Source organism: Leeuwenhoekiella aequorea, from assembly GCF_004104375.1.
In the GTDB taxonomy this organism is placed as follows: Bacteria; Bacteroidota; Bacteroidia; order Flavobacteriales; family Flavobacteriaceae; genus Leeuwenhoekiella; species Leeuwenhoekiella aequorea.
Genome location: NZ_QOVM01000007.1, coordinates 173015 through 230685, shown reverse-complemented (window position 1 = coordinate 230685; position 57671 = coordinate 173015). Strand labels below are relative to the sequence as shown.

53 protein-coding genes and 2 tRNA genes (2 of these 55 running past the window's edge) are annotated in these 57671 nt (G+C 35.1%); 33 read left to right on the top strand and 22 right to left on the bottom strand.

The window, feature by feature from the left end; genetic code table 11:
* Positions 1-387, top strand: partial view of a THUMP domain-containing class I SAM-dependent RNA methyltransferase gene (locus DSM00_RS14615; RefSeq protein ID WP_128758714.1) — the end only. 780 nt of this gene lie to the left of the window's left edge; only the last 387 of its 1167 coding nucleotides appear in the window; the start codon falls outside the window, past its left edge; its stop codon occupies positions 385-387.
* Positions 388-446: 59 nt separating this feature from the next.
* Here the strand turns inward: DSM00_RS14615 and DSM00_RS14610 are convergent, their stop codons facing one another.
* Positions 447-1196, bottom strand: a complete 750-nt coding sequence (locus DSM00_RS14610; protein WP_164916349.1) for a C40 family peptidase — start codon at positions 1194-1196, stop codon at positions 447-449.
* A 78-nt stretch (positions 1197-1274) separates the two neighbouring features.
* Entirely contained in the window at positions 1275-2450 is a 1176-nt protein-coding gene (locus DSM00_RS14605; RefSeq protein ID WP_128758713.1) for an acetyl-CoA C-acyltransferase, read from the bottom strand.
* Positions 2451-2700: 250 nt separating this feature from the next.
* Between DSM00_RS14605 and DSM00_RS14600 the strand changes: the two genes are divergently transcribed.
* The 4 genes from DSM00_RS14600 to DSM00_RS14585 all read left to right on the top strand — a co-directional run bounded on the left by DSM00_RS14600 (position 2701) and on the right by DSM00_RS14585 (position 6684).
* On the top strand, positions 2701-4746 hold the full coding sequence (locus DSM00_RS14600; RefSeq protein WP_128758712.1) for an HD family phosphohydrolase: 2046 nt from the start codon (positions 2701-2703) through the stop codon (positions 4744-4746).
* Positions 4747-4887: 141 nt separating this feature from the next.
* Positions 4888-4971, top strand: a tRNA-Ser gene (locus DSM00_RS14595).
* A gap of 25 nt (positions 4972-4996) precedes the next feature.
* Positions 4997-5071, top strand: a tRNA-Pro gene (locus DSM00_RS14590).
* Between the two features lie 554 nt (positions 5072-5625).
* Positions 5626-6684: an AI-2E family transporter gene (locus DSM00_RS14585; RefSeq protein ID WP_128758711.1), complete on the top strand. Its 1059-nt coding sequence runs from the start codon at positions 5626-5628 to the stop codon at positions 6682-6684.
* Between the two features lie 341 nt (positions 6685-7025).
* Here the strand turns inward: DSM00_RS14585 and DSM00_RS14580 are convergent, their stop codons facing one another.
* The 9 genes from DSM00_RS14580 to DSM00_RS14540 form a co-directional block, all read right to left on the bottom strand.
* Entirely contained in the window at positions 7026-7895 is an 870-nt protein-coding gene (locus DSM00_RS14580) for an SDR family oxidoreductase (RefSeq protein ID WP_128758710.1), read from the bottom strand.
* 354 nt (positions 7896-8249) lie between these two features.
* Positions 8250-9236 (bottom strand): transporter, encoded by a 987-nt coding sequence (locus DSM00_RS14575; RefSeq protein WP_128758709.1) that lies wholly within the window; start codon positions 9234-9236, stop codon positions 8250-8252.
* A gap of 10 nt (positions 9237-9246) precedes the next feature.
* Entirely contained in the window at positions 9247-10299 is a 1053-nt protein-coding gene (locus tag DSM00_RS14570) for a cytochrome-c peroxidase (protein ID WP_128758708.1), read from the bottom strand.
* Positions 10300-10349: 50 nt separating this feature from the next.
* Positions 10350-11156 (bottom strand): MbnP family protein, encoded by an 807-nt coding sequence (locus DSM00_RS14565; RefSeq protein WP_128758707.1) that lies wholly within the window; start codon positions 11154-11156, stop codon positions 10350-10352.
* A 103-nt stretch (positions 11157-11259) separates the two neighbouring features.
* Positions 11260-11631, bottom strand: a complete 372-nt coding sequence (locus tag DSM00_RS14560) for a hypothetical protein (protein WP_128758706.1) — start codon at positions 11629-11631, stop codon at positions 11260-11262.
* A gap of 6 nt (positions 11632-11637) precedes the next feature.
* The gene (locus tag DSM00_RS14555) at positions 11638-12078 is read right to left on the bottom strand and encodes a hypothetical protein (protein WP_128758705.1); all 441 of its coding nucleotides are present in this window, start codon (positions 12076-12078) and stop codon (positions 11638-11640) included.
* A 38-nt stretch (positions 12079-12116) separates the two neighbouring features.
* The gene (locus tag DSM00_RS14550; protein ID WP_128758704.1) at positions 12117-12482 is read right to left on the bottom strand and encodes a hypothetical protein; all 366 of its coding nucleotides are present in this window, start codon (positions 12480-12482) and stop codon (positions 12117-12119) included.
* A gap of 90 nt (positions 12483-12572) precedes the next feature.
* Entirely contained in the window at positions 12573-13616 is a 1044-nt protein-coding gene (locus DSM00_RS14545) for a LacI family DNA-binding transcriptional regulator (RefSeq protein ID WP_128758703.1), read from the bottom strand.
* A 113-nt stretch (positions 13617-13729) separates the two neighbouring features.
* The gene (locus DSM00_RS14540; RefSeq protein WP_128758702.1) at positions 13730-14215 is read right to left on the bottom strand and encodes a hypothetical protein; all 486 of its coding nucleotides are present in this window, start codon (positions 14213-14215) and stop codon (positions 13730-13732) included.
* Positions 14216-14281: 66 nt separating this feature from the next.
* On the opposite strand from DSM00_RS14540, the gene DSM00_RS14535 reads away from it, so the two are divergent.
* A complete protein-coding gene (locus DSM00_RS14535) occupies positions 14282-15322 on the top strand; it encodes an LLM class flavin-dependent oxidoreductase (protein WP_128758701.1) in 1041 nt (346 codons plus the stop codon).
* On the opposite strand, the gene gloA2 is transcribed toward DSM00_RS14535, so the two are convergent.
* Genes gloA2 through DSM00_RS14520 form a run of 3 tightly spaced genes read right to left on the bottom strand, consistent with a single transcriptional unit; the run spans position 15310 to position 16350 of the window.
* Positions 15310-15693: an SMU1112c/YaeR family gloxylase I-like metalloprotein gene (gene gloA2, locus DSM00_RS14530; RefSeq protein ID WP_128758700.1), complete on the bottom strand. Its 384-nt coding sequence runs from the start codon at positions 15691-15693 to the stop codon at positions 15310-15312. The genes DSM00_RS14535 and gloA2 overlap by 13 nt on opposite strands.
* A gap of 19 nt (positions 15694-15712) precedes the next feature.
* The gene (locus DSM00_RS14525; RefSeq protein WP_206633815.1) at positions 15713-16021 is read right to left on the bottom strand and encodes a DUF6122 family protein; all 309 of its coding nucleotides are present in this window, start codon (positions 16019-16021) and stop codon (positions 15713-15715) included.
* Between the two features lie 5 nt (positions 16022-16026).
* On the bottom strand, positions 16027-16350 hold the full coding sequence (locus tag DSM00_RS14520) for a YbaB/EbfC family nucleoid-associated protein (protein ID WP_128758698.1): 324 nt from the start codon (positions 16348-16350) through the stop codon (positions 16027-16029).
* A 134-nt stretch (positions 16351-16484) separates the two neighbouring features.
* On the opposite strand from DSM00_RS14520, the gene DSM00_RS14515 reads away from it, so the two are divergent.
* The 3 genes from DSM00_RS14515 to DSM00_RS14505 all read left to right on the top strand — a co-directional run bounded on the left by DSM00_RS14515 (position 16485) and on the right by DSM00_RS14505 (position 21058).
* Complete coding sequence (locus tag DSM00_RS14515; protein ID WP_128758697.1) at positions 16485-18545, top strand: S9 family peptidase; 2061 nt, start codon at positions 16485-16487, stop codon at positions 18543-18545.
* An 84-nt stretch (positions 18546-18629) separates the two neighbouring features.
* Positions 18630-19670: a PLP-dependent cysteine synthase family protein gene (locus DSM00_RS14510; protein ID WP_128758696.1), complete on the top strand. Its 1041-nt coding sequence runs from the start codon at positions 18630-18632 to the stop codon at positions 19668-19670.
* A gap of 128 nt (positions 19671-19798) precedes the next feature.
* On the top strand, positions 19799-21058 hold the full coding sequence (locus DSM00_RS14505) for an aminotransferase class I/II-fold pyridoxal phosphate-dependent enzyme (RefSeq protein ID WP_128758695.1): 1260 nt from the start codon (positions 19799-19801) through the stop codon (positions 21056-21058).
* A gap of 117 nt (positions 21059-21175) precedes the next feature.
* Here the strand turns inward: DSM00_RS14505 and DSM00_RS14500 are convergent, their stop codons facing one another.
* Positions 21176-22318, bottom strand: coding sequence for a TlpA disulfide reductase family protein (locus DSM00_RS14500; RefSeq protein WP_128758694.1), 1143 nt, complete (start codon positions 22316-22318; stop codon positions 21176-21178).
* Positions 22319-22512: 194 nt separating this feature from the next.
* Between DSM00_RS14500 and DSM00_RS14495 the strand changes: the two genes are divergently transcribed.
* On the top strand, positions 22513-24885 hold the full coding sequence (locus tag DSM00_RS14495; protein WP_128758693.1) for a GAF domain-containing protein: 2373 nt from the start codon (positions 22513-22515) through the stop codon (positions 24883-24885).
* Here DSM00_RS14495 and DSM00_RS14490 read toward each other — a convergent pair.
* Positions 24877-26082: a Pycsar system effector family protein gene (locus tag DSM00_RS14490; RefSeq protein WP_128758692.1), complete on the bottom strand. Its 1206-nt coding sequence runs from the start codon at positions 26080-26082 to the stop codon at positions 24877-24879. The two genes, DSM00_RS14495 and DSM00_RS14490, sit on opposite strands and share 9 nt — an antisense overlap.
* Before the next feature lie 59 nt (positions 26083-26141).
* On the opposite strand from DSM00_RS14490, the gene DSM00_RS14485 reads away from it, so the two are divergent.
* Both DSM00_RS14485 and DSM00_RS14480 read left to right on the top strand, forming a co-directional pair.
* Complete coding sequence (locus tag DSM00_RS14485; RefSeq protein WP_128758691.1) at positions 26142-29852, top strand: metallophosphoesterase; 3711 nt, start codon at positions 26142-26144, stop codon at positions 29850-29852.
* A gap of 35 nt (positions 29853-29887) precedes the next feature.
* Positions 29888-31453 (top strand): bifunctional GNAT family N-acetyltransferase/carbon-nitrogen hydrolase family protein, encoded by a 1566-nt coding sequence (locus DSM00_RS14480; RefSeq protein ID WP_128758690.1) that lies wholly within the window; start codon positions 29888-29890, stop codon positions 31451-31453.
* Positions 31454-31496: 43 nt separating this feature from the next.
* Here DSM00_RS14480 and DSM00_RS14475 read toward each other — a convergent pair whose 3' ends face one another.
* The 4 genes from DSM00_RS14475 to DSM00_RS14460 all read right to left on the bottom strand — a co-directional run bounded on the left by DSM00_RS14475 (position 31497) and on the right by DSM00_RS14460 (position 35049).
* Positions 31497-32636: a pentapeptide repeat-containing protein gene (locus DSM00_RS14475; RefSeq protein ID WP_128758689.1), complete on the bottom strand. Its 1140-nt coding sequence runs from the start codon at positions 32634-32636 to the stop codon at positions 31497-31499.
* Positions 32637-32716: 80 nt separating this feature from the next.
* Entirely contained in the window at positions 32717-33580 is an 864-nt protein-coding gene (locus DSM00_RS14470) for an NHL repeat-containing protein (RefSeq protein ID WP_128758688.1), read from the bottom strand.
* A gap of 2 nt (positions 33581-33582) precedes the next feature.
* On the bottom strand, positions 33583-34530 hold the full coding sequence (locus DSM00_RS14465; RefSeq protein ID WP_128758687.1) for a mechanosensitive ion channel family protein: 948 nt from the start codon (positions 34528-34530) through the stop codon (positions 33583-33585).
* A gap of 27 nt (positions 34531-34557) precedes the next feature.
* A complete protein-coding gene (locus DSM00_RS14460; protein ID WP_128758686.1) occupies positions 34558-35049 on the bottom strand; it encodes a Dps family protein in 492 nt (163 codons plus the stop codon).
* 221 nt (positions 35050-35270) lie between these two features.
* Between DSM00_RS14460 and DSM00_RS14455 the strand changes: the two genes are divergently transcribed.
* The 21 genes from DSM00_RS14455 to rimO all read left to right on the top strand — a co-directional run bounded on the left by DSM00_RS14455 (position 35271) and on the right by rimO (position 54244).
* Positions 35271-36272 carry an SDR family oxidoreductase gene (locus tag DSM00_RS14455; protein WP_128758685.1) on the top strand — a complete coding sequence of 334 codons (1002 nt, stop codon included), beginning with the start codon at positions 35271-35273 and terminating at the stop codon, positions 36270-36272.
* Positions 36273-36274: 2 nt separating this feature from the next.
* Positions 36275-37546: a nucleotide sugar dehydrogenase gene (locus DSM00_RS14450; protein ID WP_128758684.1), complete on the top strand. Its 1272-nt coding sequence runs from the start codon at positions 36275-36277 to the stop codon at positions 37544-37546.
* Complete coding sequence (gene wecB, locus DSM00_RS14445; protein WP_394365809.1) at positions 37533-38660, top strand: non-hydrolyzing UDP-N-acetylglucosamine 2-epimerase; 1128 nt, start codon at positions 37533-37535, stop codon at positions 38658-38660. Before DSM00_RS14450 ends, wecB begins: the two co-directional genes overlap by 14 nt.
* On the top strand, positions 38657-39706 hold the full coding sequence (rfbB, locus tag DSM00_RS14440; RefSeq protein WP_128758683.1) for a dTDP-glucose 4,6-dehydratase: 1050 nt from the start codon (positions 38657-38659) through the stop codon (positions 39704-39706). The genes wecB and rfbB overlap by 4 nt, the downstream gene beginning before the upstream one ends.
* 9 nt (positions 39707-39715) lie before the next feature.
* Positions 39716-40576, top strand: coding sequence for a glucose-1-phosphate thymidylyltransferase RfbA (rfbA, locus tag DSM00_RS14435; RefSeq protein ID WP_128758682.1), 861 nt, complete (start codon positions 39716-39718; stop codon positions 40574-40576).
* A complete protein-coding gene (rfbC, locus tag DSM00_RS14430) occupies positions 40573-41127 on the top strand; it encodes a dTDP-4-dehydrorhamnose 3,5-epimerase (protein WP_128758681.1) in 555 nt (184 codons plus the stop codon). Before rfbA ends, rfbC begins: the two co-directional genes overlap by 4 nt.
* The gene (rfbD, locus tag DSM00_RS14425; RefSeq protein ID WP_128758680.1) at positions 41120-41968 is read left to right on the top strand and encodes a dTDP-4-dehydrorhamnose reductase; all 849 of its coding nucleotides are present in this window, start codon (positions 41120-41122) and stop codon (positions 41966-41968) included. The genes rfbC and rfbD overlap by 8 nt, the downstream gene beginning before the upstream one ends.
* 52 nt (positions 41969-42020) lie before the next feature.
* Positions 42021-42638: a recombination mediator RecR gene (gene recR, locus DSM00_RS14420; RefSeq protein WP_128758679.1), complete on the top strand. Its 618-nt coding sequence runs from the start codon at positions 42021-42023 to the stop codon at positions 42636-42638.
* Between the two features lie 3 nt (positions 42639-42641).
* Positions 42642-43760 (top strand): glycosyltransferase family 2 protein, encoded by a 1119-nt coding sequence (locus DSM00_RS14415; RefSeq protein ID WP_128758678.1) that lies wholly within the window; start codon positions 42642-42644, stop codon positions 43758-43760.
* A gap of 84 nt (positions 43761-43844) precedes the next feature.
* The gene (locus DSM00_RS14410) at positions 43845-45206 is read left to right on the top strand and encodes a dihydrolipoamide acetyltransferase family protein (RefSeq protein ID WP_128758677.1); all 1362 of its coding nucleotides are present in this window, start codon (positions 43845-43847) and stop codon (positions 45204-45206) included.
* Between the two features lie 197 nt (positions 45207-45403).
* Positions 45404-46180 (top strand): 3'-5' exonuclease, encoded by a 777-nt coding sequence (locus DSM00_RS14405; protein ID WP_128758676.1) that lies wholly within the window; start codon positions 45404-45406, stop codon positions 46178-46180.
* Positions 46181-46186: 6 nt separating this feature from the next.
* Positions 46187-47137: a carboxypeptidase-like regulatory domain-containing protein gene (locus DSM00_RS14400; RefSeq protein WP_128758675.1), complete on the top strand. Its 951-nt coding sequence runs from the start codon at positions 46187-46189 to the stop codon at positions 47135-47137.
* Positions 47138-47139: 2 nt separating this feature from the next.
* The gene (locus DSM00_RS14395; RefSeq protein WP_128758674.1) at positions 47140-47751 is read left to right on the top strand and encodes a fumarylacetoacetate hydrolase family protein; all 612 of its coding nucleotides are present in this window, start codon (positions 47140-47142) and stop codon (positions 47749-47751) included.
* 2 nt (positions 47752-47753) lie between these two features.
* Positions 47754-48095 (top strand): Hpt domain-containing protein, encoded by a 342-nt coding sequence (locus DSM00_RS14390; RefSeq protein WP_128758673.1) that lies wholly within the window; start codon positions 47754-47756, stop codon positions 48093-48095.
* Positions 48095-49342 (top strand): competence/damage-inducible protein A, encoded by a 1248-nt coding sequence (locus tag DSM00_RS14385; protein ID WP_128758672.1) that lies wholly within the window; start codon positions 48095-48097, stop codon positions 49340-49342. Before DSM00_RS14390 ends, DSM00_RS14385 begins: the two co-directional genes overlap by 1 nt.
* Positions 49343-49422: 80 nt before the next feature.
* Positions 49423-49662, top strand: coding sequence for a 50S ribosomal protein L28 (gene rpmB / locus DSM00_RS14380; RefSeq protein WP_128758671.1), 240 nt, complete (start codon positions 49423-49425; stop codon positions 49660-49662).
* A 23-nt stretch (positions 49663-49685) separates the two neighbouring features.
* The gene (rpmG, locus tag DSM00_RS14375; protein WP_128758670.1) at positions 49686-49868 is read left to right on the top strand and encodes a 50S ribosomal protein L33; all 183 of its coding nucleotides are present in this window, start codon (positions 49686-49688) and stop codon (positions 49866-49868) included.
* 3 nt (positions 49869-49871) lie between these two features.
* Positions 49872-50024 (top strand): DUF4295 domain-containing protein, encoded by a 153-nt coding sequence (locus DSM00_RS14370; protein WP_081817337.1) that lies wholly within the window; start codon positions 49872-49874, stop codon positions 50022-50024.
* Between the two features lie 129 nt (positions 50025-50153).
* Positions 50154-51107, top strand: a complete 954-nt coding sequence (gene ftsY, locus DSM00_RS14365; protein ID WP_128758669.1) for a signal recognition particle-docking protein FtsY — start codon at positions 50154-50156, stop codon at positions 51105-51107.
* Between the two features lie 81 nt (positions 51108-51188).
* On the top strand, positions 51189-52829 hold the full coding sequence (locus DSM00_RS14360; RefSeq protein ID WP_128758668.1) for an amidase family protein: 1641 nt from the start codon (positions 51189-51191) through the stop codon (positions 52827-52829).
* Between the two features lie 104 nt (positions 52830-52933).
* Complete coding sequence (gene rimO, locus DSM00_RS14355) at positions 52934-54244, top strand: 30S ribosomal protein S12 methylthiotransferase RimO (protein WP_128758667.1); 1311 nt, start codon at positions 52934-52936, stop codon at positions 54242-54244.
* A 54-nt stretch (positions 54245-54298) separates the two neighbouring features.
* Here rimO and DSM00_RS14350 read toward each other — a convergent pair whose 3' ends face one another.
* Both DSM00_RS14350 and DSM00_RS14345 read right to left on the bottom strand, forming a co-directional pair.
* Positions 54299-55306 (bottom strand): carboxypeptidase-like regulatory domain-containing protein, encoded by a 1008-nt coding sequence (locus DSM00_RS14350; RefSeq protein ID WP_128758666.1) that lies wholly within the window; start codon positions 55304-55306, stop codon positions 54299-54301.
* An 89-nt stretch (positions 55307-55395) separates the two neighbouring features.
* Positions 55396-57671, bottom strand: partial view of a M16 family metallopeptidase gene (locus DSM00_RS14345; protein ID WP_128758665.1) — the 3' portion only. The gene runs 559 nt beyond the window's last position; the window shows 2276 of its 2835 coding nt (coding positions 560-2835); its start codon lies off the right edge, out of view; the stop codon is at positions 55396-55398.

The window sequence follows — 57671 nt, the reverse complement described above, 5'->3', positions numbered from 1 at the left end:
GACAAAGCTCCATCCGCAGTTGAAAAAGCTATTGAAAATGTTAAGAATGCGGAGCTAAGTGAATTTATTACAATTAAGCAAGCCGATTTTTTTTATACGGAAAAGGAAAAAGAACGCCACTTACATATGGTGTTTAATCCGCCTTACGGGGAGCGATTAGAAATTGATATGGAGCCCTTTTATAAAAATATTGGAGATACGCTAAAACAGAATTATAAGGATACTGAAGCTTGGTTTATTACATCAAACCTAGAATCGCTTAAACATGTAGGATTACGTACTTCTCGAAAGATTAAACTTTATAATGGCTCTTTAGAATCAAGATTAGTAAAGTATGATATATATGCGGGATCTAAAAAAGCTAAATTTCAAAATGAAGCTGAATAATTATATACAAGTTTAAAAAAACAAAGGCTATTATTTTGAAAATAATAGCCTTTGTTTTTTTAAACTATGCGCTTTATAACTCGAAGTTTATGAGTATGTGTACGACGTTCAGCATTGTAAATACCGGTATGATCTATGCGGTCAATGCGCACTTCACCATGACAATGTATTATATAATTGTCTTGTAGCATGATGCCCACGTGAGTAATTCGGCCTTCATCGTTGTCAAAAAAGGCTAAATCTCCAGGTTCACTTTCCTCAATAAAACTTAAAGCTTCTCCTTGAGCTGCCTGTTGCGATGCATCTCTATAAAGGGAGTGACCATTGAGTCGATAAACCATTTGAGTAAATCCACTGCAGTCTAACCCAAATGGAGTTCTTCCTCCCCATAAATACGGACTTTTTAAATAAAGAAGTGCGGTATTTATAAATGAGGATTTAGCATTGATTGAACTTATATTATTTCCTTCATATTGATCTCCGGTTAAATCTAAATTAGCCAGTTGAGCACCTAATGGGAGACTTAAAATATGGGAATCAGATGAAGTAGCCATTTGCAACAAATCACTTGCTAAAATGGGTTTCCTATCTTCTGCAACAGTATAATCATCTTCAGAAATTTCTTTATACTGCTTATTATCTACCCATCCCTCATATTTGTCGTGAGCAAGTCGAATACGACTCCATTTTTTCCGAATCTCAAGTACTTTAAAATGTTCACCATAAAGTACTTGATTAATCATTTCGGCCTGCTCTGCAGGCTCTGAACGCATAGGTACAATACTTAATGGGCAAATGCCGTAATTCATCAGGCGGTTTTGAAGTTTTTGTAAAAGTAAATCAAATGGTTTTTACCTACCAATGAGATTAGAAACATCTCAAAGATTTTATCTAGAAATTACCATTGCTGATGCTCCACCACCTCCATTACATATAGCTGCCGCACCAAGTTTAGCATTCTTTTGCTCAAGAACGTTAATCAAAGTGATTAAAATACGAACACCACTACAACCTAAGGGATGACCTAAAGAAACAGCGCCACCATTTATATTTACATTATCAGCGGTAAGTCCTAAAATTTTCATGTTGGCTAAGCCCACCACTGAAAATGCCTCATTAAATTCAAAAAAATCAATCTCATCTTGCTTTACACCAGCTTTAGCTAAGGCTTTAGGTAAAGCTTTTGAGGGAGCAGTAGTAAACCACTCTGGTTCATGCGCCGCATCTGCATATCCTTTTATAGTACAAAGAATTTCAAGTCCTAATTCGTCTGCTTTTTCTTTACTCATAACAATCACCGCTCCGGCACCATCATTTATTGTAGAAGCATTTGCAGCAGTTACAGTACCTTCTTTAGAGAAAGCCGGTCTTAAACTTGCGATTTTATCTATTATTACGTTTTTAAATTCTTCATCTTCAGATACCATAATAGATTCTCCGCGTCTTTGAGGCACTTCGACAGGCACAACTTCATTTGTAAAGTGTCCTGCTTCCCAGGCGGCTGCAGATCTTCTATAACTCTCAATAGCAAATGCATCCTGTTCTTCTCTAGAAAATTTATATTCTGAGGCACATAAATCTGCACAAACTCCCATTGCATTCCCGTCATATGCATCTACAAGACCATCCTTCTGCATACCATCGATTAAGGTGGCCGGACCAAATTTATTTCCATTACGCATATGTACATAATGCGGTATCTGACTCATACTTTCCATTCCTCCCGCAACTACAATGTCATTATCTCCAAGAGCAATAGATTGCGCTGCAAGCATCACGGCTTTCATCCCAGATGCGCAAACTTTGTTTACAGTCGTACACGGTACAGTATCTGGTATTCCCGCATTTAAAGCAGCTTGTCGTGCTGGAGCTTGACCAACACCTGCTTGAACCACATTACCCATAAAAACTTCAGTAACCAGGGCAGGATCTAAATTTATTTTAGCTAGTGCGCCTTTTATAGCGGTTGTTCCAAGATGTACAGCAGTCAAGGAAGATAAACTTCCCATAAAACTCCCAATAGGAGTACGAATAGCAGATACAATTACAACTTCTTTATGCATAATATGTGTATTTTTTAGTAAGTTTTTAGTGATTGTAAATTTAGTCAAATATTTACGAAAACGTTATTATTAGCATACAGCCTTCTTTAGAATAGCTACCATTTAATTTTAGTACTTTTACTTTTGCATAGAAATTAATTTTATAGATTAATTTAAAATTTATGCATATTCAATATTTTAATTACAAACCTGTAAGTTGCTTTTTGGTTAAGCAGCGCTACCGCGATTTGTGATTATTTTCTTCAGCTATATGAATGATATTTTAAATAAATTTTACAAGAATCAAGGTTCTTTATATAAAATCTTACTATGTATAGTGAGTACCATACTTATCGTCTATCTTTTTCCAAAGAGTGGTAAATTTCAATTTGATTTTCAGCAAAATAAACCCTGGCAATACGATAATTTGTATGCTCCTGTTGACTTTGCCATCTTAAAAAGCGAAGATCAACTTGAGCAAGAACGATCTGAAGCTGAGAATAATATTATTCCATACTTTATTTATGATCAGGATATAGCAAATGAATCTAAAGCAGCTTATGAAAATCAGTTTGCTTCTGTATTTACAGACTCTATTTTTAGAGATCGGCAGAAAGAATTAAAAAGTTTTGGTTCTAAAATTCTCGAAGATATTTATAAATATGGTGTTATAAGTGATATCGCTTCATTTGAGGATGGTCGTAAAGTATATCTAAGAAGAGGAAATGAAATTGAAGAGACCTCAATTGAAAATTTAAACACCACAGATGAAATAACTATATTAATAAATAGGAGGTTGGTTAACAGTCCTTATGTGCAGTCTGTAAATAGATTTAAAGAATTATTTTTTGATGTTGTACAGCCCAATGTTGTTTATGACGAAAAGTTGACAAATAAGGAGTTAAATGCTGAATTAAGTAAAATAGCGCCAACAAAAGGAGTAGTCAATAAGGGTAGCAGAATTGTTGCTAAAGGTGAAATAGTAGAACAAAATACCTATCAAATACTAAAATCTTTACAAGCTGAATATGAATCTCAGAGTTGGACTGCCAGTAAATACAATTGGGTAGTATTTGGTTATGTTTTACTTGTCTCTGTAGCGCTCACCATGCTTTTACTATTTATTCGAAATTATAGAGAAGCCGTTTTTGAAAATAATACGAAGGTCACATTTATATTTTTCAATATTATTTTAATGGTTTTGCTAACCACCATTATTGTAAAATATGATGCGAATTATGTGTACGTAGTTCCACTTTGCATTTTGCCTTTAGTTATTAAAGCGTTCTTTGATGCGCGTTTAGGAATGTTTACGCACGTTATATCAATACTTCTATTAGGTTTTATTGTGCCCAACACTTCAGAATATATGTTTCTGCAAGTAATAGCAGGTATCGTTACCATCTTAACTGTATCTGAATTGTATAAGCGCGCTAATTTATTTATATCGGTAGGGCAAATAACCTTTATTTATATACTAGGATACTTTGCATTTCATATCATTCATGAGGGAACTATAGATAATTTAGAATGGGAAACCTTTAGTATGTTTATAATTACCGGTCTAGCTACCTTATTTGTTCAGCCTTTAATTTATGCCTACGAAAAGATATTTGGTCTAGTAAGTGATTTATCGCTGCTCGAGCTTACAGATACTAATTCAAAATTATTAAAAGACTTAGCGAATAAAGCACCCGGAACGTTTCATCATAGTTTAAATGTGGCAAATTTAGCTGAAGCTGCGGCTAATGAGATAGGGGCAAATTCTATGCTCACAAGGGTAGGAGCGTTGTATCATGATATTGGTAAAATGGCAAACCCTACAGATTTTACTGAAAATCAATCTACAGGTATAAATACCCACGAAGATTTGTCTCCTTATGAAAGTGCCAGTATTATTATAGATCATGTAATCAATGGTATTGAAATAGCACGTAAGAACAATTTACCAGATCGAGTTATTGATTTCATAAGAACTCATCACGGCACAAGTACCGTTTATTATTTTTACAAAAAAGCTCAAGAACAAGATGAGGATGTAAATATTGAGGATTTTAGATATCCGGGACCTTTACCATTTAGTAAAGAGACTGCAATTCTTATGATGGCCGATAGTGTAGAAGCGGCAAGTAAAAGTTTAAAAAATCCTACATCTGTACTAATTGATTCTTTTGTAGAGAAGATTGTGAATAAGCAAATGGACGATAATCAGTTTTTAAATGCTAACATTACATTTAAGGAAATACAAGTGATAAAAAAAGTTCTTAAGTCTAAATTGAACAATATTTATCATTTAAGAATAGAATACCCAGAATAATATTTAAGCTGATAATCTTATTTTCAGGAGGTTAAAAAATATTTGAAAATTTTTCTAATTAAATCGCTAAAAACCTTTGATTACTTCAAAACTTTGATATATATTTGCACCCGCGTTTTGAGAGAGACGCTTCGTTCTTAAGGAGAGGTGCCAGAGTGGTAATGGAGCAGATTGCTAATCTGTCGACGGGTAACTGTCGCCAGGGTTCGAGTCCCTGTCTCTCCGCAAAACATTTTTATAAAATACACCTCGGGGTGTAGCGTAGCCCGGTCATCGCGCCTGCTTTGGGAGCAGGAGGTCGCAGGTTCGAATCCTGCCACCCCGACAAACCACTTCAAGTGGGTATTAGAAGCCTGTTAATCTTAGATTGACAGGCTTTTTTGTTTTTATTATTTTCTCTCGACTACATTGTATTGATCACAACGATAAATAGCTTTTACAGGATATAATTTAATCCAGAAAGTTAAAGTTGATTTTCAGAAAAATGTATTTTTTAATTTATTAGCTTCTTTATTGATAAAAGGAAGGTTAGAAAGGACGAAATAAATATTGCAGTTGACGAGGTCAAGACCTTTAGGTCAGCAAGAAATAATCTTGGACTGCATTATGTTGCGCTTAATTTTAAAATGGGTCAGATGCACGTACAACATTATCTAAAACCTCTTTTACAAAAAATTGAAGAAGGGTTAATCGATCTTAGTTTTATAATAACGCATCGTATGAAACCAGCCGTTGAGCCTTAAGCATTCGCAAATTTTAAACACAAAAAAGACAATTGTGTTAAAGTAGTATTATCACCATAGAATAATACTAAACATAAAGAAAGGAGAGGGCAATATGCCGTTTCCTTTTTTTATTTTTAAGATTAAGGAAATCAGTATGTATAAGAAAGGAATTTTATTAAAAGTCACGCTAATTGTACTCACAAGTTATTTTTTAATCTTGTCATTAGTAGAAGCTCAAAATTTTCTTGCGCCGTTGCTTACAGCTTTTATTATGGCTCTGATAATTCTTCCTTTTGTTCAAAAACTTGAAAAAAAACTTTCTCGGTCATTCGCTGCTTTAATAGGGACCATTGTATTGTTTATTTTTTCATTGGGTATTGTTTTACTTATCTCATTACAAGTTCAAAACTTTGTAAAAGACTTGCCTCAAATAAAGGAAAAGATGGAGCCCAAAATTGAGCAGCTAAAGAGTTATGCTACTCAAAATACATTTTTAAGTGAAGATGATTTTAAATCTGGTAAACAGGACGAATCAGTATTAAATTCAAGTTTGGAATCTAATAAAACTGCTGGATACCTGACTAGTATTACCGCGTTTATCGGTAATTACTTATTGTGCTTTATATATATCTATTTCTTACTGTGTTACCGCCGAAAATTCAAGCGTTTTCTAATTCGCATTTTTCCGGATGAAAAAGAAGATCAGGTGCGAGTAATTTTGCAGAAATCAATTTCTGTTGCTCCACAATATATGATAGGGAAGCTAATATTAATGGGGATTTTAGCTGTATTATATGCAATCGGATTAGGTATTTCTGGAATAGACAATTTTATTTTGATTAGTTTACTCGCATCTCTATTAACCCTCATCCCATATATAGGAAATATAATAGGGATTCTTATCGCTATTGCTTTGGGATATGTAACATCGGGAGAGATTTCTGTGCTTATAGGAATTATAGCAACCTTTAGCATTGCCCAGTTTGTCGAAAGCTACATTTTAGAACCGTATGTAGTAGGTGACCGAGTAGATTTGCATCCTTTCGTAGTTATACTGGTTGTTGTTATTGGCAATATGATGTGGGGTGTAATAGGAATGGTAATTGCAATTCCACTTATGGCAATCATTTCAGTAGTTTTTCTTCATATTCCGCTTTTGCGTCCGTATGGAATCTTGCTCAGTAATAATAAATTTGATGATAATGAATCTTAATAGTCTTAAGAGATACTGGCGATAAACTGCCTAATTTATTACAAATAAATAGTGATCAGTATTTTATAGAATAGCAAAAGGTAGTAGTAATTAATACTTCTTTTCAGCAAATATAGGATGCAGTATGTATTAATCTGAAGTGACTTTACAACCGAAAATATTGAAGGAGGCTTTGAAATTACATAAGCTATATATTAGAAAATAAATAATTTTCATATTGCTCACATAAGTATATTGTCTCAGTGGTCTATGATTACGCATTTGTCAAAGGATTAAAAGAAGAAAAAAATACTGCCGCTTTGCAGGGTGCTATAGGCAAACAACAAAACGGCAATATATATTTAAATTGTATAACGACCTCCGGTCGCTTCAACAGTTGCTCCTGAAATATAGCTTCCTTCATCTGAAGCTAGAAGAACATAAATGGGAGCCATTTCTACGGGCTGTCCTGGTCGTCCAAGAGGTGTTTTCTTTCCGAAGTTTTTTACTTTTTCTTCTGGTAAAGTTGCTGGTATAAGAGGTGTCCATATAGGTCCCGGAGCTACGGCATTAACACGTATCCCTTTCTCTCCCCATAATTGAGCCATACTTGATGTAAAGTTTTTTATTGCTCCTTTAGTGGCAGCATAGGAAACTAAGCTTTCGCTGGGTTGATACGCATTTACAGATGTAGTATTAATTACGCTACTACCAGGCTTTAGATGAGGTTCTGCAGCTTTGCATAAATAGAATGGGGCGTAAATATTTGTTCTGAATGTTTTATCCCACTCTTCTGCAGAAACTTCCTGAAGACTGGAATGCGCCATCTGAAAAGCCGCATTATTTACTAGAATATCTAACCTGCCGAATTTATTTATGGTTTCATCAATGATTAATTTGCAATGAGCTTCTTCTCGAATATCTCCAGGAATAATTAGTACTTCACCATTCATTTCTTCAATTTCACGCGCCACTTCTTCTGCGTCTTCATCTTCATCTAAATAGCTAATGACAACTTTTGCGCCTTCAAGAGCAAAAGCATAAGATACGGCTCTTCCTATTCCAGAATCTCCTCCGGTAATTACTGCAACTTTACCTGTTAACTTATTGGAGGCTTTGTAACTGTCTTTGCCATAGTCTGGTTTTGGACTCATTTCTGAACTTACACCAGGTTCATCTTGCATTTTAGTATCAAAGGGCGGTTGTGGATATTTTGTTTTTGGATTCTCCATGATTATTTTTTTTTTTAGAATTATTGAAAGTTTAATCAAACTATTATAATTACTAATTTAGATATTAACCAATACAGAGAAGTTTATAAAATTCTAATTAATAGCGTTTTAACGGGTAGTTAAGAATTTTTGTTAAAATCAAATTTTAAATGTTAATGTCAATTTTTTATTATATAAGCTAGAGAGGTTAAGATATACTTGTAGAGTAGATAAATCTCTTGGAAGATTAAATGAAACTAGCTAATAATTTTATAAATAACATGTCGCATTTTTTGGGCAGTTTTCTTCTAAAGAAAAAGCCTCTACATAAACCAATGGTTGTTGTAGAGACTTAATTTTTTTACAGTATTCGATTTATAATGTATAATTTAAATGTAAACCCAATCGATAATTAGCTTCTACATTACCCGAGTTTAAATTCTGGGTTAGGGGTAGCATAAAATTTACACCGGTGCTTAATTTTCCTAAAGATAATTCGGTACCTATTCTTGTAAATATAACAGATCCTTGTGTGTCAGCGACAGGCAATCCATAACTTTCATTTTCATTGAATACCTCACCGGCAAGTCCTATAAATGGAATGATTTTATCAATTTTAACCGTATTATAAACCTTAGATAGATTCACACCATAGGTAAATTGATCTCCAAAATGATATTCATCTTTGTTTTCAGTCTTGAATGTATAATTGGTCATAAAACCAAGTCCCCAATTCTTATAGCCTACCGAATAATTTAATGCAGCCACATAATCATAACTTCCGGTACCCACTTGAAAACTAGGATTTACACTTCCTGCGTTATTTGACCGGTTATAGTCACCAGTAGGTATTTTAATACCACCACCCAGCTCAAGACTATGTTTGTATTTTGATTGTTGATTTTCAAAAAGGCCGTCGGGTACCGGTGTAATGACTGAATAAAAAGCAAGAATACTTATATCTCCTAAACCATCTATACGTTGCGTTGTATTGTTAATAAACTCCCGATTGTGAAAATGATAAGGAACGATAGCAGTTAAACTTAATTTCTTCGTCACCGGAATTTTCCCCCATAACTGAAGTGTATTAAAATTTTCATCGACCCATGGTGAATTATTAAAAATTCCATCTCGTGATTTATAACTTTGGTAGATGTAACGTAGTCCTATAAAATTTTCATTTCCTACCGTTCCGTATCCCATACCACCTCCCGAGCTTCCGCAACCACAAAAGTCACAGTCTTCATACGTGTATTTATAAAATGGATTGCTATCAAAGTAGAGGGAATTTGTATTTTCTTCACTAGCGAATGTCGATAAGCTAAATGCAAAAATGAGTTGTATATATATAAACTTTTTCATTTCAATATTTTTAATATTCTGCAAAGCGAGAATCGGTAATATATTCATTGTCTGTAAGGGTATTTAAGAAAGCAATTAATGCTTCTTGCTCCTCTGTACTCAATGCTATTCCTAGTCTGCTATTTTGTTTAAGTTGAGGATCTAAAGTTTCAGAATCGATTACTCCAGAATTATAGAAGTTAAGAACAGATTCTAAGCTACCAAAGCGGCCATCATGCATATAAGGTGCTGTGAGAGCAACATTGCGTAAGCTTGGAATTTTAAATTTATAATTGTCTGATAGGCTTCCACTAACCGCTGCTCTTCCTATATCATTGAGACCGGGATAGGGTGGAAGTCCGTTGTTTCTAAAACTATTATCTGTAAATAAATCTGTTTTATGGCAACTCGCACATTTAGATTCAAAAATGGCGAAACCTTCTTTTTCTAATGCTGAAAATTCAATATTATCTTCATTTCTAACGTATTTGTCATATTTAGAATTTGAAGAAATCATCATCACCATAAATTGGGCGAGTGCTTTTAAGAAATTTTCATTATTAATCTCGGCATCTTCAAAAGCGGAAGCAAATAAACGTTGATATTCGGCATCTGCTTTCAATTTAGCCAGCACCCCAGATAGGGTTTCCCCCATTTCTACTTCATTTGTTATGGGAATAATTGGAAATAGGTCGAGATGGGAAGTGGCGCCATCCCAGGAAAATTCAGTTTGAAAAGCTAAATTTTGAATTGCAGGTGTGTTGCGTGTCCCTTCTAGATCGTCAATACCGTGACTAAATTGATGCCCGTGATGCGTAAAAGCAGTGCGCTGCTCGTGACAAAACCCGCAGGAAATAAAACCATTTGCAGATAATTTACCGTCATAGAATAATTTTTTACCTAATTCAAAACCATTTTTTGTAATTGGATTTGAACCAAGATCATAATTTATTTCTGGAAAATTAACCGGAATAGCAACTTCTAGATTTTCATCTATAGCAATGTATGCTGAATCATCATTTGATGAGCATCCTTGAAGAAAAGCGAGTCCACAGATCAAGATAAATTTGAATAAATTTCTCATATTCTTATAGATTAAAGTCCGGCAGAAGTACTGCCGGACTTTAGATTTAGTTAATGATCGTGGTTTTCACCATTATGAATATGATCTACGCTAAACATTGCAGCTGCATTTGTCGCAATCTGCGGACTTTTCACTTCGTCAATCATAACTACAGATTTTTCACTGAGTAGTATTTTGTTTTGGCCGTCTAGAATTTGATTCGCATCAACTTTAAAATGCACTATAGGACTTAGATTAGAACTTACAAGAGCTTTTGTAGGAAGATCTACTGTAAATTCTTTGTAATTATCAAGACTACTGCCATGACTTCCCATATGAATTTTAAAATCCTGAGCTTCAATATTTGCAGCAGTAGTAAATGATCCTTCAAAGTTTAAAAACTTATAGCCTGTAAGCCAGGACCACAGCATATTTGTAGATTCTGCAGTTTGTAAAAAATCGCCCTGACCTTCTGCTCCCTGAAGATATTTTTCTTGATCTACGCCTACTCCAAATCGAAGAGCAACATATTCGCCAGCAGGAATGTTTGTTAGCTGTACTTCATTGAGACCTGCTTCTTCACTTATTACAAAGTAACTTTCATCTTTAGGGTAGGTAAATTCATTGCCTTCAGAATCTATAAGTACGAAGTTGCTTACGATATAATTGAAGCGATTTATAGTAATACGCTCGCCATTACTATTTGTATATGCAGTGGTGTTAAGGATTAAGTCATCTCCATTAACACTGTTATCAAACTCCATAGTCAGGTTATTCTCACCAGATAAATTCTCTGAAGAATCGTCGTCTGTTGAGCAAGATATAGTAAGTATACTTAGAGCTAGAAATAGATATTGTATGTTTTTTAATGATTTCATTTTATTGTATAAGATTAGTAGGTATTCAATCATGAGTACCGTTTTAGTTATTGAAACAGGTCTTGCGCTTAATTTGACCTGTACTTATTATTAAAACTTGCTCTTATACAATGGGAGGTTTTATCAGTTTTTGAATAAACTGAATTGTGTGAGTGGAAACATACGTGTCACACGCGACGTTCTTAGATTCTAATTTTAGTAGGGATAACTCTAAAAGTTGTCCTGGGGCATGAAAGAAAGCGATGTTGCTATTCAAATTGTTTTTAGCCCCACGTTCTTCAGATTCTTTTTTCTTAGAAGCTTCATCTGCGAGAGCCTGCATAAGATAACACCTACCATTACAATTAAGTTCTGGCTTGTCACGGTTTACGCACAACTCATCTACTATATAATCATAATTGACTATATAGTTAACAATAGGTATAAGCGGGCGCAGCATTATAAATGCAGCAATAAGAGGCCAGAAAATTTTCAACTTAAATTAGTTATTTAAAATTTCTTCAGCCAGGTCAATACTACTGTAAGTGAATTCTCTTAAACTCTCAACTTCTTCGAGTTCTGATTGAAGACCTTCAATACCGTTTTCAAGTTCAGTTTGTGACATTTTGGAGACCGGTTTGCGATCCTTTACATATTCATCTGTAAAAGTGTGCATCCAGGTCATCATTCTATCATCAGAAGCTTGTAGTTTTTTAAGAGCCTCATCTTTTGTGTCTACTTGTATTAAAGTATCTGTTTTTATCTGAAGTTGCAATTTTGATAACTGCGTCATCTTTGGCATTATTTCATCGTGCACAGCGATAACTTCTTCAAATAAACTGTTGTATTGATTTTGTAATTCTGTGGTATTTTGGCACGAATTGAATATCCCCAAAAGGGCACAACACGTTATAACCACAAGTTTGTTTTTTGTAATACGCATCTTGTAAATTGTTTAATTAGGAAAAATATTATTTCTAATTAAGCAATAGGAGGACGTAGAAGGCTATTGAAGGTTTGAACTGAAGATATGTCTACTACCATAGGAAAATCTACAGAAGTATATTCTAAATAATAAGTGGGTGTAGAAATGGCTAAATCAACTAAAATGAAAGGTAATAGTTCAATGGAAGTAGAATTGTTTTTTTTCTTTTGACCGGACTCTTTCTCTGAAGCTTCAGCAAGAGACTTCATTAGATAACACTTCCCATTACAATTCATCTCAGGCACATCTTTGTTCTCACAAAGGACGTTGCTTATGTATTCATAATCAAGTAAATACTCCATAAATGGAAATGCGGGTCGCATTACCATTAAAAAAGCAAATATTATTACGAGATTTTTCACGCTGCAAAAATAATCTTAATGATAAAATTAAGGTCTTAAATTTTATTTATTCTCTACAAAATTGATTTTTGTATTGAATCAATGAGATTATTATTGAGATGGCATCGATTCTTTACGTAGTGAAGATTCTCTTATAATTAGGTTTCCGTTTGAAACACGAGCTTTATTGGCTGTTTTATTTTCTTTATTATTTAATTTATCGAGCATAATATCCATTAGCTGAGCTCCCATCTGTTCAATGGGCTGTGCAAAGGTAGTTATGGATGGTGAGTACATTTCAAAGAATATATTATCATCAAAACACGCTATTCCTAATTTCTTTATCAATTGCTCATTATAGTTTGAAAGCGCTTTGAGGCCGTATTGAGCAAGGTAATTTGTAGAAAAAAAGATGCTATCAATATCTGGATTTTCAATAAGAAACTGTGTAATAGCAGTATTGCAAGCTACCGCATTCGCAGTATTATAGGGAATTTCTAGTAGAAGGGGTTCCATATTATTTTTCGCTAACGTGTCAACATAACCCCGCATTCTATCTTTCATTTGCAGTAAGTCTAGATCAATAGTAATGAAAGCCATTTTAGAGAATCCTTCTTCAATGAGATGTTCTGCAATAAGTGTAGCTCCCTCATAATTATTTAGCGTTACCGAATCTACATCTACAGATTTTATTTTTCTATCAAATAAAACAACAGGTGTGTCGTTTTCAATTAGATTTATAACTTCATCTTCAATACCAATAGGAGGAACTATTATAAAACCATCTACTTGTCGCTCTTGGAAAAGCTGTATTAAACCTTGCGCACGTTTTGTGTTATTTTCTGTGCTACAAAAGAGAACCCTATAATCATTTTGGTAAGCGATATCCTCAATAATGCGACCTATTTTAGAAAAGAAATAATTGCTAATATCCTCTACCATAAAAACAATTACTCTAGAGCTTCCGGTACGTAGACTTCTTGCAACAAGGTTAGGTTTGTAGTTTATTTCTTTAAGATAATCCTCAACCTTAGTTATGAGTTGCTTCGAAATTTTCTTTTCTTCGCCTTTGCCGTTTAGGACAAAGGAAACTGTTGTTGTAGAAACTTTTAATACTTCAGCAATATCCTTTAAAGAAGGTCTCTTTTTTTTCATGAATAGGTGTTAACCAAACCATTGTTTGGGATTCAATATCAGTTGAGCGGTTATATAAATTTAGGAGGTTATTTTACTTAAATAACCTAGCTAAAATACAATTTCTACTTAGATTAGTAAATACAATTGCCTAATTTGAAAGGCATTTTTGTATTGAATTTAATTTTGTCGGTATCTTTAAAATAAACCGAATCTGCACTGTTTACAGTCTCGCCATAGCCTTCAACTAAGGAGCTGTCTTCTATTTTAAAAACCATCTCACGTTTACTTACGATGCCTTCAGAAGTAAAGGTGTATAAACCACGTATTCTATTACCTATTTGTACACCTTCAAATTTACCATCATTTTTATCCTTTTCTGCCCACTTGTACATTAGAGCGGCTTTAATAATAGAATCATTTTGAATGACCTTAAGAGTAATCGTGTCTCCGTTTTTAGTATACCCATAACACCCTATATTGATTGATTGACTGGTTCTGGGTTCTGTATTTCTGGATCCACAACTGCATAAAAGGATACATAAAAAAAGAATACAGATTCTTATGAGTTTAATACTTTGATACAGAGTAGAAACTTTATAAGTGTGGTTAATTATCATAGATAAGAATTGTAAATGGCTATTAATATATCGTAAGGCAAGCACTTGAAAACCGACATATAATGTATGGAAAATAATGTATCAACAGCACTTTTAAATACTAGATTTTCAGTTTTGGACTTGGTTCCTATTGTTGAGGGTGTTACCGCATCAGAGGCAATTCAGAGAAGTCTTGATCTAGCCAGACACGTAGAGAAATTAGGATATACACGATTCTGGATATCAGAACATCATAATATGGAAAGTCTTGCCAGTTCTGCGCCTACCATTTTAATAGGTCATATCGCTGGTGGTACTACAACTATACGAGTAGGATCTGGAGGAGTTATGCTTCCTAATCATGCACCCTTAGTCGTTGCAGAGCAATTTGGAACTTTAGGAACTTTATACCCTAACCGAATTGATCTTGGATTGGGCCGTGCTCCGGGAACAGATCAGCGTACTGCAATGGCGTTGCGTAGATACCGACAAGAAACAGTACAGGATTTCCCAGATAACATTGATGAGCTTCAGGTTTACTTATCAAGAGAGAATGCTACAGCAGCGGTGCGTGCTACCCCTGGTGAAGGTGTGGAGTTACCATTATATTTGTTAGGGTCAAGCACATTTAGCGCAGAATTAGCCGGTAAAAAAGGGTTGCCTTATGCATTTGCAAGTCATTTTGCTCCCACACATTTACACGATGCTCTGCGTTTATACCATCAAAATTTTAAATCATCTTCTCAATTAGACAAGCCGTACGCTATGGCTTGTGTTAATGTTATCGCTGCAGATACAGATGAGGAAGCTCAGCGGCTTGCAACTAGTGCTAAGCGCTTTATGTTAGGCGTTATAAGAAATACGAGAAAACCACTTTCTCCTCCCGTGGCCAGTATGCAAGGCGAATGGAGCGAAATGGAGCGTATGCAAATTGAACAAATGATGCATTATACTTTCATTGGGTCTAAACAAACCATAGCAGCAGGATTAGCACAGTTTCAAAAAGAAACGCAGGTAGATGAATTGATTGTGATTTCTCATATTTACGATCACTCAGCACGCTTAAAATCGTATAAAATTGTAAGTGAATTATTTGAAGCTAAAGAAGAGCTAGCTTATTCTTCATAGAGTTCGAGCGGCAACTTGTCTGGATCTTCAAAAAATGTAAATCGTTTACCTGTAATGGGATCGACACGTATAGGTTCTGTTTGAATAGTTTTAGATTGTAATTTTTGAATTGCTGCATCCAGATTTTCTACTGAAAAAGCTAGATGTCTAAGTCCGTTTGCTTCAGGTCTAGAATTGCGTTTCGGCGGATTTTCAAATGAAAAAAGTTCAATTATGTAATTTCCGTTTAAGGCAAGATCCAATTTATAAGACTTGCGTTCTTCACGATATGTTTCTTTGAGAATTTCAAGTTTTAGAACTTCAGTATAGAATTTCCTGGATATGGAGTAATTAGAACAAATTATAGCAATGTGATGTACGCCTTTCAACATGAGTAAGTAGGTAAATATATTAGTGCCACAAGCAGTCTTGGTAATCTGTTAGCATATGAAAAAGTAGACCTATTGCAATAACGCGTAACTTTGGAATAAAAAGAAAGAAAGTGTAAAAACCAATTGCTACATAGGAATGCAATGGGTGAAAATTAATGCTGCAGCGATCAGGTTCAAAAATAAGACTGGCTAATAAATGATCTGCATCTACCAGCATGGTTAAGATCATTATTAAATATGCCTTTTTCCAGTTTTTTCTAAAAAACACCCAGGCAATTAGCCCGGGTGCAATTAAGTGTAAACTATAATGTATAACTGTCTGCAGCAATGTTGTTATTTAAACATATCTAGACCCGGAATGTCTGGCATTCCTTCTTTTGCTACAGCAGCTAGTTCTTGATCGTAATTAGCTTTGGCTCGGGCAAGCGCCTTATTTAACGTTAAAATCAAGTAGTCTTCAAGTTGCTCTTTATCTTCCAGAAGTTCATCACTAATATTAATTTTTTTAACGGCCCCTGCAACACTTACGGCAACTTCTAATAGATTGTCATTACTTTTTTCATCTATATAAACAGTTTCAAGACGTTTTTTAGTGTCTTCGGCTTTCTGTTGAGCTTCTTTGATTTTGCCCATCATGCCCATCATATCTCCAAACATAATTTTTTATTTTAATTAAGTTTCAAAAATACAATTTTAGACCAGGAACTAGAGAAGAAGAATATTTAAAAAATGCTCAAGATATCTAGTATTACCTTTACTTTTGCCAACTCTTTATTAAATATAATTATACTTTGAAGAATCCTATTTTACCACCAGATGCTAAACAGATACCGTATGAGTTAGAAAAGCATGGTGATGTACGCATAGATGAATATTACTGGATGAATGAGCGTGACTCTCCAGACGTACTTGCCTATTTAGAAGCAGAAAATAGGTATTATGAAGAGATGACGGCTCATACAAAACCGCTCCAACAAAAATTATTCGAGGAGATGAAAGCGCGTATCAAGGAAGATGATGAGAGTGTGCCCTATAAATATAATAACTATTGGTACTATACACGCTTTGAGAAAGGAAAAAATTATCCAATATATTGCCGACGAAAAGAACTCATGCTAGCTCCTGAGGAAATACTATTTGATAATAATGAAATGGCAGCAGGTCATTCTTATTTTAATCAGGCAGGATATTCCATTTCAGAAAATAATGAACTGGCAGTTTTTGGGATTGACACAGTAAGCCGAAGACAATATACGTTACAATTCAAAAACTTAAAAACCGGAGCACTTTATCCAGAAAGTATTAAGAACACTACAGGGAGTGCGGTCTGGGCGGGAGATAATAAAACGCTCTTTTATACGCGTAAAGATCCGCAGACATTACGAAGCAGCCAGATATTTAAGCACGTATTAGGTACAGATTCTTCTGAAGATATATTGGTATTTGAGGAAGAGGATGAGACTTTTGATGTAGGAGTTTTTAAGACAAAATCCCGTGATTATATTTTTATAGGATCTTCAAGTACTTTAACCACCGAGTATTTATATACAGAAGCAAAAGGACCTGAATTTGAATTCAAAGTTTTACAGAAACGTACCAGAGGACTTGAATATAGTGTGTCGCATTTTGGAGAAGATTTTTATTTGGTTACAAATAAAGACAATGCCACAAACTTCAAATTGATGAAAACCCCTGTATCTCAAACAGCTAAAGAGAACTGGGTAGATGTGATACCACATAGAGAAGATACCTTGTTAGAAGATGTTGAGATTTTTGAAGATTTCCTGGTAATAGAAGAGCGTAATGATGGTTTAAATAAAATTAATATAAAACGTTGGGATAATACTGAAGATTATTATTTACCTTTTGAGAACGAAACCTATACTGCTTATACGGGAATAAATCCAGATTTTGATACGCACTTTCTTCGATATTCTTTCAATTCGTTAGATACACCACCTTCAGTTATTTCTTTTAATATGGTAACGAAAGAAAAGGAAGTATTGAAAGAGATTGAGGTGCTGGGAGGCAAGTTTGATAAAGAGAATTATGAGTCAAAGAGAATCTGGGCTAAGGCAAAAGATGGTGTGAATATTCCCATATCTTTAGTTTACAAAAAAGGAATTCAGCTTGATGGAGCTAATCCTGTTCTTCAATATGCCTACGGAAGTTACGGGATTACAACAGACCCTTCTTTCTCGACATCACGATTAAGTCTACTTGATGCTGGTTTCATATTTGCAATCGCGCATATACGAGGAGAAGAGTATATGGGACGTCACTGGTATGAAGACGGGAAGCTGTTGCGTAAGATGAATACATTTACCGATTTTATAGCGTGCTCAGAACATTTAATTGAAGCAGGATATACAAGCAGTAAATATTTATATGCCTATGGAGGTTCCGCAGGAGGTTTGCTCATAGGCGCTGTCATTAACTTGGCACCGCAGCTTTATCACGGTGTTATTGCAGCAGTTCCATTTGTAGATGTAGTTACTACGATGCTCGACGATAGCATACCACTTACGACTTCTGAGTATGACGAGTGGGGTAATCCTAATGATAAGGAGTATTATGAGTATATGAAATCATATTCGCCTTATGATCAGGTAAAAGTACAAGAATACCCTAATATTTTAGTTACTACAGGTTATCACGATAGTCAGGTACAGTATTGGGAACCTGCAAAATGGGTTGCACGTTTGCGAGATAAGAATACTGCAGACACAAAAATATACTTCAATACAAATATGGATGCAGGCCACGGCGGGGCTTCAGGACGTTTTGAAGCCTTGAAAGAAACCGCTCAGGATTATGCTTTTTTAATTGATTTAGCAGGAAAAACCAAGTAATTCAAATATTTCCCGTAAATTTGCAAGGTTTTAAATAACGGTTTTAGGAAATACTAAAAGAGCACTCGAAACGATTATTCTTCTATGAAAGAACACCTTAACGTTTATAATGACGTCTTGAAGTTAATAGGGAACACTCCCTTAGTACGTTTAAATAGGATTACAAAAGACCTTCCGGGTTCATATTTTGCTAAAGTAGAGGCATATAATCCGGGAAATTCTTCAAAAGATCGTATTGCTCTATATATAATTGAGGATGCAGAACGAAAAGGTATTCTTAAGCCTGGAGATACAATTATAGAGACGACATCTGGCAATACAGGATTTAGTATTGCAATGGTAAGTATTATTAAGGGTTACAAATGTATTCTTGCCGTTAGTTCCAAATCTTCGAAAGATAAAATAGATGCTTTACGTACGATGGGAGCAAAGGTTTATGTTTGTCCCGCAAACGTAGCTGCAGACGATCCGCGATCGTATTACCAGGTTGCAAAGCGCATTCACAGCGAGACTGAAGGTTCAGTCTATATAAATCAATACTTCAACAAGCTTAATGCAGATGCACATTATGCATCTTCTGGTCCAGAAATCTGGGAGCAAACGGAAGGTAAGATTACCCATCTGGTAGCTTGCAGTGGAACAGGAGGAACCATATCTGGTACTGCGCGTTTTCTAAAAGAGAAAAATCCAAACATTAGAATCCTAGGAATTGATGCCTTCGGAAGTGTTTTGAAGAAGTACCACGAAACTCAGGAATTTGATAAGAATGAAATTTACCCGTACCGTATAGAAGGACTTGGTAAAAATTTGATTCCGTCTGCTACAGACTTTGATGTAATCGATTATTTTGAAAAAGTTTCTGATGAAGATAGTGCGCACACTGCTCGTAAAATTGCCAGAACTGAAGGCTTATTCGTAGGATATACTAGTGGTGCTGCATTACAAGGTACAATGCAAATGGCCGGCAATGGTGAGTTTGACGAAAACAGCAAGGTAGTAATTATATTTCCTGATCACGGTAGAAGCTATATGAGTAAAATTTATAGTGATGACTGGATGAATGAACAAGGTTTCTTTGATAGTCAAAACGAAATTGCAGTTGATAAGATAGAATTTGTAAAATAGTGTATTTTCGCGCATTATTTATAGGTTTGATCTTAGGCAACTTTTAAATACATAATCCTTAAATTGATAAGAAATTAGAATGAATTACAAACAGCATTTGACCATGCTTTTTGTATGAATATTGATGTATGAGAGACTTATTTGACAAAATTTATAAGGACAAAGGTCCTTTAGGTAAATGGGCAGAGCAAGCAGAGGGATATTTTGTGTTCCCAAAATTAGAAGGGCCTATTTCTAACAGAATGAAATTTAGAGGTAAAGATGTTATTACCTGGAGTATTAATGACTATTTAGGGCTGGCAAATCACCCTGAAGTGCGTAAAGTTGATGCAGAAGCTGCTGCAGACTACGGTTCGGCTTATCCTATGGGAGCCCGAATGATGAGTGGTCACACAACACTTCACGAACAATTGCAAACTGAGTTGGCTTCATTTGTAAATAAAGAAGCTGCTTACTTATTAAACTTTGGATATCAAGGAATGGTTTCTACCATAGATGCTTTGGTTTCTAAGGATGATATTATCGTTTACGATGTTGATGCACATGCTTGTATAATAGACGGTGTACGTCTACATATGGGTAAGCGTTTTACTTACAAGCACAACGATATAGAAAGTATCGAAAAGAATTTACAACGTGCTACCAAACTTGCTGAGCAAACTGGAGGAGGAATTCTTCTTATTTCTGAAGGTGTTTTTGGAATGCGTGGAGAACAAGGACGTCTGAAGGAAATCGTTGCTTTAAAAGAGAAATACAATTTCAGACTTTTTGTTGATGACGCTCACGGATTTGGTACACTTGGAGCTACAGGTGCAGGAGCAGGTGAGGAGCAAGGTGTTCAAGATAAAATTGACGTATACTTCGCAACGTTTGCAAAGTCTATGGCAAGTACTGGAGCATTTATTGCTGCAGATAAAGAAATTATAGATTATCTAAAATATAACTTACGTTCACAAATGTTTGCTAAGTCATTGCAAATGCAACTTGTCGTAGGTGCCCTAAAGCGTTTAGATATGTTGCGTTCTATGCCAGAGCTTCGTGAGAAGTTGTGGGATAATGTAAATGCATTACAGTCTGGACTTAAAAAACGCGGATTTGATATAGGTACAACTCAAAGTTGTGTAACTCCGGTATACCTAAAAGGAAGTATTCCTGAGGCTATGGCTTTAGTTAAAGATTTACGTGAAAACCACGGTATCTTTTGTTCTATTGTTGTTTATCCTGTAATTCCTAAAGGACTTATATTATTACGTTTAATACCTACTGCATCACATACACTAGAAGATGTTGAAGAGACACTTATTGCATTTGATGCAATTAGAGAACGTCTTGAAAATGGTACATATAAAAGATTATCTGCAGGGGTACAAGCTTCAATCGAAGCTTAATCACTCTGTGATATATACAAAAAAACCGATTCAATTGAATCGGTTTTTTTGTTTTAAATAAGTTCTAGTAATGTAACAGATACATATTCTGAGAATAAATTTTAAAGAACTTATTAATTATATTTCTCCAAACAGTTCCTGCATCTTAGCTGTAAGATCTGCTCCTCTTAAGTTCTTTTCAATAATAATTCCATTTTCATCAAGAAGATATGTTGCAGGTATTGCAGTAACGCCATATTTACGAGCAACGGGATCCTGCCATTCCATTAAATTTGAAACGTGAAACCAGTTCATTTGATCATTTTCAATAGCGGTAAGCCACCTTTCTTTAGCCTCTGCACGATCAAGTGATACGCTTATTATATTAAGACCTTTGTTGTGGTATTTTTTATAAACAGACACTACGTTAGGATTTTCTTCTCGACAAGGTTTACACCAGCTTGCCCAAAAGTCGATAATGGTATATTTATCTCCCATAGCTTCATTTAAAGATAATTGCGTGCCTTCTGGGGTAGGGGCTGTAAATTCTGGAGCTTTATTTCCAATTTCTGCTTGAGCTGAAGCAGTTTCTGAAGCTTTTAATTGCGCGATCATCTCCTTTAACTTGACTCCTTTATCTGCATTTTGTAAGTCCTGGTCAAGAGAATTAAATAAGCTATCTGCTTCATCTGCTTCAATGATACGAGTACCTACAAGGTCAGAAAGTATGATTACGCTTACAAACTCACCAGGATGTTCTTCAATTAATGAAACGCGTCGGCGCTTATCAGCATCATTGATAGCATCAAATTCATTACGTATCACTGCAACTTTAGCAGTATCTCCGCGTTGCATAGCCATTGCGCCATCTTGTTGTAGTTTTTGCTTTTCTTTATTAGAATTTACTACATCATCATAGTACACTTTAAAAAAGTCATTTTCGGCTCCACCTTTAATTTTAGAAGTATATAAACTATCCTTAAAAGCTTCAATATTTATTTCTTGATTTTCAGCAATAATAATGATGTTACCTTGCAGTTGTTCAAAACTCAGAATAAGCATTTCCGGACTCGATACTTGGTCTGGATCAAAATTGAATTTCCCTTCCTTAATGACAGTAGTATCTATGTTAGCCAGTCTATTGTTTTCATCTATTTTTTGAAGGAATACATTTGTACCGTTTTTAATATCTGGTGTAGTTCCTACAATCTTAAAATCTGCTTCTTTACTACAAGATATAAGTAATAGCGCTGTAGCTAGTACAAAACAAAATTTACTCATTAGTTCTATTTTAAATTAAGCCTGCAATATACGGGATTTTACAATTTTTTTAGCTGCTCTGTCACGTTTTCATTTGGGCGCGATTTTTGAAAAGAATTACAATATACCTGTAAGTTTAATTCTTTGTTAAAGACTAACGTAACGAGTAACTTTCCAAAGTATTTTAATTACTTTATATAATAATTGTCCTGCACATGAATGAATTACAGAATTTTCCATTTACAGTTGAACTAAGTTTTTCTAAGGTTTTAGAAATGCTTAAGAAGCGTATGGAACAATCTCAAAGTTCAATAACTAAAAATTATTTGCAATCAATTATTGACTATGCGGCATCTTATCCAGAGTTAATAGCGGGTATAAGTGATTGCGATAATATGGACCAATACAAAGAAGCGACTACAATTCTTCTTGATAATTTATTCCCGGCTGCATTAACTAGAAATGAGATAAAGGCCGCGTGTATACCTTTTCATAACGAACTCTTTAATCCTACAAAGCGATTTGCTTCAATACTAAAGAATGCGGGTCCCGATTTTAGATTGGAGCTCCGTAATCTGGATCGAAAATCGTTATATGTCATGGGTTGTGTAATTATATTAAACACCTATTACGGGTATGATATAGATTACATAAAGCCTATGTATTATGATATCCCTGATAAAAATGGGATTTGGAGAAGTTACCGGGCAACAATGAATGCAGACTTCATTTACATTGAGCCTACTGAAAACGCAGTAGAGATTACTAAGGAAATAGCAAATATGCTTATAGCCAATGTCGATGATTTTGAGATGTGGGAAAAATACTTTCCTATAAATAGTTGGAAGATGAAGGGTATAGCTATTTTAAGTCTTACAGACGTTACTATAGATGATTCGATTTCAGACTTAAAGAGTACGTTGCTAGCAGATAAATCATTTAAAGACGGTAGTATAAAACAGTTTTCTGAAATATTTCAGTCAATTTATAATATTCCCGATCTGCGTATAGGTTTTACAGAATTTAATTCAGACAGTGATAGCTTTAATAAAATGGAAGGCAATCTTGCCGACAGTTTTATCCTTAATGAGGAACAGAAAAATGATTGTCGTCGTAGTATGTGTGAGCAATCATATAATACGCTTGTAAAGGATAAGAAATATTTTGTTATTCCAGATACACAAAAGTATGCTGAACAAAACGAGCACAATTTATTAGCAGAAAATTTACTTTCTCAAAATATTCAAAGTTGTATTCTGGCGCCTATAGCAAAAGGGAACAGGCTTCTAGGGGTATTAGAACTTGCTTCTTATGAACGTAATAAATTGCACAGTCTTAATGCAACGAAGCTTGATGAGGTCATGCCCTTTTTAGTTTCTACTTTAGAGCGTAAACGATTTGATATTGAAAACCGAATCAAAGCAGTTATTCAAAGTGAATGTACAAGTATTCATCCAAGTGTTTTGTGGGTATTTGAGGAGGAAGCGAAAAAATTTATAGCGAACCAAAATGAAGGAAAGTTTGCTTCTTTTAAAGATATTTCTTTTGAAGATGTGTATCCTTTGTATGGTCAAATTGATATTGTAGGGTCTTCGGAAGAGCGTAATAAAGCTATTCAAAAAGATATACTTATTCAGCTTGATATGGTAGATCGCATACTAGATCTGGCCTTAGAGTCTTCTCCTATGCCTATTTACGAACAGGTAAAATTTAGAATAGAAGAGTTTACTTTAAATATTAAAAAGTCACTTAACGCAAGTGCAGAAAATGAAGTGTTTAATTTACTTCAGCACGAGGTTAATCCATTATTGAATCATTTAAATACTCAAGTTCCTGAGTTAAAAGAATCAATAGATTTATATAAAGAATCGATAAATAATGATACGGGCTTAATTTATAAGAACCGTAAAAATTATGACGATACAGTACAATTGATTAATCAAAATATGGCTACCTTCTTAGATCGCAAACAACAAGAAGCTCAGCTTATATTTCCTCATTATTTTGAACGCTATAAAACTGATGGTGTAGATCATAATATTTACATAGGTGCTTCAATGACCCCTAGTAATAAGTTTAGTAAGGTTTACCTGTACAACCTGAGATTGTGGCAGCTGTGCACGATGTGTGAGATGGAAAATAATTTCTATCACAAACAAGAAGGTGCAGAACTTCAATTAGATGCTGCATCCTTAATACTTGTATTTAGTACAACACTCTCTATTCGTTACCGAATGGATGAGAAGAAATTTGATGTTGATGGTACTTACAATGCTCGTTACGAAATTATCAAAAAACGTATTGATAAAGCGCTTGTAAAAGGTAGCGATGAGCGTATTACCCAAAAAGGTAAGATTGCTATAATTTATTCACAAGACTCAGATGCTGAAGAATACACACGCTACATAAAATATTTACAACGCAAAGAATATTTAGGACCTCAGATTGAGTATGTAGAACTAGAAGATGTTCAGGGAGTTGTAGGTCTTAAGGCAATTCGAGTAGATGTGCTTTATACTACAAAGCTCCCTAGAAAGGGAGCTGAGGAGATAATTACTTATGAGGATTTAATGGAAATTTTAGATTAACCAGAATGCCATTATAAAGCTTATTACAGAAACAATAATTCCTACCATAAATACAGTATAGGTTTTTCTCAAGAGCATATACTTTTTGTTAAGAACTACGCCTAAGAGATATAAATCTTTTGTCAAAGCTTCGTAGATATAATCTTTGTCGTAGATGATCTCATTGATTGCCCATTGATATTGCTCATATTTCATCTTATGGAAGTTTCCGAAGAATAAAATATTCACTTGTTTTTTCTTTACCTGTTCCCTTGTAAACTCTCCGGTAGTTACATTAGGACGTGTAGATAAAATGGACATTATTATAGATGCCACACTAAATACAACCAGAATTAAAGTAGGAATAAGCAAGTGTCTGTTACTAGGAGCATCTAACTTCGGTATCATATTAGATAAAGCAAGTGATATAATAATTGCATTAACTGATAGCAAGATGTTTGCTTTGGTATCTGCAATATCACTTAATTTAATATGGTTACGTAAGGTAGTTCTGTACAATGTTTGAACTCCACGATCGGGGCTTTCATCCTTGTATTTAGCCTTTAGCTTAGCTTTAATCTCTTCTTTTTTATATTTTTTTCTTTTCTTTTTTACTTTTTTGAGAAGTTCAATTAAGTTTTCATCTTTTTGATTCTTCCAGTTACGTGCTGCATAATCGGTATAGAAACGATGCTTATTAGTAAACATCTGTATATTTTCTTCGCGCCACTCATCTGGAGTAAATTTCTGTGTATTTGTTAGAATTAATTCTTGTCTTAAAAATTCACTGGTTTGTGCATAATAATCTTTGGCAAAATGTGAAGCATCGGCATCTTTTAAGATTCGTTCTAATTCATTTTTAGGCTCGACTCCCATTTTTGTAGAAGCGATAAGTTCAATAACCATGGTTTGTATATCACTGTCGATATTTTGGTCGGCCATGTATTTCTTAGCGATCTCAATACTAGCGTCTTCGTGTTGATCTCGGTTCTCAACATAACCCGTGTCATGCATCCACGCAGCCAGTATTAATGCCTCTTTCTGTTTAACATTAATTTGAGAATTTTCGACGATTTCTTTAGTACTTTTAACAACTCGTGCTGTATGGTTATAATTGTGATATAAGTAACTATTAGGAAGCTTTTCCTTAAAAAGTTCTAAAACAAACTGGTCTGCATTTGAAATAGATTTCGAAATATTTTCTTCAGTTTCAGGCATATATTTGTACGTATTAAAGTGAAGGAAAAGTACAAAAAAGAATTTCCAATAAATTTTTCATGACAAAAAATAACATAGTTCTAACACTTCTTATTTCCTTAATCTTTTCGGCATGTGCCACATATTCTACCCGATTTAAAGCAGAAGTAGAGCAAGGTATTTTCCCGACATTAAAAGAAGTTGAAAGTACATTTTATTTAATAGGAGATGCAGGAGATGCAGAACTAGGTGAGAGCACTGTAGGTCTGGAATTATTTAGGTCTTATTTGAAAACTGAAAACACAAAGGGAACTTTTGCAATATTTCTGGGTGACAATATTTACCCTATTGGGATGCCTCCTAAATCTGATGCCGGCCGCGCATTAGCACAGCATAGACTAGACGCTCAAGTAGAATCGCTAACCGAATTTGAAGGAAAAGCTATTTTTATTCCTGGAAATCACGATTGGTACAATGAAGGATTAACTGGTCTTAACCGAGAACAAGATTACCTGAGAGAAATCACCCAGAATGAGGATATTTTTCTTCCTAAAGATGGATGTCCATTATTGAGCTACGATATTAATGACGAGGTTCACATGATAATTTTAGATACACAATGGTATCTGGAAGATTGGGACAAAAATCCAGAGATAAATACTAAATGTGATAATATAAAAGATAGAGAGAAATTTTTTATCGAGTTAGAGGGTGAGATTAAAAAAAATCAGCAAAAGACTCTGGTTGTTGTTATGCATCACCCTATGTATACAAATGGAGTGCACGGAGGAAAATTTGCTATAGACAAACACCTATACCCATCGCAGCAGAAAATCCCTCTTCCTTTACTGGCTTCATTAGTTACACAAATTCGTACCCAAGGTGGCGTTTCTAAGCAAGATCGTTTTAATGAAAAGTATAACGAATTGATGAAGCGCATACGCGTTTTAGGACAAGGAACTCCAAAACTTATATTTGCGTCAGGACACGAGCACGGTTTACAATATATTGAGCACGAGGAGGTCAAGCAAATTGTATCTGGTTCAGGATCAAAATCTTCTTATGCCTATTTAGGAAACGATGGACTTTTTAGTTCAGATTACGAAGGATTTTCAGTATATACCGTTTTTAAAGATGGATCATCGTGGGTGCGCTTCTTTGGTCCTGACGCAGAAAGTGGTGAATTAAAGTTGTTCTTTCAGAAAGAAGTTTTTCCACCTAAAGAAATTAAAGATTATTCTATTATTCCTACACAATTTCCAAAAACGATAAAAGCATCTGTTTACAACCTCGAAGAGACTGATAAATCTGATGTTTTTGATAAAATCTGGGGCGAACATTATCGGGATGTATATGGTAAAAAAGTTACAGCTCCGGTTGCACTTTTAGATACACTTTATGGCGGACTAGAAGTGATAAGGCCAGGAGGTGGGCACCAGACAATTTCTTTACGATTAAAAGACAAAACCGGTAAAGAATATAATATGCGTGCATTACGCAAAAGTGCTGTTCAGTTTTTGCAAAAAGTTATCTTAAAGCAAAATGCAGATGTCGAAGAAGATTTAGCAAACACACTGCCCGAATCATTAATTCAGGATTTTTATACCGCTGCACATCCTTATGGAGCTTTTGCTATACCTAGGCTTAGTAGCGCGGTACAAGTTCTTAATACTAATCCTAAACTTTACTATGTACCTAAACAACCTGCCTTAAAGAGTTATAATGATGATTATGGCGACCAGTTGTATATGATAGTAGAACGACCTACTGAAGAATTTGATGGAGCTGTATTTAATTATCCTGATGATATAGAAAGTACAGATGATATATTGCATAAACTACGCAGTGATGAAGAAAATATTATAGATGAGCAGGCTTATGTAAGAGCTCGTATGTTTGATATGCTTATTGGTGACTGGGATCGTCACAATGATCAATGGCGCTGGGCAGAATTTAAAGATAAAAATGGAAAGGATGTGTTTGTACCTATCCCTCGTGATCGGGATCAGGTGTTTACAAATTTTGATGGCGCTATTTTAGATATTGCCAGAACTTTATTTGGAGCCGCGAGACAATTTCAAGTTTATGATGAGAATCTTAACGATATTAAATGGTTTAATAATGCTGGCGTAAAACTAGATAGGGCACTAGCTCAACAAACAGACCGGGCAGAATGGGTTGCTGAAGCAAAATATATACAAGATCATATTACCGATGCCATTATTGAAGATGCATTTAATGATTTGCCAGTTGAAGTTCGCGCCGGTAAATCTATAGATCAGATTAAAACCAGTTTAAAAGGTCGTCGTGATAATCTTGTGAAAATTGCAAATACGTTTTACGATTTTTTAGCTGAATTGCAAATGGTTACTGGGACAGATAAAGATGACTATTTTGAAATTACCCGAGAGAATGAACAGACGACCGTAAAAGTATGGCGGATTATAGATGGGGAAAAAGAGGAACTTATAAAGAATCGCACCTATTTAACTTCGGAAACCAAGCAATTATGGATTTATGGTCTTGATGATGATGATATTTTTGAAGTTATAGGCAGTGGTAGAGACCCTATATTTATGAGAATTATAGGAGGACAAAATAACGATGTCTATAGAGTAAAAAATGGAAAGCATTTAAAAATTTATGATCACGAGAGTCTTCCAAACACAATTGAAGAGCGAGGTGGAGCAAATTTTAGACTTACAGACGTTTACGACTACAATACCTATAATTATAAAAAACAGATTTTAAGAACAAATATCATCACCCCTGCATTTGGTTATAATCCTGATAACGGTATAAGTCTAGGTGTTTCTGACGTTTATACAGTTCAAGGGTTTAATCAAAATCCGTTTTCACAGCAGCACCGTTTTAAAGCCGGATACTTTTTTGCAACTAGTGGATTTGATTTTAATTACGAAGGAGAATTTGCAGGTATTTTAAATGACTGGAATTTGATTTTAGGAGGAAGATATACAACTCCTAATTTTGCACTTAACTTTTTTGGGTACGGTAACGGTACTCAAAATTTTGATAATGAACTCGGTCTGGATTTTAACAGAGTACGTTTAAGTCAGTTAGAAGCTTCAATAGGTTTGTTGAAAAACTCAGATTATGGTAGTACCTTTTCGGTGCGTGGGGTTTTTCAATGTGTTGAAATAGCTGATAACGATTTGCGATTTGTAGATAGCGTAGATGAAATCGAAAAAGACAAACGTAAGGTATTTGCTACGTTAGACGCAAGTTATGAATATCACAGTATGGATAATGCACTAGCACCTTCAAGAGGTATGGATTTTATTCTTAATGGTGGATTTACAAATAGTTTGACTGAAACAGGAAGACGTTTTGCCTACTTGAATCCGAGTCTTGGTTTTTACAATGCGGTAAGTGCAAATAGAAAATTAGTTCTTAAATCTACAGCACGCGGTCAATTTAGATTTGGTGATAATACCGAATTTTATCAGGCAGCGGTTTTGGGACAAAATACCGGGTTGCGTGGCTATCGCTTTCAACGCTTTAATGGAGAGCGCTCTTTTTCTGCATCTGGCGATTTAAGATATGCATTTGATACATTTAAAACAGGATTTTTACCATTGCAAATAGGTGTTTTTGGAGGATATGATATCGGGAGAGTTTGGTCTGATTATGATATGAATTCAAAAAAATGGCACGACTCTTACGGTATAGGTTTCTGGGTAAACAGTGCTGACGCCCTTAGTGGGACGTTTAATTTATTCAAATCTGATGAAGGTTACCGAGTTTCTTTTGGATTTGGATTCAATTTTTAAAAATTAATTTTTTCGCCGATAGGCAATAAAAACATATGGAAAATATAGATAGCATAGATAATGTAGATAAGCCAGATCGTGTAGATACTATAAATCTGGAATACTTAAAGGTCAAGGATTTTGAGGAATTGAAGGAGATAATGATTGCTGTTTATCCTAATATTCCTGATCCGTATTGGAAAAGAAAAGAATTACAAAAACTAATTTCTATTTTTCCTGAAGGGCAAGTAGTTGTGAAAGTGAATGGTGAAATCGCCGGTTGCGCCTTATCGATTATTGTAGATTATGATAAGTTTAAAGACTCTCATACTTATGCTCAAATTACAGGAAATGAATCTTTTAGTACGCATACTCCAAAGGGGAATGTACTCTACGGAATAGATATTTTTATCGCTCACCAATACCGAGGGATGCGTATAGGACGTAGGCTTTATGACTATCGAAAAGAATTATGTGAAAATCTTAATTTAGAACGAATAGTTTTTGGTGGAAGACTACCTAATTATCATCAATATGCCAAAGATCTTACACCGAAACAATATATTGAGAAAGTACGTACACGTGAAATTAATGATCCTGTTCTCGATTTTCAGTTAAGCAATGATTTTCACGTTAAGCGTATAATTACCAATTATCTCGAAGGTGACAGACAATCTAAAGATTATGCTGCACTTTTAGAATGGGATAATATTTATTATCAAAAACCTATAAAAAAACCAAATGCCATTAAAACCGTAGTACGATTAGGACTCGTACAATGGCAAATGCGTACGTATAAAAATTTTGAAGAACTTATAGAACAGGCAGAGTATTTTATAGATACGATATCTGGTTATCGGTCTGATTTTGCTCTTTTTCCAGAATTTTTTAATGCACCCTTAATGGCTGCATATAATCACCTTTCTGAACCCGACGCAATTCGGGAGCTGGCTAAGTACACCGAGCGCATACGCGATCGTTTTTCGGAACTTTCTGTAAGTTATAATATAAATATAATTACGGGCAGTATGCCTTATATAGAAGATGGCACACTGTATAATGTGGGGTTCTTGTGCAAGCGTGATGGTACGGTAGAGAAATTTTACAAACTGCATGTAACTCCAGATGAAGCTAAAGTTTGGGGTATGACTGGGGGCGATGTATTAAAAACGTTTAATACAGATTGTGGTAAAATAGGGATTCTTATATGTTACGATGTTGAGTTCCCAGAATTGAGCCGTATTCTAGCAGATGAGGGGATGGATATTCTCTTTGTACCATTTCTAACAGATACTCAAAATGGATACAGTCGTGTTAGACATTGTGCTCAGGCACGAGCTATTGAGAACGAATGTTATGTTGCAATTGCAGGAAGTGTAGGGAATATTCCAAAGGTTCATAATATGGATATGCAATTTGCACAAAGTATGGTTCTAACGCCTTGCGATTTTCAATTTCCAACAAATGGAGTAAAAGCGGAAGCTACACCTAATGCCGAAATGATTTTAGTTGCAGATGTAGATCTTGATTTATTGAAAGAACTGAATCAATTTGGGAGCGTTCACAATTTAAATGACCGGCGTAAAGATTTATTTCAGCTGAAGCTTTTAAAGAAAAAATAAGTTTTAACTAAAAAAAACCGGCTAGATTAACTAACCGGTTTTTTTAGTTTATAGGTAACAATTGATAGCTGTCTGTGTCAATTTCTGTCACTTCATAGTTGCTAAAAAGCCATTCGCTTTGATCTTTATTTAGTTGCATTTTAGCATCTCGTTCAAAGGTTTTATGTACAATCGCATTTTTAAGAGTTGCCTCTTTTAATACTGTTTTTAAAAGACTCACATTTTTAAGGTTTGAACTTGATAGATCAGCCTTTTGTAAATTGGCATAATCTAATATTGAATTTTCAAGTTTAGCATTTCTTAAATCTGCATTTTTAAAACTGGTATAGCTTAAATCTGCCTGAGAAATGCTGGCATTATAAAATGTAGCATTCTCAAAGTCTGTCCCATTAAAGCTCGAATTACGCATATCTGCGTGAGACAAATCAATCTCAATTAAATCGGCTTTTTTCAAAGTGACATTTCGTAACTCTGAATAGGTGAAATCAATACGCTCCAGTAAAATTCCATTAGCTCGAGATCGTGCAGTACTTCTTAGATTGATTCCGGTTTCTAGAAGTGAGATTAATAGATACCCTCTTTCAGGACTCACAATATTTTTTGTAAGACTGTCATTTTCGAGATATCGATAAGGTTTTAAAATTTTGCTCAAGGCAATTAATCTACCAGCGGTAGCATCATTTAATTTATTTTGAGGATCTCTGCTAATTTCAGTGTTAATTTCCTGAAGCATATTATCCATAAGGAGAAGAGTTTGACCACGTCTATCTGCTTCTTGCAGGTAAGTTTGCTGATCTAGACGGTTGTTTTGTTGTCTAAACATCTCACTCTGTCCAGTAATTAGCGTATTCTGTTTAGCTAAATAGTAAGTCTGAAAAATAAGGAGTATAGAAGGAAGGATAGCCGTAATTACGAGTAGAAATCCTACTCGTGTAAGACGTAAAATAATACTTATTAATAAATCTGATAGCGTTTCTCTAGAAACACGTTGTTGCTCTGCCATTTCTTCCAGAAAACGCTCGATACTCTTTTTGAGTTCAGATCCTAGAACGTATCCTGATGAACGCTTTAAAAAATTCCAGCCTAGATTACGCCTTCTTTTTTTTCGCTCGTCCTGTTCTCCCAGAATATTTTTTAACTTTTCGTTTTCGGCAAGAATTTCTTCAATTTGTTGGGGATTCATAGTGATCTTAACTTTGAGGTAAAATACTATAAAACGAAATTCTATTTAAGAAGTTGCCCGGTAAATAAATTCAATAGGTATTAATATAAATCGAATTCATAAAGATTTCCGCCGGTCTGGGCTCTAATTTCATCAACTACATATAGAATTGAGTCATTTTTGAAAGTTACACCTTCTTTTAGAGAGGTATTTCCGAAAGGTATTGATTGTACATAACCTGAGAAGAATTTTTCATCTTCAAAACCGGTAAACTTAAGAACTTTATCAGCGGTAAGTAAAATTAGTGTTTTACCGCTAGGAGAAAGAGAGGCGCCAGTTACAGCGCAGGTTTCTAGATTATCACAAACGGTATAGCTATCTATAAGTTGCGCTTCAAAATCACCGGGCCGTGCCGGTAACTTATAAACCTTTGTAACACCATCAAAATTTCTACTTCTATTACGCGTAAACATATAAAGATAAGATTCTTTATAAATCAACGCTTCGATGTCAAAGTTGAGGTCACTAAGATTAGGAGGATAATTTACCTGATCAGAAAGAGTAAAGGTTATTTTTGAAGCATTTAAAGTATCTGCTTTACTTATCGAATTTTTAAAATTGTCCAGGATATATATAAATTGATCAGCACGATCATTTTCATTATTCCCAGTGTCAGATATATACAAATTGCCATCATAATCTGTCGCAAGATCTTCCCAATCTTCATTAGGAGCATTATTAATTATGATTTCACGCATCACTTTTCCGCGGGTATTTATTCCGTAGATCGTATTGGGATTTCCGTGATCTGCAATTGCATAGATTAATGAATCATCATTGAAAGTAGCAATGCCCGATACCTCAGAAAGGCTTCGGGTAAGGCTACCAATTTTATTTAACTCCCCAAAATCCTGACATCCTATAAGGCTGGCAAGTATACAAAGAGCAAAAAGTTTTTTTAACATCATTAGCTATCTTGAGTAGATTCTAATCCATTTGAGTTTGCTATAGTTAACGTCTCGGATCTGAATTTATTTTTACCAAAATCTAATGTGCGTATTGGGAATGGGATGTTAATATCATTAGCATCAAAAGCTTTCTTAATTGCAATTATCGCTCGGTCCTGAGCTACTAACATATCTTTACGTTTAGTAACAGGAAACCAAAAACGGGCAACAAAATTTATAGAACTATCTCCAAATCCTTCATAGAAAAATTCGATTTCTTCACGTGGAGATTGTTCAAATTCTGCTGCTAGAGTTTTTAAGGTTAGTTCTTTTACTTGCTCAAGATCACTTTCATAACCTACTCCACAATTAACGAATACACGAGATCGCGCCGTTTGACTCCAGTTTTTGAAAGGAGTATCTACAATATTAGAATTCGGTATGATTACATAATTATTGTCAGACTGTTTGAGTGTAACATTGCGTAAAGTTATTTCGTCTACAAAACCAGCATAATCATTAGACTCTACCCAGTCACCTAATTGTAATTTTGGCATAAAACTTAATATTACTCCGCTAAAAGTATTATTAAGCGTACCCTGAAGTGCTAAACCAATTGCCAGACCCACGACACCAGCACCTGCAAGAACAGACGTAAGTACTTTGTCTAGGTCCATAATGCCCAATGCCACAAAGAAGCCTATAAGAACAGTTATGGCAAAGGAGGTCTTCCCAGCCATAATGCGAATAGAATCTTGCTTAACGGTACGCATCAAAATTTTACGTACAAATTTTGATACATACTTAGCAAAAATCCAGAACGCTATAAAAACTAGAACTGCTATTATGAAATTAGGAAGTTTAAGGATAAAGCTCTCACCCCATCCTTGGAGTTTCTCAATTAATTTATGAAAATCATAACCAGCAAAGGTCCAGTCACTGTTTGTAGCTTCTTGTATAATGTACATATATCGGATTTAGTTTTATGGTATAATTTACGATTTTTTATGGTTTGCGGTTTTATTCATCTTCCAAGTGTCTAGCATCCAGCTTGTTTTTTCTAGTTCGCGTATATACGCACCTAGAAGGTCAATTGTACCTTCATCGCCACCAGCATCAGCTATTCCAACAGTTTTGCGCATTTGTATTAGCAACTTCCCGTGATCTTCTAATAGGATTTCAATCATCTCAATGTCTTTTACCTCACTTGGTGATTCCTTAATCTCAGACATTTTAATATAGTCAGATAAATTACTCACAGGTTGAAAGCGTAATGTAAGTATACGTTCTGCGATCTCATCAATCTTGATTAATGTATCGTTATACATTTCCTCAAATTTAATGTGTAAATCAAAAAAGTTCTCACCAATTATATTCCAGTGAAAGTTTCTTAATTTTTGATAGTAAAGGTGATAATCTGCTAAAAGTGTATTTAATTCTTTTACAGTTTTCTTCGTTTTTTCGGTATCTAAATTGAGGTAATTCATAGTTATGAAAATTTTATTGTTTGAATCAAATTTACCACTGTTAGCAGCGTAAATAATGCACTTATAGGCGTTTAATATAAATTTAACGGTAAGAATTAATAACTGTTAAAACCTTATAGGGGACTGGGTGAAAGTTGGGTAGTTAAGGATAAGTTAAATTTGAATTTGGTTGCGGTATAGTATATATTCGTAAGCCACAAAATCAACCCACCCATCCCCGTATGAATATATTAGAAAGTTTTGACTTTAAAAATAAGGTGATTCTCGTAACCGGAGGAGCCGGTTTTATAGGATCACATCTAATAGACAAATTACTTCAGCTTGGCGCTAAGGTGCGCTGTTTAGATAATTTCTCGACGGGTAAGTTTAAAAACATACAGGATTTTGAGTTTAACCCTAACTTTCAATTAATAGAAGGGGATATTCGCAATTATGACATTTGTCTGGAAGCTACTCAAGGTTGTGACTGGGTTAGTCACCAGGCCGCTCTAGGAAGTGTACCTCGTAGTATAAAAGACCCTTTAACAACTCACGCAGTAAATATCACAGGGTTTTTAAATATTATTGAAGCATCTCGAATTGCTGAAATAAAGAATTTCGTATACGCGGCAAGTTCTTCAACTTATGGAAATTCGCAGGCATTACCCAAAATAGAAAGTGAAATAGGTGAACCGCTTTCTCCGTATGCACTCACAAAATTAGTCAATGAAAATTATGCCTCGGTTTATAAGAAAACTTATGATTTCAATAGCATAGGGCTGCGCTACTTTAATGTTTTTGGTCCAAAACAAGATATAAATGGAGCTTATGCAGCAGTAATCCCCAAATTTGTAGAAGCATTACTAAATCATAAGAGTCCCACAATAAATGGAGACGGATCCTTCTCACGTGATTATACATTCATTGAGAATGTGGTTCAGGCAAATTTACTAGCTTTGACAGCGACCAGTGAATGTGTTTTAAATGAGACTTACAATGTTGCTTGCGCCGAGCGAACCTCGCTAATAGAACTATTAAATTTATTAAAGCATAGACTTATAAATTATGATGATAAAGTAATTGATCTTCAGCCTAACTTTGGTCCAGAGCGTGAAGGGGATGTACCGCATTCATTAGCTTCTATTACTAAAGCACATAATCTACTGGCTTACAATCCAGAATATAGCTTAGAAAAGGGTCTGGATCTGACGGTTGACTGGTATGTGAAAAATTTGAAATCTTAAGAATGAAACTTGGTATTATTGGGTTGGGTTATGTGGGGTTACCATTAGCTCGTTTATTTGCATCACGTTATTCGGTAGTGGGTTATGATATTAATGAATCCCGAATCGAAGACTTATGTAAGGCTTATGATCATACTGGCGAAGTAGAAGAGCTAATTCTGAAACAGGTTCTCAAAACGGCGAATTCTGATGAGCAAGGTCTTTATTGTACAACTTCAAAAGAAGATTTAAAGAATGTTACTGTTTTTATCATTACTGTTCCTACACCCATTGATAAAAATAACACTCCAGACTTATCACCATTAATTAAAGCCAGCAAACTTGTAGCACAATATCTCAAAACTGGAGATATAGTAATCTATGAGTCTACCGTTTATCCGGGGGTAACTGAAGAGATTTGTGTGCCAATTCTTGAAAATGAGTCCGGGTTAAAGTTTAATACCGATTTTTATGCAGGGTATTCTCCAGAACGCATAAATCCCGGGGATAAAATACATACAGTAGATAAAATTAGAAAGGTAACTTCTGGTTCTACTGAAGAAATTGCTAATAAAGTTGATGAACTTTACGCATCTGTAATTACAGCAGGCACCTATAAAGCAGCTTCAATAAAAGTGGCTGAAGCCGCAAAGGTAATTGAGAATTCACAGCGTGATATAAATATTGCTTTTGTGAACGAACTAGCAAAGATTTTTAATCTTCTTAATATAGATACCCAACAAGTACTAGAAGCAGCAGGAACAAAATGGAATTTTTTACCATTTAAACCCGGACTTGTAGGTGGACATTGTATAGGAGTAGATCCATATTACCTAGCACAAAAAGCGATACAGGTGGGGTATCATCCCGAAATAATACTGGCAGGTCGTAAACTAAATGATAGTATGGGACCCTTTGTAGCATCACAGGTCGCAAAGCTTATGGCACAAAAGGACATCAAGTTAAAAAATAGTGAGATTCTTATATTGGGAATTACCTTTAAAGAAAATTGTCCAGACGTGCGTAATACACGTGTCATAGATATTATTAATGATTTAAAAGAATACGGTGCTAATGTATCGGTATTTGATCCTCAGGCAGATGCTACACTTGTAAAGAAGGAGTATGGGTTTAAACTTTTAGATGAGGTTTATAAGAATAAATTCAATGCAATAGTTTTAGCTGTAGGACATCGTGAGTTCGAAACACTCGATATAAATAAACTAAAAGCAGAAAATGCCATAGTTTATGATGTAAAAGGCTTTTTTAAAGAAGGTGTAGATGGGAGACTCTAGCGACTTGAAAAAAGTTTTATTTGTCTTTGGGACACGTCCCGAAGCCATAAAAATGGCTCCCGTAATAATTGCTTTCAAGGCTTCATCTCATTTTGAAACCAAAGTATGTATCACAGCACAACATCGTGAAATGTTAGATCAGGTGCTCAATTTTTTTGACATAATTCCTGATTACGATTTGGATTTAATGCAAGAAAATCAGAATTTATACAATCTTACGGGTAGAGTACTAAACGCTTTAAAAACACCTTTAGAAGACTACAAACCTCACTTAGTATTTGTTCACGGTGATACAACCACGACAATGGCTGCTAGTTTAGCAGCTTTTTATGCAGGTTCTAAAGTAGGACATATTGAAGCAGGTTTACGTACTTTTAATAAACTTGCTCCATTTCCGGAGGAAATGAATAGACAAATTACAGGCCGACTTGCAGACTTTCATTTTGCGCCTACTGGTATTTCAAAAGCTAATTTACGTGCAGAGAATATTGATGAGGATACTATTTTTGTTACTGGTAACTCGGTTATTGATGCACTACACACAACTGTAGAAAGTCTTAATAAACAAGCTCCAAAATTTACTGGGCCACTATTAGATTCTACAAAAAAAAATATTCTAATAACCGGGCATCGGCGTGAAAATCTCAATGGAGGTTTGCGACGTACTTGTGAAGTGTTGAAGACTATAGCGCTTAACAGAACAGATGTAAATTTGATTTACCCGGTACATCTTAATCCAAAAGTCCAAAAAGTAGTTTACGAAGTTTTAGGTGGAATTTCCAATGTATTTTTAATCGCACCGTTATCTTATCCAGACTTCGTTTGGATAATGTATAACTCCTACTTAATTATAACAGATAGTGGCGGTGTACAAGAAGAAGCTCCTGGCTTGGGGAAGCCGGTTTTAGTTACTCGGGAAACCACCGAGCGACCTGAAGCAGTAGAGGCAGGTACCGTACTTCTAGTAGGTACAGACCCTAAGAAGATGATGACGGCGATACTTAATTTACTGGATGATACTAATCTTTATAATAAAATGAGTCAGGCACATAATCCTTATGGTGATGGCAAGACTGCTCAGAGAATTTTAAAAATTATTAAAGAACGATTATGAATATACTTATTACCGGTGGTGCAGGTTTTATTGGCTCACACGTAGTGAGGCTTTTTGTTAACAATAGAAAAGGAGATCATATCTATAATTTAGATTCTTTAACTTATGCTGGTAATCTTGAAAATCTTCAGGATGTAGAACAGGCAGGTAATTATACATTTTTAAAAGGTGATATCAACAACCTCGAAGAGATTGATAGTTTATTCTCGCAATACAAGTTTGATAAGGTGATCCATCTTGCGGCAGAATCACACGTGGACCGCTCCATTAAAGATCCTTTAATTTTTGTAAAGACTAATATAATAGGTACTGTAAACCTTTTAAATACCTGTCTCAAATATTGGAAAACACCATACACCTCAAATTTGTTTTATCATATAAGTACAGATGAAGTGTATGGTACGCTAGGTCAAGATGGGTTATTCACAGAAACTACAGCTTATGATCCTAACTCTCCGTATAGTGCCTCAAAAGCAAGTTCTGATCATTTTGTGAGGTCTTATGGTGAAACCTACGGCTTACCCTATAAGATATCAAATTGCAGTAACAATTATGGGCCTAATCAATTTCCTGAAAAATTAATACCCCTATTTATTAATAACTGTATTGAAGAATCAATGTTACCTGTATATGGTGATGGTGATTATATCAGAGATTGGTTATATGTTGTTGATCATGCAAAAGCTATTGAGACCATTTTCAACAAAGGAAAATTAAAACAAACTTACAATGTAGGTGGATTTAATGAATGGAAAAATCTGGAATTAGTAAAATTACTTTGTGAAGTAATGGATGAGAAATTAAATCGTAAACCGGGTTCATGTGCAAAATTAATTCAGTTTGTGAAAGATAGGCCGGGTCACGACAAACGCTATGCGATAGATGCCTCAAAAATAAAAGAGGAACTGGGGTGGGAGCCTTCAGTAACATTTAAAGAAGGTTTAGAATTAACTGTAGATTGGTATCTTGCCAATACAGACTGGCTGCTCAATATCAAAAACGGCAAGTACCAAAATTATTATAGCGCACATTATTTAAACTCTTAATTTCAATTTATGAAAGGTATTATTCTCGCTGGTGGTTCTGGAACTCGGTTATATCCTTTAACGGTGGCAGTGAGTAAACAATTATTACCAGTTTATGATAAGCCTATGATTTATTATCCGCTTTCGACTTTAATGCTGGCGGGAATACGAGAAATACTTATTATCACCACTCCGCATGATCAGACTGCGTTTAAAAATTTATTAGGCGATGGTTCTGCTCTGGGTTGCAAGTTTGAATATGCTATTCAAGAGCATCCTAATGGTCTTGCAGAAGCGTTTATTATAGGAGCAGATTTCATAGGTACGGATTCTGTTGCCCTTATCTTAGGAGACAATATTTTCTATGGAAGTGGACTCAGTAAAATGCTACAAGATCACACACAGATAGAGGGTGGAGCAATCTTTGCTTACCGTGTTAAAGATCCTAATAGATATGGAGTGGTAGAATTTGATTCTGATGGAACTGTTTTATCTATTGAAGAAAAACCTCAAGTCCCTAAATCAAAATATGCAATTCCGGGCTTGTATTTTTTTGATAACCGGGTTGTTGATTTTGCAAAAGAAGTTGAGCCTTCAGATCGGGGAGAGGTAGAAATAACAAGCATTCAAAATAAATATCTCGAGTTGGGCGAACTTAAAGTAGGTATAATGAATCGTGGTATGACTTGGTTCGATACTGGTACGATAGATTCACTTAATGAAGCTACAGATTTTGTAAAAGCAATTGAACACAGACAGCAATACAAAATAGGATGTATTGAAGAAGTTGCTTTGTTAATGAATTACATTTCTACTAAGAAAGTACAAGCTATAGCTTCAAATTATGGTAAATCTGCCTATGGCAACTACCTAAAAACACTAGTTGAATGAATTTTATAGATACAGGTTTTAAAGATTTATGGTTGATGGAGCCTAGCGTATTCGGTGATTCCAGAGGCTATTTTTTTGAAGCATTTAATGCGAAGTCTTTTGAGATAGCAACGGGATTGAAACCTTATTTTGTACAACATAACCAGTCTAAATCTCAAAAAAATGTATTGAGAGGGTTGCATCTTCAAAAAGGAAATTTTAGTCAAGCTAAATTAATTCGGGTTATTCAAGGAGCGGTTTTAGATGTGGTTGTAGATCTCAGAAAAGAAGAACCTACTTTTGGTAAGTATTACTCAGTGAATCTTACAGCAGAAAATCAAAAGCAATTATTTGTTCCTCGCAGTTTTGCACACGGTTTCCTAGTTTTAGAAGAAGATACTATTTTCACATATAGCTGTGACAATTACTACCATCCAGAGCACGAATTGACACTAAAGTATAATGATGAGAACTATGTTCAAGTGTGGCCTGCAGATGTTAATTTTATTCTTTCAGAAAAAGATATCAAAGGTTTAGATTTTGCAGCAATAACATCACAGTTAAATGTCTAAGAGATCTATTAAAATAGTGGTGACGGGTGCTTCCGGACAATTGGGACAATGTCTCAAGAGTATTTCAACTAATTGGGATTATTCAATTACTTTTTTAGATAAACAGAACCTAGATATTACTTCTGTAAAACAAGTTTATGATGTGCTGACTACTATTCAGCCAGATATAATAATTAATACAGCAGCTTATACGCATGTTGATCTTGCAGAAGAAGAAAGTGATCGAGCTTATCAAATAAATGCTGAGGCGGTTAATACAGTCACGAGATTTTGTAAAGAAAATGAAACAAAACTCATACATATTTCAACAGATTATGTTTTTGACGGAGAAGGGTTAGAACCCTACACCGAAGAACGCGAGACAAATCCCAAGACGGTTTATGGAGCTTCTAAGTTAGCGGGAGAGAACAGCATTCTCAATTCAAACTTAGCTGCCTTTTGGATTATAAGAACTTCCTGGCTTTACAGTAACTATGGAAAGAATTTTTATAAAACAATTTTAGATCTTGCTGATAAAAATACAATTCTAAGTGTGGTAAATGACCAGTGGGGGAGTCCCACACGAGCAGAAGAATTAGCTGATTTTATTTTAAGATATCTCCCCCAATTATCATCAGAAACGCGCGGCATTTATCATTTTAGTAATAGCGGGAGCTGTACGTGGTTTGACTTTGCCAAAGCCATTTTAAATAAGCATAATTCTCACACAGAAATTACAGCCATTAAATCGTCAGAATTTCCTACGAAAGCCAGAAGACCTTCTTATAGTGTTTTAGATAACTCCAAAATCACACAGGTTTTTAAGTATAAATTTAAAAATTGGCTTGATGCATTAGGTTAAGGAAAACTTATTGAAGAATTAATTACTCTAAATGTTTTCTAACTTTACAACTATGGAATTTTCGTCTAAATTATTAGAACAGGCCGTTTATGAAATGTCACAGTTGCCGGGTATTGGTAAGCGTACTGCGTTGAGGCTGGTTTTACATTTACTTCGACAGTCTGAAAATCAAACACAATTACTCACTCAAGCTTTACTGAAGTTACGAACAGAGATCAAATTCTGTAAGAATTGTCACAATATTTCTGATGTAGAATTATGTGAGATCTGTGTAAATCCCAATCGGGATGCATCGATAATATGTGTGGTTGAAGATGTGCGCGATGTTATGGCAATTGAAAATACGAGTCAGTATAGGGGTCAGTATCACGTTTTGGGAGGGAAAATTTCACCTCTAGATGGTATAGGTCCTCAGGATTTAACGATCTATTCGCTTATTGAAAAAGTTAAGTCGGGATTTGTTGATGAGGTTATTTTTGCGCTGAGTTCTACAATGGAAGGCGACACTACCAATTTTTACATCTTTAGACAGCTTGAAAGTTTTAATATTAAAACTTCCACAATTGCTAGGGGTATAGCGGTAGGCGACGAGCTAGAGTTTGCAGATGAGGTTACATTAGGTCGCAGTATTTTACATAGAGTACCCTTTGAGAATTCATTAAAAAGTTAGCCGTTGAAACTATCGGTGATTGTACTTAACTATAAAGTCCCATATTTTCTGCAATTGTGTTTAGAGAGCGTTACTCGTGCACTTGTGAATATTGATTCAGAAATTATAGTAGTAGATAATAATTCTCAGGATTCAAGCATTTTTATGCTTAATGAAAATTTTCCGGAGATAAAATTAATTGCTAATACTCAAAATGTCGGATTTGCAAAGGGGAACAATCAAGGTGTGGCTAATGCCAAAGGGGAATACATATGTATTTTAAACCCCGATGTTGTTATTCCCGAAAATTGTTTTACCAAGATTTTTGAATACATCGAAGGTATTTCAAATCTTGGAGCTTTAGGTACTAGGCTTATCGATGGCACCGGGAATTATTTACCAGAAAGTAAGCGTAATTTTCCGACTCTAAAAGTCTCATTGAAAAAATTGTTAGGAGATAACGCTACCTATTATGCAAACCAATTAGCTCAAGATGAAAATGGTCCAGTACCAGTGCTGGTAGGCGCTTTAATGTTTTTGAAGAGGTCTGTATATGTAGATTTACAAGGTTTTGACGAAGATTATTTTATGTATGGAGAAGATATAGATCTGAGTTATAGACTTACTCAACAAGGATATTCTAATTACTATTTAGGATCTGTTAAAGCACTTCATTTTAAAGGAGAGAGCAGTTTGAAGGATAAAGTATATGCAAGGCGTTTTTATGGTGCAATGCAAATCTTTAATAGAAAACATCATAAATCTAATGCGGCAACGAATTGGTTAATACAAACAACCCTAAAGCTGATGATATTAACGCATAAGACTCCTCAATCTAAAAAGAAATTAATACCATTAAATAGTGTAAAATTTTGGGTTACTGATACTATTAACTCAGCAGATGATAGTCTTTTTTTAAGTGAAAAAGAATTGAAAACCATCAGTTTAGAAAAATTGAATGCATCGAGAGTTACAGATTCACTTATTGTCTACGACCTCAATGACTTAAATATTGAAGCAATATTGGAGAGTATCTGTTTGTTAAAAAACAATCAAAATAGGTTCCGCATACGCCCTTCAAATTGTAATTTTATCGCAGGCAGCGATTCTTCTTTAGAGTTGGGAGAAATTATAAGTTGGTAGGCGAGTAAAAAATATCTAATAATAAAACATTATTTTTTATTAAATTCGCAAAAAATAAAGCACACTAATCTTTTTATTACGAATATGGCAAAATTTGAACTTAAGTTACCGAAAATGGGAGAGAGCGTTGCAGAAGCTACGGTAACAAACTGGCTCAAGGAAGTAGGTGATACTATTGAACTTGATGAGCCCGTAGTAGAAATAGCTACAGATAAAGTTGATAGTGAAGTGCCTAGTGAAGTTGAAGGGGTATTAATAGAAAAATTATTTGGACCAGATGATGTTGTTCAAGTAGGTCAAACTATTGCAATTATAGAAACTTCGGGAGACGGAGTTTCTTCTAGTTCAAATTCAGAATCGAAAGAAGAAACAGAAGATTCTTCAAATGACAATGAAGTAGAGACAGCTGCAGAAGAAGCAGAATCTTTGGTTAACCAAGCAAAAAGCGAGGTTTCTGCAAATCAGATAATTTCGAATGACGGAGAGCGTTTTTATTCTCCGCTAGTAAAAAATATAGCGCAGCAAGAAGGGATTAGTCAGGATGAGTTAGATAAGTTGGATGGTAGCGGACTTGAGGGTCGTGTTACTAAAGATGATATTTTGGCTTATGTAGCTTCTGGCAAAAAAAGAAAAGAAGAAAGCGCATCTTCAGCAAAGAAATCTTCAGAAAATAAAAAGGCAGAGACTTCCTCAGGAGAGAATGCATCTAAAATGGCAACTCCAGTTTCTGTGAATGGTGCCGATGAAATTATTCAGATGTCCCGCATGGGCAAAATGATTTCAAAGCATATGGTAGCCTCGGTTCAAACCTCGGCACATGTACAATCTTTTATTGAAGTTGATGTTACCGCAATCTGGAACTGGAGAGAACGTATTAAGGGTAGCTTTCAAAAAAGAGAAGGTGAGAAGCTTACATTTACTCCCATCTTTATGGAAGCTGTAGCTAAGGCTATACGTGATTTCCCAATGATTAACATTGCCGTTGACGGAGATACAATAATTAAGCGTAAAAATGTTAATCTTGGGATGGCAGCTGCCTTGCCAGATGGAAATCTTATAGTGCCTGTAATTCGTAATGCAGATCAATTGAATCTCGTAGGAATGGCAAAAGCGGTCAATGATTTAGCAACTAGAGCGCGTATGGGTAAACTAAAACCAGACGATACTCAAGGAGGTACGTACACGGTTACTAATGTTGGTACCTTTGGCAGTATAATGGGAACTCCTATTATTAATCAACCACAAGTAGCAATACTAGCATTAGGAGCTATACGTAAAGTACCCGCTGTTATCGAGACTCCAGAGGGTGATTTTATAGGAATTAGACATAAAATGTTCTTATCTCATTCTTACGATCATCGCGTGGTAAATGGTGCCTTAGGAGGTCAGTTTGTACAACGAGTAGCACAATATCTTGAGGCTTGGGATAGCTCACGAGAAGTTTAAAGTACCTGAAAAGAAAGTTTAAAATGCAGATTTATTGCTAACGAATGTCAGAGTTTTCTCTGGCATTTGTTTTTTTATATTTATTAGGATCACTTTAATTAAATTACTAATCCTCAAGAATTCTAAACTCCATTTACTGTAGTTTTTAGCGACGCAGAAATTACTAAATGTTACTTTTGCATTTAAAATATTAAAAGATGAACCTTAATCTAACGAGACCTATTTGCTTTTTTGATCTTGAAACAACGGGAATAAATGTAGCGCACGATCGTATTGTTGAAATATCTGTTTTAAAAGTCTTTCCTAATGGCAAGGAAGAGAAGCACACGTGGTTAGTAAATCCTACGATACCTATTCCTGCGGAAACTACAGCTGTACACGGTATAAAGGATGAGGATGTTGCAGATAAACCTACCTTTAAAGAACTTGCTGTAGAGATCAATAATTTAATTAAAGACTCTGATCTGGCCGGTTATAATTCAAATCGTTTTGATATTCCGCTACTTGCAGAAGAAATGTTACGTGCCGATGTAGATTTTGATATGAAAAACAGACACGCAGTTGATGTGCAGACTATTTTTCACAAAATGGAGCAACGTACACTTACTGCAGCTCTTAAATTTTATTGTAATCAAAATCTAGAAGATGCACATAGTGCAGAAGCAGATACTATCGCAACATATGAGGTGTTAAAAGCACAGTTAGATCGATATGAGGATCTTGAAAACAATATGAAGAGCTTAGCCGAATTTAGTGCTCGAAAACGATTTGCCGACTTTGCAGGTTTTATTGCATTTAATAAAGAAGGCGAAGAGATCTTCTCTTTTGGAAAACATAAAGGTAAAAAAGTTGAAGACGTATTGGATAATGAGCCGGGCTATTTTGGATGGATTCAGAATGCAGATTTTCCACTTTATACAAAGAAAGTGCTAACTGCTATCAAGTTGAGAAAATTGAATACGAAGTTATTTTAAAGACTGATGTTTAAGGCTCTCATTTTATTTTTTCTATTAGGTAGCGGGGCAATCGTAGCACAGGACATGGTTATCAATGCAAATGTAATTGATGCGCAGACAAAACGACCGATTCCTTTTGTGAATATGATTTTTGTGAATCATAAAATGGGCACTTCAGCTGATGCAAACGGAAGTTTTAGGTTCACAGTTAAAGAAAAACTTAAAGATGAATCTGTGTATATCAGTTGCGTTGGTTACGAGCAACGTACGTTAAAAGTTTCAGATCTACTAAATAGTACGGTATCACTTAATCAGGAGCTAAATACACTTTCTGAAGTGAATTTGTATAAGATGCACTTTGAAAATCAGAAACGTGTTAATTCGTTTAGAGGCAAGCAAATAGTAGGTTTAGGTAATTTTAGTGGTGGAGCTTATCCTTCTGCTTTGGCAAGATATTATGAACGCCCTGAAAAATTTGAGAAGGCGTGTTTTCTGAAATCGATTGAAATTCAATTTTACAAAATACTAGGGAAACCGAGTCAAAAAGCAACATTTAGATTACGTGTATTAAGTGTTGATACAGATAATAAGCCGGGTAAAGACTTATTGGGAGCCGATCTTATAATAGACAAGCCAGAAGGTAAACAAAGCTTAAAAGTTGATTTAATTCCCTATAAGATTAATGTGCCTCAGGAGGGTTTCTTTGTAGTAGTAGAACACATTTTTATTGAGGAAAATAAATTCTCAGAGTCTTATACTATTAAAGTAAACGACTCTGTAGGGTATAAAGAATACCTTGTAGATAGGTATGCTCCAGTATTTAAAGGTGTAGAAACAAGCCCTGACGATAAAGAAATTAGTGCTTTTTATAGAAGTATAGGAGGCTGGAAATCTATAGAGCTTTTAAATACAGCTGCTAGTGCTATGAATGGAAAGTTGCCTACACCGGCATTTAAAATTTTATTTACAGATTAACTATGAAAATCATTTGTATAGGTCAGAATTATAGTGATCACATAAAGGAACTCAATAGCGAAATGCCTAGTGAGCCTCTTTTTTTTCTCAAACCAGATTCTGCTGTTTTATTAAATAAACATCCATTTGTGATTCCTGAATTTAGCAATGAAGTTCATTATGAGGTAGAAGTTCTGGTGCGTATTAATCGATTAGGAAAATATATAGCACCAAAATTTGCGCATAAGTATTATAATGAGATCGGATTAGGGATAGATTTTACCGCTCGTGATTTACAACGTGCTTGTAAAGAAAAAGGACATCCTTGGGAAAAAGCTAAAGCCTTTGATGGATCTGCCGTAATAGGTCAATGGGTTGAAAAAGAAAAATTTAAAGATTTACGGAATATAGATTTTCATTTGAAAAAAAATGATAAAATTGTGCAGTCAGGAAATACTGCGAACATGATCTATGATATCGATACTTTAATCGCATATGTTTCTCAATATATGACATTAAAGATAGGAGATATCCTATTTACCGGTACACCTGCGGGAGTAGGAGCGGTTGCTATAGATGATAAGTTAACGGGATATTTAAATTCTGAAGAATCATTCACCCTAAATATAAAATGACGATGCCAACACATTACGACTTATACCAGCTAGAAGATATGTCTGGCGGTGACAAAGAATTTATGAAATCTGTTGTAGAGGCTTTTCTTTCAGAAATTCCCCCAGATTTAGAAAGTATGGAATTAGCTATTAATAATGATAACCATAAAATGGCCTATCAATTTGCGCATAAAATGAAGCCAAATTTAGAAATGTTTGGAATAGATCTTATACGTGAAATTTCGGCGATGGAACGCTGGGCAGATAGTGCTAAACCTACTTCAGCAATACGGCCTCAGTTAGATACAATTATAGAACTTACGAATAATGCGATAGTTGAGATGCGCAAAGATTGGAAAATGTAATGCGGGCACATATTATTACAATTGGTGATGAGATACTTATAGGGCAAATTGTTGATACAAACTCAGCATTTATTGCCAAAGAGCTTGATAAAATAGGCGTAGAAGTATATCAGATTTCTTCAATTTCAGATAATAAACAACATATTTTAGATAGTTTAGAATCTGCTGAGAAAACTGCAGATTTAGTGATTCTTACGGGAGGTCTGGGACCTACAAAAGATGATATTACTAAGCATACCCTATGTGAATATTTTGACGATACCCTAGTAGAAGATAAAGCAGTTTTAGAACACATAGAAAATTTATTTAAGCATCACGTAAACAGACCCATATTACCTGCTAATAGATCCCAAGCTTTAGTGCCGAGCAAAGCTTCCGTTCTAAAAAATACCTATGGTACTGCTCCAGGAATGTGGATAACCTCTGGTGATACCGTTTTTATTTCTATGCCCGGCGTTCCTTTTGAAATGATGGCTATAATGACCGAAGAAATTATACCGCGTATTCAAAGAGAGTTTAACAGACCATTTATCGTTCATCGTACATTACAAACGTACGGAGTGGGGGAGAGTGAAATAGCAGCTATTATTAAAGATTGGGAGAATAATTTACCTCCGTCAATTAAATTAGCATACTTACCGGCATTAGGCAAGGTGCGTTTAAGACTTTCTACAAAGGGAGCAGACAAGGCTATACTGGATAAAGATCTCGATGATCAAATCGCATTATTGAATTTGCTCATAGGAGATATTATTGTGGGCTATGATGATGGGGAATCAATAGAGCACATGGTAGGTAATTTGTTAGTTAAAAACGAGAAAACACTTGCGGTAGCAGAAAGTTGTACAGGAGGTCGTATTGCAGCTGCTATAACGGCAATTCCCGGTGTATCTTCATATTTTAAAGGTGGAATGGTTACCTATGCTACTCATTCTAAAGTAGAACTTTTAAAGATAGATCAAGCACTAATAGATAAACATTCGGTAGTAAGTGGAGAAGTAGCAGAAGCGATGGCAGAAGCGGTAAGAAATTGGTATAAAGCCGACTTTGCAGTTTCTACAACGGGAAATGCGGGACCTTCAAAAGGAGATTCTGATGCTGAAGTGGGTACAGTTTTTATAGGAATCGCTACACCAACCCATGTTTTTTCGGTAAAATATAATATGGGAAATCATCGGGAACGTGTGGTTTCAAAGACAGTTTACAAAGCATTTGAACTTTTACAAAAAGAAATTTTAAAAAACTAGTGTTTAAAGTTGTTCAACTTGTTTAAGTTGTGTAAATTTGCACCCTGTTTTTCAGTAACACAATATAAAGTTTTAGAATCATGTCAAGAGTTTGTGAGCTTACGGGCAAAAAAGCAATGGTAGGGAATAATGTTTCTCACGCGATGAATAAGACCAAGCGTAAATTTGATGCCAATTTAATCAAAAAACGTTTTTATATCCCGGAAGAGGATAAGTGGGTAGTATTAAAAATCTCTACAGCCGCTCTTAAAAATATAAATAAGAAGGGTATTACCGCTGTGCTTAAAGAAGCACGTGCAAAAGGCTTTCTTAAAAAGTAATAACGATATAACGACCAGCAATTATGGCAAAGAAAGGCAATAGAGTACAGGTAATATTAGAGTGCACAGAGCATAAAGCTTCCGGAAAGCCGGGAACTTCTCGTTATATTACTACTAAGAACAAAAAGAACACCCCAGATAGAATGGAATTGAAGAAATTCAACTCTATTTTGAATAAAATGACTGTTCACAAAGAAATAAAATAAGACATGGCAAAGAAATCAGTAGCAACATTACAGACAGGGTCAAAACGTTTGACTAAAGCCATTAAAATGGTGAAATCTCCTAAGACAGGTGCTTACACTTTCGTTGAAGCTGTTATGGCTCCAGAAGCTGTTGGTGAGTTTTTAGATAAAAAATAATATCTTTTACAGATATATAACAAGCCGTTACGCTATGCGTGACGGCTTTTTGTATTTTTCTTTTTTGAGGTTTCTAAATAGTCATAAAGGGAATACCTTTGCAGTGCTAACAAATGCATCCTGAATACGATGAGTTTTTTTAAAAAAATATTTTCTAAAGATAAAAAGGAAACTCTGGACAAAGGTCTGGAGAAAACAAATACAAATTTCCTAAGTAAATTAGGTAAAGCAGTTGCCGGTAAAAATAAGGTCGATGATGACGTTTTAGATAATCTGGAAGACGTTTTAGTCTCCAGTGATGTGGGTGTAGCTACAACCATAAAGATTATCAACCGTATTGAAGATCGCGTTTCTCGTGATAAATATCTGGGAACCGATGAGTTAAATACTATTCTTCGAGAAGAAATTGCAGGTATTATGAGTGAAACTCATAGTGGAGAGGCAACAGACTTTACAGTACCTGCAAAAAAGCCTTACGTTATAATGGTCGTGGGAGTAAATGGAGTGGGTAAAACAACAACTATAGGTAAACTTGCACATCAGTTTAAAAAGAAAGGGCTTAAGGTCGTTTTAGGTGCCGGTGATACTTTTAGAGCTGCTGCAATTGACCAACTTCAAATTTGGGCAGACCGAGTCGATGTTCCTATTGTTAAGCAACAAATGGGAAGTGATCCTGCCTCGGTTGCTTTTGATACAGTACAAAGCGCCGTTAAAATGAATGCCGATGTGGTAATCATAGACACTGCTGGTCGCTTACATAATAAAGTCAATTTGATGAATGAATTGACAAAAGTTAAACGGGTTATGCAAAAAGTTATTGATGATGCTCCCGATGAAGTATTATTAGTATTAGATGGTTCTACCGGGCAAAATGCTTTTGAGCAGGCAAAGCAATTCACAGCAGCTACAGAAGTAACTGCGCTTGCAGTGACTAAGTTAGACGGTACTGCAAAAGGAGGCGTTGTAATAGGAATAAGCGATCAGTTTCAAATTCCTGTAAAATATATTGGAGTAGGAGAAGGCATCGAAGATTTACAAGTCTTTAATAAAATTGAATTCGTAGATTCTTTCTTTAGAGTTTAAGTATACTGAATTTATAAAATTTAAAAAGGCATCCACATTTGTGAGATGCCTTTTTGTATTTTAGATGAAAATTGAACTTTTATGAAACACTTTTTACTTTTCCTCTCATTGTGCTCCATCTTATCGTGTAAAGAACATTCAAATTCTGTAGAACCTGAATCTAATGATGTAGTAAAAGATTCTACTTTAAAAGAACGTGAATATTCGGTATTAGATTCCAAGATTTTAGATGTTGACCAACTTTGGGAACCTTTTAATGAAGATTTAGATCAATTTACCGATACGGATTATACACGTGTAAAAAACTTGACTTTTGAAAAAACAATTCCTGAAATTCAAAACGCAATAGCTGAAGCAAAATTGACTTATGAGGATTTGGTTTTATTTTATTTGACCCGTATTAAGAAATACGACCGAAATAATGAGCTGTCTTTAAATTCTGTAATAGCATTAAATCCTAATGTAATTACCGAAGCTAAAAAGTTGGATTTAGCTGAAAAGGAAATAGATAGCTACTCGATCTATGGGATGCCTATACTTCTTAAAGATAATATTAATGCTTCAGGAATGCCCACGACTGCCGGAGCAGTAGCATTTGAAAATAATAAAACAGAAGATGCCTTTATCACCAAGCAACTCAAAGCAAATGGAGCTTTGATATTAGGTAAAGCAAACTTAAGTGAGTGGGCCTATTTCTTTTGTAATGATTGCCCCAGTGGTTATTCGGCTATAGGCGGTCAAACTTTGAATCCTTACGGAAGAAAAATTCACGATACCGGCGGATCGAGTTCAGGAAGTGGAGTTTCTATGGCTGCAAACTTTGCTGTTGCTGCAGTAGGTTCAGAAACTAGTGGCTCTATACTTTCGCCTTCAAGTTCTAATTCTATAGTGGGACTTAAGCCTACTATAGGTCTATTATCTCGGGGCGGAATTGTTCCTATTTCAAGTACACTCGACACTCCGGGACCTATGACACGATCTGTAGTTGACAATGCTATTTTACTCCAGGCAATGACGGGGCTAGATAGCGAAGATTCTAAAGCAGTTTCTCTAAAAGCTCCAAAAACCGATTATGTTTCCGCATTAAAAAACCTTAACCCTACTGAATATCTGAAAGGAATTCATTTAGGATATTATAATAATTATAAAGATACATTATACGTTACTGCAGTACGTGAATTAAGAGAAGCTGGCGCAATATTAGTAGAATTAGAGCGTCCAGACATTGATTTACCACAGTTTTTAAGAGTGTTGAATCTCGATATGCAAAAAGACCTTCCTGATTATATAACTAAATACGGCTCCAAAGAGCTGGCTCTTAAAGATCTTACTGAAATAACAGCATTTAATAAAGAAGACTCACTTATACGTATGCCTTACGGCCAAGGATTACTTTACGGTGTGCTTGCAGATTCTGCTTCTACGCAAGAGTTTGCTGCTATTAAAGACACTTTAGAACGCAACGGAAGACAATTTTTTGATGAACCCATTAGATCGAACAATCTTGATGCCGTATTATCTATAAATAACTACATGGCAGGTTTTGCTGCTGTCGCAAAATATCCTGCTATAACCGTACCTATGGGGTATAAAGATACAAATGAGCCAATGGGACTTACTTTTATTGCGCCTACTTTATCTGAAGCAAAACTTTTGGAAATTGCGTATGCGTATGAGGTGATTTCTAAAAAGAGAAAGACTCCGGTTGATTTTAAAAATTAATTATTATTTTCTGAAAACGTATTTTTCCAAATCTAAGATTAAGGTAATTTAGGGCTATAAACCTTGAAATTGTGTTATCTTTGCGCCCCGAAATAAATAGCCTTATGCGTACTAAAACCCTAAAGAAGAACAAAATAAACGTAGTAACTCTTGGTTGCTCTAAGAATGTTTATGATAGTGAAGTGTTGATGGGACAATTGCGTGCCAACAACAAAGAGGTAGTACATGAAGAGGAGGGTAATGTTGTGGTTATCAATACGTGTGGGTTTATTGCGAATGCAAAAGAAGAATCTGTAAATACCATTTTAGAGTATGTTCAGAAAAAGGAGGATGGTATTGTAGACAAGGTTTTTGTTACAGGATGTCTTTCTGAGCGCTATAAGCCAGACTTACAAAAAGAGATTCCTAATGTAGATCAATATTTTGGAACTACAGAACTTCCAGGTTTGTTAAAAGCATTAGGAGCAGATTACAAGCATGAATTAATCGGAGAGCGTTTAACAACTACTCCAAAAAATTATGCATATTTAAAAATTGCCGAAGGTTGTGACAGACCGTGTTCCTTTTGCGCAATCCCGCTAATGCGTGGAGGCCACAAAAGTACACCTATAGAAAATTTGGTGATTGAAGCTGAAAAGCTTGCAGCTAATGGTATTAAAGAATTAATACTTATAGCTCAGGATCTTACCTACTACGGGTTAGATTTATACAAAGAACGCGCACTAGCAAAATTATTACGAGAACTCGTTAAAGTGGAAGGTATTGAGTGGATACGTCTACATTATGCATTCCCAACCGGTTTTCCGGAAGATGTACTCGACGTGATGAACGAAGAGCCTAAAGTTTGTAATTACATAGATATTCCCTTACAGCATATTTCGACCAAATTATTGAAATCTATGCGTCGTGGTACAACCTATGAAAAGACTAACGCGTTACTTAAAACCTTTAGAGAAAAAGTACCACAGATGACCATAAGAACTACGCTTATTGTAGGTTATCCTGGAGAAACGCAAGAAGATTTTGAATTGTTACGCGACTGGGTTAAAGAAATGCGTTTTGAACGTTTAGGTTGTTTTACGTACTCACACGAAGAAAATACGCACGCGTATAATCTCGAAGATGATGTGCCTGAAGAGGTGAAAATGGAACGTGCGAATGAAATAATGGCCTTACAATCTCAAATTAGTTGGGAACTCAATCAACAAAAAATAGGGCAGGAGTTCCGTATCGTGGTAGATCGTAAAGAAGGAAATTACTTTGTGGGTCGTAGCGAGTTTGATTCTCCAGATGTTGATAATGAGGTACTCATAGATGCTACAGCTCATTATTTAAAGACAGGTGAATTCACTTGGGTTAAAATAACAGAGGCCGAAGATTTTGATTTGTATGCAGAGCCTATTGTTAAGCAATAGATATTCATTACTTTGACTCTGAAGATTTAGAGTACAAAAATGCATGCAGAAAAGTTAATCCTGACGGAATTTATAATCTAGCGGTAGCATAAAAGCAAACCTTTTTAAAGACATAACACCTCCTGTACTTAATGCGGAAGCCGGAGAATGGTTTCCAAAAGCATCAATTACAAATGGAGCCTGAGCTTGTATGAATGATTGCTCATCATTATTGTATAATATACTCAGTTTATCTACAATAAGTTCTACATGCATTGAAGAATTTTCTCTTTGCAGTTTAAAACGTGAATAGGGAGCAACTTCAAAGTTTTTATAGTAAATTTTAAACCTATTTTCTGTTAATTGCTCTTGGGATAGGGAGCGTAAAAAGTGCAAAATCGACCCCAAATAGGATTTTTGTCTATTTACTATAATCTTTCTTTTGGTTTTTTTCTTTAACTCTTTAAAAAATGTAAAGCCTTCGGTGTATACTTGATGTACATAAGTAAAACCAGTTTCTATACTTTTTTCATAGTTAACTTGAAAGTCTGTCAAGGTATAATTTACTAGATAACCTAAGTGTTTATTCTCTATAACTAAGGGAACATCTGACCAGGCCGTAAGTTGTTTATTCGATTTGCTGTAATGCAGTTTTAAATCATCTTCGTTTAAAATTTTACACTCCAAGGCTTGCAGAGAATTTCCTAAAAATTCTTTTCTAAAAACATTCAGTTTTTTTTTACGCGACCAATCATCATTTTCAATATGTACAGCACTGAGTTCTTCTGTATTTTCTGTAAGATAAATAGGTGCTATTTGTCCGTTTGTATTTAAATAATTTGATACGTAAACCGGAGCGTAACCCAACATACTTATAACTAACGAACTCTTAATTCCTTCTTGAATAGATATGGAATATGCACCAGAGCTATTTGTTATAGTTCCTAATGTGGTGCCATCAAAATATATAGAAACCGCTTCAAGCGCCGTTGAATCTTTGGCACTATAAACATAACCATTCAATGTCTTTTGTGCGAAACCCGATATGGAGCTAAGTAAAATCAGAAAGAAAAAAATACGCATAAAAATGAAAACTAATATTATAGTTATAAAACTACAATATTAGTTTTCAAAAAAGACTGAAAGTTGAATTATTTATTCAAAGCTTTTATTTATTCTAGATTTTCATTTACTACCTTAACTCTAATACCTAAATCCTGAACTTTCTGTAATTGTGTACTAGCATCTCCAACTATGACATAGATCAATTTAGACGGATCTGCGTATTTGCGAGCCATCTGTCTAATATCATCGGTTGTAGTATTCTTAATAGTCTGCTGATTTTTAATTATAAAATCTGGACTAAAATCAAGTGTGGCAATTTTATTGAGATAGTCAATTTTTGCTGATGAAGTTTCAAAATTTCGAGCATCGCTTTTCAGGAAATATCCTTTAGTCAATTCCAAATCTTGCTCGTCAAAATTATCTGCGTAATTTTGCATAATCTCACGTATTAGCTCTGTGCTCTCTGCCGTTACATTACTACGCACACCACTAGAAATCATAAAAGGCCCTGGTAAGGAACTACCATCAAAACGCGATCTAATCCCATAAGTATACCCTTTGGTTTCACGAAGCATTTGCGTAAGATCACTGGCAAAACCACCACCTCCCAAACGATAATTCATCATTTGTGCTTGTAAATAATCTTTATCAGTGGCTGCGAGAGCTACATATCCAAAACGTAACTGAGATTGTTTCGCTCCAGGAACATCTATAAAATATATAATGGGATTGTTTACTTGCTTTGCTGCTGAAGGTTTAATTATACTTACATTCTTTGATTTCCATTTTGAGTTGAGCGTAGCTAAAGCTGTCGTTATTTCTGATTGACTTAAGTCTCCTACAATTTCTAAGGAGGTGATATTGGGAGCAAAGAGATTATAATATGATTTTACATCTTCAATTGCGAGATTCTTTACAGATTGGATAGTTCCCAAGCGGTTTTTCGCTAAGACGTGATCTTTACCATAAATAGCTTTAGCAAATGCAATATCTGCAATACTACCGGGGTCGCCTTTCTGCTGTTCTAGCCGAGTGAGAATATTTTTTTTCTCCAAAATAAATTCTGTAGAATCCCATCGTGGCTCTAATACAATTTCGGCAACGAGATTCATTGTTTTATCAAAATTGCGTGATAATGTTACTCCTTGAAGTATAGTATTCTCTTCTGATACGCGCAAATTTATGGTAGTCCCCAAAAGTGCTAAGGCATCTTCTAATTCTGCAGGAGTTTTATGAAGCGTTCCTTTAGTAAGCAATGCGGCAGTCAGGTTTGCAACGCCTTCTTTCTTATTTGGTTCTGTTATTAATCCGCCTTGTATGGTGAACTGAAAATTTACGAGTGGTACTTCGTCACTTTGAATACCGTGAATCTTAAGTTCATTATCCAATTCTGCAGTCCAGACATCGGGAAGATTTAGTTTTGGGGCTTCGCCGTATTTTGGTTCTTTAGAGCGATCGAAAGAGGAATAGGACCGTTCATATTCAGAAGTTATTGATGGATCAAACTCATCTTCAGCACCATTTACAATTTGTTCTTCTTCTACTTCTGCAGGTTGTGCTCCTTCGAGCGCTAAAGCCATATCACCCTTAGGAATAAAGCTTGTGGTTACGTAATTTTTATCCTTAATATATTTATCGTAAACCGATTTTACATCGGCTATAGTAACAGCTTGAATTTGCTTTAAATCTGCATTAATATAGCCTGGATTTCCTGCGAATATTTGATACTGAGCCAACTGAAACCCTTTTCCTAAAACGCTACTAAGACTGCTGTAAAATTTAGTTTCTTGTGTTGCCTTAATGCGCTCAAGTTCTTCTTTAGAAATTCCATTTTCTTCAAATAATCTGAATGCTTCATTAATTGCTTTATATACAGAATCCAGATCTACGCCTGCATTTGCACGCACACTTAAATTTATCTCCCCAGAAAGTTCTGATCCTCCGTATCGCATAGTGGGATTTGCAGCTAATTGCAAACTATCTATAAGAACCGTATTTAAAACCGCTTTTTTTCCATTTGATAAAAAGTTAGCTAAAACTTCTAACGCATAAGAGTCTTTTGTATATTCTGGAGCAGCAGGCCAGGTCATCGTCAATTGCGGAAGTCTGGCAAAATTATCTTCATAATATAAATTCTTGATGCTGGTAAGTTTTGGTACACGTTTTTCAACTACTGGTATATCACTGCCTCGAGGAATTTCCGCAAAATATTTATTAATCCAATTTTTAGTTTCTTGTGTATCAAAATCACCTGCAATTGTCAAAGTAACATTATTAGGAACATACCAGCGGTTATAAAATTCCTTTACGTCAGAAAGGGTAGCATTTTGCAGATCTTCTAAAGATCCAATTACTTGCCAATTGTATGGATGATCCTTTGGAT

Excerpts from the sequence above, each read along its gene's own strand:
- DSM00_RS14385 (WP_128758672.1), top strand. The coding sequence starts at position 48,095 with ATGCGGGCACATATTATTACAATTGGTGATGAGATACTTATAGGGCAA.
- DSM00_RS14610 (WP_164916349.1), bottom strand. The coding sequence starts at position 1,196 with ATGAATTACGGCATTTGCCCATTAAGTATTGTACCTATGCGTTCAGAG.
- DSM00_RS14540 (WP_128758702.1), bottom strand. The coding sequence starts at position 14,215 with ATGATAATTAACCACACTTATAAAGTTTCTACTCTGTATCAAAGTATT.
- ftsY (WP_128758669.1), top strand. The coding sequence starts at position 50,154 with ATGAGTTTTTTTAAAAAAATATTTTCTAAAGATAAAAAGGAAACTCTG.
- DSM00_RS14535 (WP_128758701.1), top strand. The coding sequence starts at position 14,282 with ATGGAAAATAATGTATCAACAGCACTTTTAAATACTAGATTTTCAGTT.
- DSM00_RS14480 (WP_128758690.1), top strand. The coding sequence starts at position 29,888 with ATGGAAAATATAGATAGCATAGATAATGTAGATAAGCCAGATCGTGTA.
- DSM00_RS14460 (WP_128758686.1), bottom strand. The coding sequence starts at position 35,049 with ATGAATTACCTCAATTTAGATACCGAAAAAACGAAGAAAACTGTAAAA.
- rfbA (WP_128758682.1), top strand. The coding sequence starts at position 39,716 with ATGAAAGGTATTATTCTCGCTGGTGGTTCTGGAACTCGGTTATATCCT.
- DSM00_RS14390 (WP_128758673.1), top strand. The coding sequence starts at position 47,754 with ATGCCAACACATTACGACTTATACCAGCTAGAAGATATGTCTGGCGGT.
- DSM00_RS14370 (WP_081817337.1), top strand. The coding sequence starts at position 49,872 with ATGGCAAAGAAATCAGTAGCAACATTACAGACAGGGTCAAAACGTTTG.
- DSM00_RS14485 (WP_128758691.1), top strand. The coding sequence starts at position 26,142 with ATGACAAAAAATAACATAGTTCTAACACTTCTTATTTCCTTAATCTTT.
- gloA2 (WP_128758700.1), bottom strand. The coding sequence starts at position 15,693 with ATGTTGAAAGGCGTACATCACATTGCTATAATTTGTTCTAATTACTCC.
- DSM00_RS14600 (WP_128758712.1), top strand. The coding sequence starts at position 2,701 with ATGAATGATATTTTAAATAAATTTTACAAGAATCAAGGTTCTTTATAT.
- DSM00_RS14450 (WP_128758684.1), top strand. The coding sequence starts at position 36,275 with ATGAAACTTGGTATTATTGGGTTGGGTTATGTGGGGTTACCATTAGCT.
- DSM00_RS14470 (WP_128758688.1), bottom strand. The coding sequence starts at position 33,580 with ATGTTAAAAAAACTTTTTGCTCTTTGTATACTTGCCAGCCTTATAGGA.
- rfbB (WP_128758683.1), top strand. The coding sequence starts at position 38,657 with ATGAATATACTTATTACCGGTGGTGCAGGTTTTATTGGCTCACACGTA.
- rpmG (WP_128758670.1), top strand. The coding sequence starts at position 49,686 with ATGGCAAAGAAAGGCAATAGAGTACAGGTAATATTAGAGTGCACAGAG.
- rimO (WP_128758667.1), top strand. The coding sequence starts at position 52,934 with ATGCGTACTAAAACCCTAAAGAAGAACAAAATAAACGTAGTAACTCTT.
- DSM00_RS14410 (WP_128758677.1), top strand. The coding sequence starts at position 43,845 with ATGGCAAAATTTGAACTTAAGTTACCGAAAATGGGAGAGAGCGTTGCA.
- DSM00_RS14545 (WP_128758703.1), bottom strand. The coding sequence starts at position 13,616 with ATGAAAAAAAAGAGACCTTCTTTAAAGGATATTGCTGAAGTATTAAAA.
- DSM00_RS14505 (WP_128758695.1), top strand. The coding sequence starts at position 19,799 with ATGAGAGACTTATTTGACAAAATTTATAAGGACAAAGGTCCTTTAGGT.
- DSM00_RS14360 (WP_128758668.1), top strand. The coding sequence starts at position 51,189 with ATGAAACACTTTTTACTTTTCCTCTCATTGTGCTCCATCTTATCGTGT.
- DSM00_RS14395 (WP_128758674.1), top strand. The coding sequence starts at position 47,140 with ATGAAAATCATTTGTATAGGTCAGAATTATAGTGATCACATAAAGGAA.
- DSM00_RS14465 (WP_128758687.1), bottom strand. The coding sequence starts at position 34,530 with ATGTACATTATACAAGAAGCTACAAACAGTGACTGGACCTTTGCTGGT.
- DSM00_RS14575 (WP_128758709.1), bottom strand. The coding sequence starts at position 9,236 with ATGAAAAAGTTTATATATATACAACTCATTTTTGCATTTAGCTTATCG.
- DSM00_RS14490 (WP_128758692.1), bottom strand. The coding sequence starts at position 26,082 with ATGCCTGAAACTGAAGAAAATATTTCGAAATCTATTTCAAATGCAGAC.
- DSM00_RS14455 (WP_128758685.1), top strand. The coding sequence starts at position 35,271 with ATGAATATATTAGAAAGTTTTGACTTTAAAAATAAGGTGATTCTCGTA.
- DSM00_RS14400 (WP_128758675.1), top strand. The coding sequence starts at position 46,187 with ATGTTTAAGGCTCTCATTTTATTTTTTCTATTAGGTAGCGGGGCAATC.
- rfbC (WP_128758681.1), top strand. The coding sequence starts at position 40,573 with ATGAATTTTATAGATACAGGTTTTAAAGATTTATGGTTGATGGAGCCT.
- DSM00_RS14605 (WP_128758713.1), bottom strand. The coding sequence starts at position 2,450 with ATGCATAAAGAAGTTGTAATTGTATCTGCTATTCGTACTCCTATTGGG.
- DSM00_RS14475 (WP_128758689.1), bottom strand. The coding sequence starts at position 32,636 with ATGAATCCCCAACAAATTGAAGAAATTCTTGCCGAAAACGAAAAGTTA.
- DSM00_RS14510 (WP_128758696.1), top strand. The coding sequence starts at position 18,630 with ATGAAAGAACACCTTAACGTTTATAATGACGTCTTGAAGTTAATAGGG.
- DSM00_RS14565 (WP_128758707.1), bottom strand. The coding sequence starts at position 11,156 with ATGAAATCATTAAAAAACATACAATATCTATTTCTAGCTCTAAGTATA.
- DSM00_RS14580 (WP_128758710.1), bottom strand. The coding sequence starts at position 7,895 with ATGGAGAATCCAAAAACAAAATATCCACAACCGCCCTTTGATACTAAA.
- recR (WP_128758679.1), top strand. The coding sequence starts at position 42,021 with ATGGAATTTTCGTCTAAATTATTAGAACAGGCCGTTTATGAAATGTCA.
- DSM00_RS14500 (WP_128758694.1), bottom strand. The coding sequence starts at position 22,318 with ATGAGTAAATTTTGTTTTGTACTAGCTACAGCGCTATTACTTATATCT.
- DSM00_RS14350 (WP_128758666.1), bottom strand. The coding sequence starts at position 55,306 with ATGCGTATTTTTTTCTTTCTGATTTTACTTAGCTCCATATCGGGTTTC.
- wecB (WP_394365809.1), top strand. The coding sequence starts at position 37,533 with ATGGGAGACTCTAGCGACTTGAAAAAAGTTTTATTTGTCTTTGGGACA.
- DSM00_RS14585 (WP_128758711.1), top strand. The coding sequence starts at position 5,626 with ATGTATAAGAAAGGAATTTTATTAAAAGTCACGCTAATTGTACTCACA.
- rpmB (WP_128758671.1), top strand. The coding sequence starts at position 49,423 with ATGTCAAGAGTTTGTGAGCTTACGGGCAAAAAAGCAATGGTAGGGAAT.
- DSM00_RS14555 (WP_128758705.1), bottom strand. The coding sequence starts at position 12,078 with ATGCGTATTACAAAAAACAAACTTGTGGTTATAACGTGTTGTGCCCTT.
- DSM00_RS14570 (WP_128758708.1), bottom strand. The coding sequence starts at position 10,299 with ATGAGAAATTTATTCAAATTTATCTTGATCTGTGGACTCGCTTTTCTT.
- DSM00_RS14495 (WP_128758693.1), top strand. The coding sequence starts at position 22,513 with ATGAATGAATTACAGAATTTTCCATTTACAGTTGAACTAAGTTTTTCT.
- DSM00_RS14520 (WP_128758698.1), bottom strand. The coding sequence starts at position 16,350 with ATGTTTGGAGATATGATGGGCATGATGGGCAAAATCAAAGAAGCTCAA.
- rfbD (WP_128758680.1), top strand. The coding sequence starts at position 41,120 with ATGTCTAAGAGATCTATTAAAATAGTGGTGACGGGTGCTTCCGGACAA.
- DSM00_RS14405 (WP_128758676.1), top strand. The coding sequence starts at position 45,404 with ATGAACCTTAATCTAACGAGACCTATTTGCTTTTTTGATCTTGAAACA.